The following is a 57,671-nucleotide window of genomic DNA, read 5'->3' as shown; positions in this document are numbered from 1 at the left end:
CTGAGAAACAAGGATATTTTCGACATGAATGAGGTTGATTTTGCCATCATCGAGCCAAACGGCCAGTTATCAGTTCTGAAAAAACCAGAATTCCAGAACCTTACTCCAAAGGATATGCATATTCAGAAAAAAGCTTCAGGAATAAGCAGTGAACTGATCTATGACGGAATATTAATAGAAGAAAATCTAAGGCAGCTGGATAAGGATAAAAACTGGCTTTTAAATGAACTTAAAAAACATGGAATTAAAAATATTTCAGATGTTTTCATTGCAACACTGGACCCATCAGGTTCCCTGTATATTGATTTATACAACGACCACATGACTAAAATCACTGATATCGGTGATTACAAAGGACCATATTAATGGAGTGAATCAAAATGAGAAAATTTCTGGTTATAACCATTCCTATTGTTACACTGGTTTTATTTATTTTTGTTATGGAAAGTGATATTTTTTTGAAAAGACCCCTTGGGAAGAATGACAGTATACCTGAATCAATAAATGCTGTTGTCAATGATATCCAAAAGGACGATTGGGATAAAGCGGTAAAGGATACAAACAATTTATCTGATGTATGGAAGAAAGTCGTCAGAAGGGTTCAGTTCAGCTCAGAACGTGATGAAATTAACGCGTTTAGTATTAATCTGGCACGCCTTAGAGGTTCAATACTGGCAAAAGACAGAGCGGGAGCTTTCTCAGAACTATATGAAGCGTATGAACATTGGGAGGATTTGGGCAAATAAATCCAATATAAAAGGCAGAGATCTGTATATATTGCAGTCCTCTGCCTTTTTGATTTTTAAATTAAATTCTTACCTTTCGTAATAGGTGTATCCTCTCAACCCATTATCATATGCACGCATTATTTCAGGCCTTTCACTTGCGCTTATTAAGCCTTCATGAATTGCCTGTTCAGCTTTTTCACGGAAGCTTACCAGCATATCCTTAGGATCAAATTCAACATATGAAAGCACATCAGAAACACTGTCACCATGGATTTCCTTCACAAGGTCATAGGTACCGTCACCATTTATTCTTACACTAACAACATTTGTGTCTCCAAATAAATTATGAAGATCACCTAATGTCTCCTGATATGCACCCACCAAAAATACTCCCAGATAGTAGTCATGGTCGCTTTTGAACTCGTGCAACGGTAGTGTAGTCCTTACATCGTGTAAATCGATAAAGTGGTCTATTTTTCCGTCACAGTCACAGGTTATATCAGCTATTACCGCATTTCTTTTTGGCAATTCAAGCAGTCTGTGCAAAGGCATTATAGGGAAAAGCTGGTCTATAGCCCAACTGTCAGGTATTGACTGAAATACCGAGAAATTACAGTAGTAAATATCGGCAATTGCACTTTCAATATCCTCCAAGTCAGGGGGAGCATTTTTCAGCTTTTGTTTTTCCTTTGCTATCTGGTTTATGGTATTCCAGAATATCTTTTCGGAAAATGCACGTTCACGGAGGCTGATACGTCCATGTTTAAACATGTCACGTATTTCATCCCTGTAGTAAAGGGCGTCGTTATAGCACTCCTGTATATTTTTAAGGGTTATATTCTTATTTACATCAAACAGGTTTCTTATCTGCTCTGATGTATTTTCGTCAAGCTTGTCAGGTATATCATGTTCTTCAAATTTTTCAGTATCCAGTACATTAAATATAAGTACCGAATAATATGCAACTGTTGTACGCCCTGACTCAGTAACAATTACAGGGTGAGGTACGTCGCTTGAATCAAGGGTAGTCATAACAGCTTCTACTATATCCATGCAGTATTCTTCAACAGTGTAGTTTCGGCTGTTGGTGTAATTTGTATTTGAACCGTCATAATCTACCGCCAATCCGCCGCCCAAATCAAGATATCCCATGGGTGCACCTTCTTTTACCAGCTCGGCATAAACACGGGCTGCCTCCAGAACTGCCGAACGGATATCTCTTATATTCGGTATCTGTGAACCCAGATGATAGTGCAACAGTTTAAGTGAGTCAAGCATTCCCTCTGTTTTCAAAGTATCAACCATGGAAATTACCTGGGACATATTCAATCCGAATATGCTTCTGTCACCACCGGATTCAGTCCAGTGTCCCCCCGCTTTTGCCGATAGCTTTATGCGTATACCAATATTAGGTTTGATTCCCAATGCCCTTGAACGTTCAAGAACAATATCCAGTTCCCCGGGTATTTCAATTACAAAAAAGCATTTAAAGCCCATTTTAACTGCATATAGACCCAAATCTACAAATTCTTCATCTTTGTATCCGTTACAGATAAGACAAGCTTCTTTGTCCTTCATTACTGAAAGTGCGGCAACCAGTTCAGCCTTACTGCCCACTTCAAGTCCGTGGTGGTATCTCTGACCGAATCTTGTTACTTCCTCTACTACCTGCTGCTGCTGATTTACCTTTATGGGGTAAACACCGCGATATGCACCCTTATAGTTAAGCTTGTGCATGGCTTCATTAAAAGAATTATTTAAAAATGAAATCTGTGAGTCCAGCAAATTTTCAAAACGCAAGAGTACAGGCATGTCCAGTCCGCGTTCACGAACCCCTGATATAATATCCATCAGGCTTACAGCCGCAGGGCCGTTATCCTTATAAGGATTTACCATCACCTCTCCATTGTCAGATACAGAAAAATAGCCGGCTCCCCAATTCTTAATTCCATAAAGTTCTTCGGACTTTTCTTTAGTCCATCTGCCTAAAAGTTCTGCTTTATTCATGGCCCTCTTCCTTTCCATATAACAATTTATTCTCTACCTAACAACGGATTATTCTTGAAAATTTCAAGGTGCTTCACAAAGGTAAGAGTCAAAAAATTTTTTTACTAGAAGCAGACAATACCACACTTAAAGGACTGTTGTCAATATAGTACGGCACACTTGTAAATATTCCTAGTAAATCTTAAATTATACATCTATATTTTTTAGAAAAAATTCTTTAAGGGATTTCATAAAGTAAAAAGGTGTTACCGTTACAATAACCAGCATAAGACTGGCTGTAATTATAGCTCTGATAGGAAAGTATCCTGCCAATACACCTCCCAGAGCCATTGCAAAAGGAGTCATGGACTGAGTTATCATACTCATAAATGCCATTATCTTGCCTCTCATTTCTTGGGGAGCTGCCGACTGTACCGTTGTCATAATAATTACGTTTGCAATCGCATTTAGAAAACCCCCAATAAGTAAAAACAGTATCATAGCAGTAAAACTTGTCAAATACGCCGAAATAATCAGACAAAGATTTGAAAAACCGTTTGCCAAAATAAGATAATCCAGTTTTCTTTTAAGTGGAACGGATACCGTTGAAGATATGAAAAATCCTGCCATGGCTCCGCCCATAAAGCAAGCCATTGCCATACCGTATTTACCCGGGCCCAAACTTGGGTTTTGTTCAAAAAAAGGCATAAACAAAACTATTGCAATGTAGGATAGAAAGTTCACCATTGCAGCTATTATTAATAATAGTCTCAGTCCCTTCATTTCCCACATAAATTTAAAGCCGTCACGCATATCCTGAAAAAAGTAATTTTTATCCTTCTTTTTATTTCTCGGTATTTTCACAAAAAACAGCGATGAGCCTGAGAAAAGGTATGATAGTCCATTGAGAAGAAATAAAAATGGTGCTCCCAAAAGCTGAAACAAAAAACCACCCGCAACATTTCCAAGCATATTGGAACCTGTGGATACAATTGCAAGCATTGAATTTGCACCTGCAAGCTTGTTCTTAGGAACCAAATCCGGTACTGATGAGTTAACACCCGGACGGAAAACTGCTCCGCAGACACTCAGTAGTATACCGGTTGCAAACACCATCCAGATGGCAATCACCCCTTTGAACGCTGCAACAGAGAGAGTAATGATAGATACTCCTCGTAAAATATCCATTAGAATCAATAAAAGCTTTCTATTGTTTCTGTCTATCAGAACTCCTGCAAATGGCGAAAACAATACTCCCGGAAAGGTCGATGCTGCCATAAGCGTCCCCATAAGTGCAGTAGAGCCTGTTTTTGAAAGAACCCAGAAGCCCAGTGCCACACTGTAAGCAGCATCTCCTAATGTTGAAACCAACTGGCTTTGCCATAATATAAAGAAATTCTTTGTCCACAGCTTTTCCATATTAACCTCCTAAACCCCTAAAAGCCTATATACAAACAATTAATTACTATCGGCTAATTTATTTGAATCCGGCTTTTCATTATTCTTGTTACTTCTTATCATATACCCTGTAACCGCAATAACTTGTGTTAACAGACCGAATATGCATACCCCTGTCCATGAAAAATGTGCAAGACTGAAGGAACCCAGAAATGAACCCGTTGCCCCTCCCACAAAATATGATACCATAAATACCGTATTTATCCTGTTCCTTGCTTCATCACTTAATGCATGAACTCTTGCCTGATTTGAAATCTGGCATGACTGAACACCTAAATCCAGCAGTATTATACCTGTTATCAGTCCCCAAAGCTTAAATCCAAGAAACAGAAAGCACAGATATGCAGCTGTTACAATAAACATCCCTATTCCTACGGTAAATCTGGGACTTCTTTTGTCTGCAATCCTGCCTACTATGGGAGCTGTTAAAGCACCTATTATTCCTATAAGACCAAATAATCCTGCCACATCTGCTCCCATTTTGTAAGCAGGGCTTTGAAGCAGAAATACAAGGGTTGTCCAGAATGCACTAAATGCACCGAACATCATAGCTCCGTTAAGGGAAGCCTCCCTTAAAACCGGCAGTTGTTTAGCGAGCCGCCCCATTGACTTGAACAAATCTTTATAGCCAAGACTTGATATCCCGGGACATTCCGGTATGAATCTTCTTAAAAATACAGCTAATACAAGCATCAATACTGCCGCAATCAGATAGACAACCCTCCACCCCAGATATTCACCTATCAACCCGCTAAAGGTACGTGATAAGAGTATACCGATAAGTAAACCACTCATTACAGTTCCGATAATCCGGCCTCTCTCCTTCGGGTCTGCAAGCTGTGCTGCAAGAGGTACTATAAGCTGAGGTACTACAGAAGTAAAACCTATAGCAAAAGACGAAAATGCAATCATTACGATGCTTTTAGAAAAAAACATTAACAAAAGAGAGCCGCACGAGCAACAAAGCATTGTAATTATTAATTTTCTTTTTTCCTTTATATCTGCAAGGGGTAGCAAAAATAACATTCCCAGAGCATAACCCGCCTGAGTGAGCATTGCCACAAACCCGACACTTACCTGAGTAACATTAAATTCCGTTGCAATTTCCGCAAGCAAAGGCTGAATATAATAAAGGTTTGCTACTGTTATTCCTGTTGCTGCAGCCATTATCAGTACCAAAAATCTGTTTAATTTAAAACTGTTATAAAAAATAGCGTTATTGTTTTGCAAAGAGCCGTGCTCCTTTCAATAATATAAGTATAGGAATCATTAGTATGACTATAGCCGCACCGCAAGAGACAAAACCAATCCGGGCATTAAAGACTTGTGTCATTGCACCTGCAAACAGATTACCGATTGGTGTAGACCCTGCAAAAACCAGCGTGTAAATGCTCATTACTCTTCCCCTGTACTCATTTTCAGTATTGAGCTGTAATGCAGAGTTTGAACTTGAGCTGAACATAACGAAGAAAAAGCCTGTTACGGCAAGTGCCAGACCTGTAAGTATGAATTTATCCGTAAATGCAATTAAAATCAGGAGTAAACCAACCACAACCGGAACGGCACGAAGTATAAACCTTTTGGGGCCTGACCTGCTGAAAGAGGCTACATAAACCGCACCAAAAAGTGAGCCAACTCCCATAAAGGACATAAGATATCCGAATCCCGCTTCTTCCATATGAAGAATCTTGGACGTAAATACCGGTACCAGAACGCTGAAGTTGGGTGCAAATGTACCCACTATAGCCATGATTATTATTGTTGAGAAAAGAATTTCACTTTTTAAAATGTATCTAAGTCCTTCTCCTATATTTTGAAATATGGTTTTACCCTTTTCAACTGCCTCATTTGCTATCTCTAATGGCTTTATAAAAAACAGGCTTATTAGTACAGCTCCGAAGCTAACTGCATTTGCAAAAAAACAAAAAGCTACACCTGAGTATTCCATTAAAATACCTGCTATTGCAGGCCCTATAATTCTTGAAATGTTAAAAACAGTGGAATTCAGGGCAATTGCATTCATAAGGTCTTCTTTCCCAACCAATTCAATCACAAAGGATTGCCTTGCAGGCATATCCAACGTATTTGCCATTCCAAGGGCTGTAGCCATTACTATCAGGTGCCAGTACCTTATTTCCCCTGTAAAGGCTAAAATCGCAAGAATGAGTGTTATTAACATAGATGCTGACTGAGTAATTATAAGAATTTTCTTCTTGGGAAATCTATCAATTATAACCCCGGCAAACAATGAAAACAACAGAACAGGCAAAAATTGAAGTGCACCTACCAACCCAAGCAAAAAGGGAGAATCAGTTAGTTTATATGCAAGTAGAGGCTGGGCTATATTCTGCATCCATGTTCCTATTTGTGAAATACACATTCCGAACCAATAATACCTGAAATTCTTATGCCTCAATGATATAAACGGGTTGTTTAAATTTGCCAATTAACCGCCTTCTTTCCAGTCTAACTGATAAATATTATACAATCAAACAACCACAATCTTCAACTATTTATATCTTTCGTTTTTTTACAGAATTGTCATATGCCTCGTTATTGCCTTATATGGAGTTTATGCGGAGCTTAAGGAAATTTTAATTTGGTATTACATATTGCAAAACTAATTACAATATTATACAATACTACCAAATGGTAGGTAGTTTAGAGAGGGTAACATGAAAAAAAATGAAATACTAGACAAATCATTAGAGTTATTTGCAGACAAAGGATACTTCGGTACCCACATGGATGACATCGCCAAAGCTGTGGGAATTAAGAAAGCTTCCTTATACTCCCATTACTCAGGTAAAGAAAGTATATTCACAGCTGTTTTCAATAACATTTTAGAAGAATACTCTTCTTTTATTGATAATTTGACTGCTTATAGTGAAGAGACAAACTGTCTGGAGAAATTAGTAAGTATTTTCTCTGGCTATTTGAAGAACTGTAAGAATAATAACAAAATGGTCTTCTGGGATAGATACTATTATTACCCACCAGAATACTTGAAGGATTATATTTTACAAAAAACATATGAAATCGAAATGCTTTTCATAAATAAAATCACAATAATTATAGAACATGGAATAAAAAACGGAGATATAAAGAATTTACTTGCAAGTGATGTAGCCTTGTCTTTCTATTACATGATGATAGGTTTTTCCATGACGGTTAAATTTTATGATGAAAGGGAGATCGACAAGGATATTGTTAAATGTACAACTGTATTTTTGGAGGGTATAAAATTGTAATTTAACAATCTCCAGTAATAAATTAAATTATAAGTTAGGAGGAGTTATATGAACGAAGGATTCAAGAGAAAACTTGGGCGATCAGGAATTGAAGTCAGCGCACTAGGATTAGGATGTTGGGCTATTGGTGGGCCATTCTTTTATGCCGGAATGTACGACGGTTGGGGTGATGTTGACGATGCTGAGTCAATTAAAGCCATACACAGAGCTTTCGAACTTGGTATAAATTTTTTGGATACAGCAGATTGCTATGGTGTCGGTCATAGTGAAGAAGTGATTGGAAAGGCAATTGCAGGAAAAAGGAACAGCATTGTAATCGCTACTAAGTTTGGAAATTTTGGTAACGAGGCCACTAAAACCTTACATGGAGTAAATCTGGCGCCTGATTACATAGAGAGAGCTTGCGATACGTCCCTCAAAAGACTCAATACAGATTACATCGACGTATACCAGCTTCATGAAGGGAATATATTAATATCTGATGTGGAACCTGTATGTATGACTCTTGACAAGCTTGTTAAGAAAGGTAAGATTCGTACATATGGTTGGAGCACAGATTTTATTGATGGTGCTAAATTATTTGCAGATAGAACCAATTGTTCTGTTATTCAGCATTGTTTAAATATTTTTGAGGATGCTCCGCAATTAGTTAAATTCTGTGAAAACAACAGCCTTGCCAGTATTAACCGCAGCCCTCTCGCTATGGGATTCCTTACTGGCAAATTTAATGCAGAATCTTTATTGCCAAAGGATGATGTTCGAGGTGCCGGTCATTCTTGGATTCAATACTTTAAAAACGGAAAACCTGTACCAGAGTTCTTAGAGAAATTAAATTCAGTAAAAGAAATCCTGACCAGCAATGGGCGTACTTTAGTTCAAGGTGCTATAGCCTGGATTTGGGGTAAAAGCGATAACACTATACCTATTCCCGGATTTAAAACCATAAAGCAAGTTGAAGAAAATGCAAAAGCAATGGATTTTGGCCCTTTATCGCAAAATCAAATGAATGAGATAGATGGAATTCTCTATAAAAGAGGTAGGTAAATTATCTGTTCTTATTTGGGCTTGTAAGTTATATTTGAGCTTGCTTACAAGCCCTCTGTTCAATTATTTAATCTGTGCACTGGGCTTTCCTGCTTCTATAAGAACCTTGTTCAAATATAGAGCAATTCCGATAACCACAATAAACAGTCCCGTAACCCTCAGTAGCCACTCTATTCTTATATAGTCTGCAAGAGGCCCAAACACAAGCATACCTATAGGCATCATGGAGCTTGTTATCATACTCAGCACACCAAATATCCTTCCCATGTATTCCTCTTCAACCTTTTCCTGAAGCAATACAGTAGATGGGATATTGAATACAGGCATCGAAATTCCTATAATACCCATAAATATGAGATACACCCAGAACATTGGTACTATACCGAGGACAATCGTACAAATGCCCGTTACCAGTGTAGATATTGCCATGGTGTAGGCTTTATTTTTAAAGCCTCCCCATGATGCCATTATAATTCCGCCCAGACTCATACCTGCTGAAAATACAATTTCAATTGCTGTAAGCCTCCACACATCATTTCCAAAAGTCCTTGTAACCTGAAGGGGTGTGAGGAATGCTGCCGGTGCTGCCAATATTAGAAAAACTGCTTCAAAAATAAAAAACGTTCTCAGATATCTATGATTTTTTGTATATATGAGACCTTCATGAAAATCTTTAAAGTAGCCCATGGATTGTTTGTTCACAGCTTTATTATGTAAAGGGACATGTACAAATAAAAGCAGAACCATAATTGCGATTACAGCTGTAAAGACATCAATGAAAAAAATAAATTTTATTGTTGTAACACTCATTAATGCGCCGCTTAGCATTGGTGATGCAAGCATAACCAATGCTTGTATACTGCCGTTTATTCCGTTTACTTTGGTGAGGTTTTCCTGGGGTACAATCTGAGGTATAAAAGCACCTACCGTGGGTGTCTGAACAGCCGTTCCCAGCGCCCTTATTCCAAGTACCACAAAGAGCAGCCACATACTGTCGTACCCAGCCATAAACAAAATGGCCATTATAAGGGTAGCCAGTGCTATTAAACTGTCAGATACCATTATAAGTACTTTGCGGTTATATCTGTCTGCCCATACGCCTGCGAAGGGTGAAAGGAAAAATGTAGGTACGAAGCCACAGATGATGGATATGGTCATCATTATACCGGACTGTGTAGTCATGGTAATATACCATATAATGGCATACTGAACCAATGATGAACCTAATAATGATATGGTCTGACTGGTCAGAAACAGTATTATATTCTTCTTCCAATTATTACTTAAATCGTTCATTAGGGGGTCTAGCCTCCTTGCTATATTAAGTTATTATACATTATTGCACACTAAAATATTATAACTAAAAAATATGACTTATACGATACCTTATTTATTGAGATATTTATCAAAATTCGTGCTGTCCTTTATTTTACCGTCTTTCGCAACCCACAGTGCCTCAGTATCAGGCAAAGAGTCAATCAATTTGCTTCCCTGTTCAAAAGGCATATTGAAAATGGCAGTAGATAATACATCAGCCATGCCTGAATCATGGGTGACTATAGTAACTGCTGAAAAGTATTCAGATGGAAATAATGTAATTGGGTCTATTATATGGTGATACCTTTTACCGTTTACGGTATAGTATCTTTCATAATCTCCGCTTGAAACAACTGATTTATCTGCTACGTAAATGAGCTTTAAGGTTGAGTTCTCACTTTCTGTGTCAGGATTCTGTATCCCCAGATTCCACAGCTGACCGTCAACGCCCTTGTTTCCAATGGAACGTATATTTCCGCCCACGCTTATAAGTCCCGATTTAAAACCTTTTTCCTCCGCAATCCGGCTGACCTGCTCTGTTGCGTATCCTTTGCCAACAGCTCCTACATCCAGACTCATTTCAGGGTCTTCCAGATAAACGGTAGAGTTTTTTTCATCTATTTTAACTTTATTTATATCCGTATGTTGTGATGCTTTCTTTAATATATCCATAGGAGGTATTTTAGCATTTTCTTCATTATCCAAACCTGCCGTACGGTAATCATGCCATATTTTTAAAACAGCACCGAATGCAATGTTCATTTTACTGTCTGTTTTTTTATACCATTCCTTTGAAAAAAGCAGCAGGTCTATTATCTTTCTGTCTACCTTAACAGGCTTTTTTCCTGCATTATCATTAATAGTCTTTATATTGTTTTTCCCGGGATAATCATGATATATATCATATAATTCATGATATTCTTTAAGGTTATCATATATGAGCTGAGAATACTTTGTGAATTCTTCTTCGGATTCAGTATAGGCAACAATTTTTGTTACAGTATCAAACAACACAAGAAATTCTGCCTCATATCTGGTTTTCTTTATATCTCCGCATGCCGTAAGATTTATGGAAAATGCCAGTATAATTATTATCGCTGTCAGTTTTTTTAACGTTTTCATTTTATATTAGCCTCCGTAAGCCATCCGGCACTTTTTTCATTTCAAAAATTATGCTTAAACGCACGCTTTTTTTAGCAAAGCGTGCAATTTAAGCATTGAATTTGTTTTTTATTTATATTATTTGTAGATGAATTGTTTTAATTCAGTAATTATTTAGCATTTGCAGCTGCCTTAGCGATAACAGCCTGGTAGTCACCAATGTGGATTGTTACTGAGCTTGTTAATTCAGCCTGTGAAGGCACTCCTTCTGCATTAACAGCAATACCCTTAATTTCATCAACTGTCTTTCCAATAGCATATTTTGCAAGAGCTTCCGTTTGTTCAAACCATTCTTTTTTAATTTTTGAAGCCTTAGCAAGACCGTAGTCAGCACCAAGTTCAATTTTAGTCTTCAAAGGAGCTTTTAAATCTGAAGTGATTTTTCCAGCCTTTGAGAATTTAACATCTGACTGTGAAGCATCAATGATACAGCTTGTTACTTTACCGTCTGCACCAAATGTTGTAGCTGTGTAGTTTGAGTATGCCTGTGCTACTCCGTCCTTTTCGCCTGCATCAGTTGACTTGCTGATGTTTGTAGTAACACCAAGACCAAGCTTGTCTCCGGCTTTTGCACCAAGATCTTTGGCATTGTTAACAGCCTTTTCAATCGCAGCAGTGAAGTCTGCAATATGTATTGTAACTGTAGCTGAAAGTTCTTTATCTGATGGAACGCCTTCTGCATTTACAGCTATTCCCTTAACTTCAGCAACTGTTTTACCTACAACATACTTTGCGAAAGCATCGGCTTGTTCATTCCACTCTTTACTTATTTTTGAAGCTTTGCCCAAACCATATTCAGTTTTCAATTCCTGCTTTGATTTAAATTCAGTCTTTAAGTCAGTAGTAAGTTTACCTACTGCTGAAAAATTAATCTTTGTTTGTGCTGCATCAATAGCACACTTAACAATTTTGCCGTCTTTATCTACTGTAACTGCAACAACAGTTGAATCAACCTGTCCTAGACCGTCTTCTTTTCCTGCATCTGTGGATTTTGCTATTGATGAAATAACAGCAAGTCCGGTTTTAACTGCATCTCCGTTTGCTTCACTGCTTACAGCTGCAGTGGAACTGCTTGCGGAAGTAGATGTAGCGGAATTTGTTGAATTACTTGTTTCGGATGATGAGCCACAACCGGCAAGCAGTGATACTGCCAGAACAGAACTCATTACTAGCGAAATAATTTTTTTCATAAGTAGTCCTCCTATATAATTGTATATGTTTTTATTTAAACCAGCTTTTTAAGGGCCGGTAAAATAAACCTGAGTAAGGTAGATGTTGCTATCCCTGCGATTACTCCTGCAACTAAAAGCACAGGCAGATAAACCCAAAGATACATGTTTGTATAAAGAATTGATATTATAATAAACTGACCTACATTATGGGATACTGACCCAAAAATACTTAGAATCAGATATGAAACTCTATCCTTAAAAACAAATATCAGCAGTGCCATTACAGCTATGGACAAAACTCCTCCGCCAAGGCTTAGTAAGCCTGCTACCGGTCCTCTTGTAGACAATACGAACAACGCCTTTAAAACAGCAATTGTAAATGCCTGTCTCTTGTAAAGAAAGAATAGTGCAAACATTACGGCAATGTTTGATAGTCCCAGCTTTATACCGGGAATTCCTGCGGATATAGGCGGAAAAGAATTCTCAACTACAGAAAGCACCAAGGCAACAGCGAAAAGTAATGCAGTAAGAACCAGTTGTTTAGTTTTTGTCATACTGTTCCTTGAATTATTCATGAGCAATATTGACCTTTCTATTTTCCTATTATCATGTCTATATCATCATCACTGCGGTTATTATTCTGAGGTACAATTTTAAGAAATACTTCATTAGGAAGGCACGCAGCAGTCTGTCCCACCTTGTCAAGCCACCCTGTCTTTATGCAGACCTTATCCGGACAGTCTGAACCTTCAAAACGTATCCTGCCGTCGGCTGTAAGATGAAATACTACATGGTCGCTTTGGGGTATGCTGAAGGTTCTATCCTTACCCTTAGTCAAATCAACGGTTTCAATCAGTTGTGATTTATAATATATTTCTGCTTTTGCGGGTTTTTTTGAAAAGGAGCTGTTATACACGGCCCACAAGACTCCTCCGGATATTAGAATTATTAATATTATTAAGATGTCTGACTTTTTAGCAAATTTCATATTAACTCCTTAATTACCCTAGAATAACAATCCTCCTATAAAAATCAGCAATGATATAGAGCCCATTATAAGTACATAATTTTTTATGGAAACAATAAAAGTTTTTGCTTTATCCTGCTCCTTAAAAAACAGGTTTATGTTTTTCTGAACCGGATATACCGATATTAATGAAAGCAGGCATACCCAAGGTAATTTGCCCAGCACAACCATGAGTATGATATCCAGATATACCAGATAATACAACCCGGCAAACAGATAAACTGCTTTCCTTTTTCCCAAATAGTAGGGCAGTGTAAATCTTTTTACCGTAATATCTCTTTCAAGGTCACATATATTATTTGCCAGCATTATATTGGCTGTAGTACATACAGGTGGTATAGAAAGCAGAACTACTGTAATTAAAGGCACAATGCTTAAATGAAGGTTTATTTCAGTAAAACTAAGGCTCAGGTTCAAAAGTGTTCCCTTCGGAAGGTTTATATACAGAAGAATAAACGGTATCAGTAATCCATAAAATAATCCTGAAAAAATCTCTCCCAAAGGCTGCCTTGATATGGGTAAAGGCCCGAAGGTATACAAAATACCGCACATGAAACATACAGCACCAATAAGCAGTACTACCACATCACTGAGATATGCAAGATATAACCCCAGTGCCGTACTTATACCCAGCATTACATATATAATAGCCAGAGCAGTTTTCCTTTGAAATCCAAGTGATTGATGATTGGTTTTTGAATCTATATAGTTATTTATTGCAGTAGTAGTCATATCGAATATGAACATTGATGCAAAAAATATCAACGTAAGCAGCCAGTTAACGGTATTTTCTATATAGAACAAAAAAGCCATTGTAATAAGAAATGCAAATGTACTGGTTATCTTAGTCTTTATTTCAACATAATTCAAAAATCTGCCAATCACCATATCACCCCTTTAAGCTCATATTTAACATTAATCGTTGTATATATACCATTTTCTGACTATAGGGAGCTTTTTCCACTGTCTTTTCAGGAACGGCATCGCATAATAATCAAGTCCGAAGGTTCTTCCGGCGCCAATCAATACGGCAATTCCGGCAAATATCATCCAGAAGGTTCCCAAATACAGACCTGTCGTACATACGAACATAAACTGCAATATAAGTGATACAGCTGAAGCCGGTGTGGTAAACAAGCCTCCTATTAATGCAAGACCTATTAAGATTTCAGCTATTACGATTGAAATCTGCATAAACATCTGAATAGAATCATTTGCAAGTATAACTTTATAAACAAAAGTATTCATAAGGGGTATATCAAGTCTGAATGCAAAATCACTTAATGCAGACTCTGCAAGCTGCTTGCCGCTGACAAATATAACACGGAAAAGGTGTAAGAAATCAAAGTTAATTATTGTAGTTCCTATCTTGTTGATTCCTTCTGCCACTGCTTCTCCGCCTCCTGCAGTTGTAGCCGAGGAAACTGCTTCTACAGCGGCCTTTCCTGCTTCACCGCTTGTCCCTTCTGTCACACCCTTTAGAATACTGTCATACCAACCGTTAGCTCCACCGAAGAATCCTTCCAGATGGGGCTTGTTAAACCAGCCCTCAACAATCTTCATAATTCCTTCAAAGAGCCAAACTGCTCCTAGCCATATTCTCAGAGCCACAAGCAAAAAGCTTGGTGTTCTGTTAGAGAAATGTCCGCCTACAAAGCTTCTGCAATTTCTAATTGTAAAGAATTCATGTTTTATATAGCTAAATATCTTGTTCCAGCCAAGTACCTGTATAAAATAAATAATATTTATAAAGTGTTTTGCAAACATCGCAAGAAAAGACGGCAGATTGAACATGAATTTAGGCAATCCGACTCTTGCAACACCGTATCTTCCGCCTACACATACCATCATTCCGTGGAAGGAAGGCTTGTAAGCTGTCATTTCGCCCTTACCTGTAATTGCACTGTAGATATTTTTTGCTGCAACTGCCGCACTTTGTTCACAGTTCTCTACCATCTGTGGAACTGGTCTTTCCTCTCCTTCAGCTGTAAAAAGCATGTTGTCCCCAACTACGTATACATGGTCGTTATCAAGTGAACGCAAGTATGAATCAAGCTTTATACGACCTCTTGCAGCAGATTGAAGAGTTTTTGCAGCCTCATTGGTAATATCTGAGCTTTCGATACCCGCTGCCCATATAACTGTTCCGGAAGTATGTCTTGTAACCTTGTCCCCATTTTTGGTTTCAATAAAGTCCGCCCCGACTCCTACAACGCCATTATTAAGCATCATGGTAACGCCCATTTTTTGAAGGCGGTTTTCTACCTTGTTTGACAGCTTTTCAGGCAAGTTAGGAACTGTACGTGTTAGTACATCAACGTTGTATATGCTTACGTCTTTTCTGTCTATTTCATATTTTTCACATAGGACAGGAACATATTCTGCAAGTTCCCCTACCATTTCAACTCCTGTAAAGCCTGCTCCAACAACGTGGAAAGTCAGAAGTCTCTTTTTCTTTTCAGGATTTGTTTCTGTAGCAGCCTTTCTGAAGCAGTTATGAATATGTTCTCTTAAATTAACAGCATCATCGAATGACCAGAGCTTATGAGAAAATTCCTCAGCACCGGGTACACCAAAATATGTCGGTTTTGACCCTGCTGCCAGTACTAGGTATTCATATTCATATGTGTTGCAGTTTCCTGTAACCTTATTATTTTCAAAATCAATGGATTCTACGGTATCCAGTACAACATTAACCTTTCTGCCTGCAAATACCTTACTCAAGCTGATTTTGATACTATCTTCATCAACACGGTTTGCAGCTACCTCATGGAGTTCGGTTAGCATTGTATGAAATGGATTTTTATCAATAATAGTGATGTTCACATCATCATTCTTTTTAAATTTTTTAGCCAGTTTCTTAGCAGTGAGTATTCCCGCATAGCCTGCACCAATAATTAGTATTTTGCTTTTCAATTGGCTCCCCCTCTTTACTTACCAAATTTTCCTACTTTATTCTACATTTTTCTACACATTTCTACACTATTTTATCAAAGGAATAATAAATAATCAATCAAATTGTTAAATTGTAAACACACCAAATATTTACATTAGTTGTACATCTACAGTCATTTAATATTTACCACATTTTTATATATAGAAACAACGACCGCAGCCACAATTTGCATTATTTTTGCTTATTGTAGCTGCGGTCGTTGTTTTTGTTCAATACCATGGAGTAGTAGCTATAAGTTTATATAGATATTAGAGCATCTTTCTTATATTGAAAATAGAGCTTAAAACCAACCAATTCTGTGGGAAGTACCGATTTATTGTCCAGTAACTTACTCCCCCCAGCCTGAACTCATGTGCCAGAGTCAGCCTGGCAAAGATGCTTCTGGCATCCTCAAACCAGACTACATGCTGCCTGCCGTCATCAGCATAATAATAAAAGAACGGAGCCTGAGATGTTTCATCGAACTGAATTTCAGCCCCTTCTCTCCTGGCAAGATCCACCGCACCTGTATTGGTGACGGTTCTTGCAGCGGTTCCGGGAGTATATGGTAATGTCCAGTCATAACCGTAATTAGACATTCCCATGAATATCTTTCTTCTGGGAATTACTGTTACGGCATAATCAAGAACACGTCTTACCCCGGTTATAGGGGATACTGCCATTGGTGCACTGTACGTGAATCCCCATTCGTAAGTCATAAGTATAACATGGTCAACCAATGCTCCGTGAACGGGATAATCATGAGCCTCATACAATTTTCCCTGCTGTGTACCCGATATCTTCGGAGCAAGTGCCGTAGTGATTGTATAACCAAGAGGTCTGAGAGTCCTTACAACTCTTCTCAGGAAGTTATTATAGCTCTCTCTGTCATATGGATATATATACTCAAAATCAATATCCAGACCAAAATAATTCTTCTGTCTTAAAATTCTGGTAACATTATTAATAAGATTTGTCTGGGCCGTCTCGTTTGTAAGTATTGAATGTGCAATATCGCTGTCGAAACCCCCGCCCTCTTTTATGTTTGTAACAACCATAAGTGGAGCAACCCTTGCGGCTCTTGCAGCCTGAATAAGCGGTTCGTCGGGTATAGAATTCAGATTCCCGTCTGGACTTACCTGATAACTAAAGATACTGAGGTACGTCAGATTTGGCAGTGTCTTTCTCAAGACTTCCATGTCAATATTGGGGAAGGCATAGCCGTTTACTTCCATAGGCCCATAATCATAGGTTACCGGAGGTATAGTAATAACCATCCCCGGCTGTATTCTGGAGGGGTCCGTTATCTGAGGGTTGGCTGCCAAAAGTTCATTGACACTTATTTTATAAGATCTTGCTATGGAATAAACTGATTCTCCGGGAGCTACAACATGTCTTCGGGTTCCCTCCAGTATTACTAAAGTTTGTCCTACTACTAGTTGGCCCGGGTTGGTCAGTTCATTATCAGATATTATTTTTTGCGGTGAAACCCTGTATTGCTGTGCAATTGAATATATGCTTTCACCTGACTTTACAACATGAATTCTCAAAGCAAATCACTCACTTTTATATATTTATAGTTTCAATATATGTGAGTTTAATTTATTTGGTTACTGTACGCTATCGGGTTTTGTTTCACTTCCCGCAAACCGTCCCTTATGAGGAACAGATATTTCTTCAAAATTCTGGACAAGGTATTCCAGATGCCTTTTTAACTCATCTCTAGCCATTGGCATTCCGTGACTTGGTATTGCCAGATGCGGCTTCAGCTTGGCTATAAGCTCAACGGACTTTTGTGCAGTTTTCCAATCTGTAGTAAGGTATGCAGGGGGCCCTTTGATTTTCTCCTTCTGGGTAAGCACAGACATAAAAGATTCCTGCTTTGTTGTAGTAAAGGCATCTCCTACAATAAGAGTACTATCATTTTCCCGGAATAAAGAAATATGCCCTCGGGTATGTCCGGGTGTATGAATCCATTTCCAGCCTTTCATGCCGGGTACACTTCCATCCCGGGGAAGAGCTGCAACGCGGTAGCCAAGATTAATACTTGTGTGCGGAAAAGCAGGAGACATTTTAGCAACAAGTCCTTCATCCACGGATGAATCAGCCGTCGGGTAATCCTCTTTCCCCGTAATGTAGGGTATTTCAAGAGAATGGGCATATACCGGCACATCCCACTCCTCAGAAAGTTTTATAACTGAACCGACATGGTCAAAATGCCCGTGAGTCAGTATTATCGCCTCGGGGCGGCTTTCAACCCCAAAGCGTTTTTTTGCACTTTCCATTATAAAATCATATGAGTTTTCAAGGCCGGTATCAACTAATACCCACTCCTTTGAATCTCCTACGATGCAAGCACTGACAATCGTAAAATGAAGCAGCAGAATATCTGGTAAAACCTCCTGTGAGGAAGAAGTTAATTTCGACAAGCCATTGAGTATCTCATTTATCATAATTCAATCCTCCAAAGTACATAGTCAGGGTTTTAATATGACCTTAATACAGTTATCCAGTTTTTTGTCAAATATTTCGTAGGCATGTTCTCCTTCATCTAGTTTAAGTTTATGCGTAATAATATCTGTAGCATCAAACTTACCCTGCTTTATTAAATCCAGAATCCTTGGAACATAGGCTTGTGCTGGACACTGACCCATTTTAAGTGTAATATTTCTTGCAAAGAAGTCTCCAAGTGGGAACATATTGTATCTTGCACCATAAACTCCTACCATTGACACTGTCCCACCTTTTCTTACTGCTTGAGTGGCTATTTCAATAGCGGATTTTGATCCTCCCTGAAGTTTCAAAGCAGTCTCAATCATCTCAAATTTGGTCATCTTTCCGTCCATACCTACACAATCAATTACTACATCTGCTCCGCCATGGGTTATTTCTTTTATATATTCTCCTGTATTATCGTGTTCTTCAAAATTAATAACCTCTGCTCCATACTGTTTTGCATGTTCAAGACGGTAATTAACGTAATCCACGGCTATTACTCTCTTAGCTCCGTGGAAAGCTGCCCACTTTATGCTGAGAAGTCCTACAGGGCCGCAGCCAAGCACTACTACAGTGTCATACTTTTTCACTCCACCGTTTTCAACTCCCCAATAAGAAGTAGGCAAAATGTCTGTCAAAAAAAGCACCTGCTCGTCAGCCAATTCCTCAGGAACAACAGTAGGCCCTACATTAGCATAAGGAACTCTCAGGTATTCAGCCTGTCCTCCGTCATATCCACCGTAAGTCTTACTGTATCCGAATATTCCGCCAACCTCTCCATTTGCATTTGAATTATCACACTGACTCCACAAGTCATGTTCACAGTACCAACAATGTCCACATGAAACCGGAAAAGGGATTATGACTCTATCTCCCTTTTTAACCTTTTGAACTCCTTTTCCGGCATCTTCCACTATCCCCATGGTTTCATGCCCTAATATATATCCCAACGGCATATTCGGTATCATACCATGTATAAGATGAAGATCAGAGCCGCATATAGCTGTTGAGGTAACTTTTACAATTATATCGTCATCTTTTTTTATTTCAGGATCGCCCACATTCCTTAATTTAACGTTTTTTATTCCTTCATATAAAATAGCTTTCATAGTAACCTCCATAAGAAACTATATTTAAAACTATCTTTACCCATGAAAATAATTAATATTCGATGCAATAATTGAAGAATATTTTATTAAATACTACAAATTCTAATACCAAACAACTTAAAAAAGGAGATAACATTATGTTTAAACATGATAAAGCACTTTTACAGGATGTTCAGGTAGACGGCCCTAATCCGAATTATGCAGCAATGCTTCAGGAACAGCTGGGCGGCCCTCAGGGTGAACTTAAAGCTGCATTGCAGTATCTTTCACAGAGTTTCAGAATAAAGGACCCTGAGATAAAAGACTTGTTTTTGGATATCGCATCGGAAGAATTAAGTCATATGGAAATGGTTGCTCAAACAGTAAATTTACTCAACGGTCATGTTCTTGATGCTAAAAATGCGACTATTGGCAACATAGAAGCACACGTTTTAACGGGACTTACACCTATGCTAAGTAACGCTTCAGGGCAGTTGTGGACTGCTGCATATGTCAATGAAACAGGAGACCTTCCGGCTGATATTCTTTCTAACATTGCAGCTGAGCAGCGTGCCAAGGTAGTTTACGAATATCTTTACAGACAGATAACAGACAAAGGTGTAAGACGTACCATAGATTTTCTTCTGAACCGTGAGGAAGCTCATAACACTATGTTCAGAGAAGCCTTTAACAAAATTCAGGATACCGGTTCATTGAAGGACTGGGGCATCACAAAGGATTCAAAACTTTACTTTAATCTATCTACCCCGGGAGATCAGTTCTTTAATGCGGATAACCCACAGCCCGCAAGTTTTCAAAATCCGAATCCACAGCAACCGCAGCAGCATTAATCAACTTCTATTGTTTAAATACCAAGAGGTGCATGGATTGTATATCATTCCTGCACCCCATTTACATTATTTTCTGATAAATCTGTATGGCCCAAATATTATGACAACTGCTATAAGAATTATTATTATTGTGTTTACATTATCTGAGATAAAATGAGCCCTTTTTAAACAAGTGTCATTCCTTTTTAAAACAAGTGTCATTATTAATAATACTGATAAAATGATTCTGATAATCAGAAGCTTATTTTTATTTTGCATAGGAGTTTTCCTTTTCCGATAAATATAACCTTTCCACAATTTAGACTTTTTGGAGTTTACATATTACACTATTTAACTCGTCCATTCGGCTTATTAAATAATCAGCAGATGGAAATTTGTCATTGTTTTTTATTTCTGAAAACAATATAGTCCACAACCCCACATATTTAGAAGGTTCAATAAACGCGGGCTAATGCAAGCCTCATTAATTCCAAATCAGAATCTCCTGCATTTGATCAACACAGCAAATATACGACTTGTAAATTTTAGACATTACATCCTTTACACCCGGTATAACGTCAACATGAGGCCACTCAACCATTGGACCACTAAATTCTAAATGGTCTCTCATTAAAGTGTCTCCCCAGTCAAAAACAATGGCTTATATTTTATACTCGCTCATATGTCCCCCCTAAACAAAAACGAGAGTCAATACATGTACCGTGTGTCGCATATAATTTCATTTACGCTGCCTAATTAATAATTTTATCAAGAACAAAGTTTATGATACTTTTTAAGTTTAAAGAACTATCAATATAGTATTCATCTTCTAGTAATTCAATTTTATATTTGGAATAGTATGATAAAACTTCTTCAAGCTTTTTAAAATATTGATTAGGAGATGGATTATTGAATCTATCTTGAAGCCTATTGCTCCAGGCAATCCAATCTGAACAATCACAATGAAAAATAAATACTCTGCAATTATTCTTAAAATCAATTTTTGATAGAAACAACTTCCAACTATCAGTATTAGATAAGCCAATATCAACAATTATATCTGTACAATATTTATATTAGTCTGGATCATTTTTGCTAACAAGTCGTAAGTTATACTATTATTTATTGAATTATCGTCTATGTAATGTGATATGACATCAAATATATTATCTTTTCTTAATATTGAAACCTTTATTTTATTGCTCAAGGCATCTGTTATAGTTGTTTTTCCTGTCGCAGCCTTACCCCTGAAAAAATAAATGTTAGACATTATTAGCCTCATCTTAAATAATTTTTTTACAAGGCAAAAAATATCCAAAAGTGAAGATATTATTACCATCTTCTTTGATATTTGCATAATTATCGAACGAATAGTATTCCATTGAAATCCCAACGATTGAATAATCTGGCATATACCCGTTCTCTTTCATTATTTTCTCTGTTTTAGCATGAGCCCCCTTTTCAAGATGAGAAGTGTTACCTTTTATCCAGCCAATCCCCATCAGACAGTCAGGGATGTCACGATGAGAAAACCCGTTTGGAACCGTAGTTTCCGGCTTAGTAAATACCCCTGCAATATAAGTAAACTCTTTAGTCTTTAAATTGTACTCACCCATCCAACCTATTGTGTCTCCCTTTGGAGACACTCTCTCGGGCATACTTTGAAGAAACTCATTTGTACCACCATTTAAAATACTATCCCATAATTCTGGAACGGGATTTTTCTTGCCAACAACAACCTCTTTACCGATTAGTCTTACTGCCTTGAAGTTTTGCACTTCAAAAGAAATTTTCAGCCCCATAAAAGCCTCCAGTACCTTAACTTTCTCCAGACTATTATTGTTACAAAACCGATTGTTACTTTACACCGTTAAATATGTCAATCGCTTTCTGGTTTTTTGTTTCAAGTAAAAACCTGCCATTTGACGGCCAATCTTTTATAAGATTATTATCTTCCTTATTCTTTTTTAATTCTTTCTCCGACGAATATTCATATATTGCTGTTTTCTCATTATCCATATAGAAAATAACACCATCTTTAGCCCCTATCATAGCAAATACAGGTTTTTCTTTGGCATCTACTTTGACACCGGCATCAGTATAAGATTTTATAAAAGTATCAAGAGTAGCTGTACTCTTATCTCCACCTGTGCATGCGGTAATTCCGATTATCAGACTTAATGTCATTAAAATAGTTAAGAGTTTTTTCATTTTATTTTGGTTCTCCTATAAATTTTATTCAATATATTGTACCATACTATTCCTTATAAGGTAATAATTTACACAATGATGCTATCTTTAAAGCTTCTCAGTTACAGAACTTGAAACCAGTCACTCAATAATACATTTTCTTTAAATCCTCTTTTTTTATACATATTAAGGGCTACTATATTTTTTGTAACAACAATTAAATCAATTTCTGCCACCTTCTTTTCGTTCAAAAAACTAATAGCAGTTTCCAAAAGCAGCTTGCCGTATCCCTTTCCTCTAACTACTTTAAGTAATCCCAAATCAAATTCACCTATTCCTTCCTCAATATTAAATTGTAGAAAACCCACCTTTTCATTATTAACGGTTACTATATAATAACAATTGTTTTCATCTGCATTTTTTACATATTCCTCAACTTCTTTCTCTGTTAATGTTGATCCGTTGGGGACTTCTCTAAATGAATTATTGTAAATTGTTAAGTATTCATTTTTATTTTGCTCTGATAATTCAATCAAATCTAATGGTTTATATTTTACATTTCTATCATCCAATTTCATTCTTATTACGGAATACAGTTTCTCCATACCTAAATTTTTGAGTATTTTGATAATTGTATCATCCTTTGTTCCTAAATATACTTGGTTTGCCCCATACTTTTTGGCAATGTACTTGGATTCTTGCAAAATTTCACAGATAGCAGACTTTTTATCCTCTACGTTTTCATTTATATCCACCTTAATAACGTAAGCTATCCCTTTTTCTTTACATTCCTTCAAAACTACTGATGCCAATCCAATTATATTATCTTGATTAATGATTACAATAACACCCTTACCATAATCAAATCCTTCAGCCCTGTATTGTTTTTCCATGTCTTCTAAGGACGTTTTATTTATTTTGTTTCTATTTATAAATTCAAGCAGTTTTTCTGCTTCATATTTATTTAACTGCGAATAATTTCTTGTCATAGTCTATCCCCTTTTATACGGTGGTTTATTTTTATACCTAAGCTCCTTATAAATATTGTACAATTTTTTTTACCGTGTTATAATAACCGTAAGTTAATAAAGTTCTTTTCGGTTGAACGGATAACTTCCGTTTTCAAGAGTTTTTGGCTTCTGGGGTGGGAAGCTCGTATATTTACGAGTTTTCCACCTTTTTTGCGTTCTTATTTAGAAAAATCTGGTTCTCGTAACATAAATTACTTCCCAATATTTGAAAGTTCCCCGGCTGCGTTTTGAGTAAAGGGGGTGACACTAATGAATAATATAAAAAGGCATCTTATAATGGTAATCTGCTATGTTGTAGCCGCAATTGGAATTGTAATTGTTTTAGCTAATTTTATGAAATAAAAAGAACTTTTGGAGGATATTAAATGATTATAGGACTTTTGATTGTACTGGCGCTGATATTGATACTACCCTTTGTATTTAAGCCCATAGAACATAATCTGGAATACTTTCTGCTAGTTATGGGAATTGCAGCAACATTAATTTCAGGTACACTCTCTAGAGGCTTAGTGCTGCATATATTTGAAAACTATCTTCTCTATTTTATAACCGGTGCAGTACTGGTAGCCGGATTTATTTTCAGGATTTCAGTAGGCAAAATCAAAAGATTTGTAGGATATGCCACAGAGCGTTTACCTATAAGCATCTTTGTTTTTCTACTAATAATAGTTCTAGGTCTGGTTTCCAGTCTGATTACGGCTATAATCGCCGCTTTGATACTTGTTGAGATAGTGCATGCCCTACCCTTCAAGCACAGTCAGAAGGTAAAGCTAACAGTAATATCCTGTTTTGCAATTGGCTTGGGTTCAGCCCTAACTCCTATTGGAGAGCCTCTTTCAACTATAGTAGTTTCCTCTCTGAAAGCCGATTTTATGTATCTTTTCAGGAACATAGGCATATACGTTATTCCCGGAGTCCTGGTTATGGCAATACTTGGAGCTGTGGTATCAAAAATGATGCATAGGGCAAATCAAAATGAAATAGCGGGTGAAACTAGCTGGAAGGACGAAAGTGAAGGGGTTTTGGAGCTAGAAAGCATAAAAGCAGTATTTGTTCGCGCCATAAAAATATTTTTATTTATAATAGCCTTAGAGCTGCTGGGTTCCGGATTTAAGCCCCTTATAAACACATATGTCATTCATTTGCCCAGTATGCTATTATACTGGATTAACATATCTTCCGCCGTATTAGACAATGCAACACTTGCAGCTGCCGAGGTAAGCCCTGCTATGAGTACTAAACAGATTCAGGCGATTCTTATGGGGCTGCTGCTAAGCGGGGGAATGCTCATTCCCGGCAATATTCCAAATATTATATCCGCAGGGAAACTGGGCATTAAGAGTCGTGAATGGGCAAAAATCGGGCTTCCTCTTGGATTTGCACTGCTTATTATTTACTTCATAATAATATTCTTCATATAGCAGATAAAAAATAAGCGTAATAACCGGAACATTTATTTGCTTCGGTAATTATGCTTATTTTGAATCTTGCTATTCTTATTTAGAATTATTCCTTTATTGCCTCATTAAGTTTTTTTATTAATTCATCTACATTTATACCGTGAGCCATTGCGCCCTGTTCTATGTTCTCAAACCTTGCTGCCATACATCCGAAACAGTGCATTCCATGGTTCATCAATATTTCTGCAGTTTTTGGATATTTCTCAACTATATCAGTTATTGACCAGTCCTTTGTTATCATTTTATCACCTCCTTACGGGATTAATTTATTAATCTAAATTTATATACCCATTGCACGGGCAGCCCAATCAGAATCATTCAAAATTGCTCTGCCTACTCCTATCAAATCAGCCTTTCCATCAGCTAAAAGCTGTTCTGCCGACTCCGGCTCCGTAATTCCTCCGGTAAGTATGACAGGAATGGAAACCTGCTCCTTAATTGCCTTTGTCAAAGGCCAGAAGTAACCTTGCTCATTTATATCCGGTTTAATGTAGCCGCAAAAGCCCCCTGAAATATCCAGAGCCGCCACGCCTGCCTTTTGAAATTCACCGGCTGCTATAATGCTATCCTCTATTGTGGTGCCGCCCTCCATATAATCTGATGCCCCAAGTCTCAGAAAAACGGTAAAGTCCTCTCCTACTGCTTTTTTTACAGCATCAATTACCTGAAGGTGTATTTTTATTCTGTTTAAAACATTTCCGCCGTATTCATCGGAACGCTTATTGCTTATTGGAGATAAAAACTGACTTAGAAGGTAACCATGGGCTGAATGTATCTCGACACCGTCAAAGCCCGCCTCTTTAACCCTTTTGGCAGCATTTGCAAACGAACTGATTATACCCTTTATTTCCTCCGTGGTAAGTACTCTGGGAACAACATTCGGATTTCTCGGATGTGGTACGGCAGAAGGGCCTACCGGACTGTTTCCTGTTATTTCGGCAGATGCGGCACTTCCTGCATGGTTAATCTGCATTATGGCCCTAGAGCCATTCTTGTGGATTACATCAGATAATTTCTTTAGATTTTCTATTACACTGTCATCTGCTATGGACAGCTGATTACTACTGGCTTTGCCTTCCCTGTTTATATAACTGTGTTCAATAATTATAAGACCTATATGGCCACCCTTTGACTTTTCATCGTAATATTCAATAATGTCCCGGCTTACTTTCCCGTCATCTTCCGACTTTGCAGTAGCCATGGGCGGCATGACCAATCTGTTGCTTAGTTTCAGATTTCCTATACTTAGCGGCTTATGCAGCAATTCCATAATATCTACCTCCATACATAATTAACAATCTTTTAAAGATACTTATTATTATATTCTAAAATATAAAGTTTACTTATGTTAAATAGTTCAAATATAATTGAACTATTTAAATATATCATAGCCTGTGGTATAATTCAATAGTATATTAAATTAAAATAATACAGGAGGTACAGGAACTTGCGGGAATTATTTCATCCTACAACAGAACAAATGTGCTTATCTACTGTTTTAAATGCACTTGGTGATCCTACGCGGCTTCAGATTATAAAAAATCTTGCCAATCAGGAGGAAACCACCTGTGCATGCTGTAATATAGACCTGACAAAGTCCGCCCTTTCCCATCACTTCAAGGTTTTAAGGGAATCCGGCCTAATAAATGTACGGATTGAGGGTAAACAAAGGTTTATGTCCATAAGGTATGATGAACTAGACGCAAGATTTCCGGGGTTATTAGAATCTGTAATAAGGAGTATTTAATTTTGCTTAAAAAAGCATGAATCGGCTGCATATGCCAATCCATGCTTTTTCTTACGTATATGAAATTACACTTATTATACGGGAACTATTCTGAACTTGAATTTATCAAGCTTTAGTTCATTTTCAGCGCTGTCAGGTGCTGTTTCTACAACATGGTCTGAACCTTTTTTTGTGCCGGAGGCAGTTATTTAAAGTTATGTACTGTTATTTAAACATTGCTGGACTTTATAATATAATCCAGATAAATATTTACAGGTCGTGTCTCCGAATCACCACCGGCTATAATGTGCTTATGATTTCCGTTATTATCCGTTACTTGGCCTGAAGGATAATTGGCAACTTCGTGGCCTGCACAATAATTTTCTATATATTTATCCTGTGGCAGTTTGGGAGCGCTGTGAGTATGAGCTCCGTCTGTTGATAATGAAAAATTGGAGGTTTTTGGAAGAGAGGTTGAATATTCCTCTATTTGCCCAACTCTGGTTGATCCATGTGCTCCCGATGTATCCGATGTATTTGAGTTTACACCTCGTACAAATAATCCTCTAAGATCCGGTACATTAAAATTGGTCTGATCACCTCCGTATATATTAACGATGTTCTCATAAAGGTCAGGATATTTGCTGACTTCATATGAACTGCCGATACATGGAAGCCAACCATTGGCAATCAGGTCATTGCTCTGATTTACTGCATCTCCTGCAAAAGATACAATAGACCCTGCTGCTAATAACATAGACTCATCATAATCAGCTGAAGTAAATTTTATAATCCAATACATATACAGGTTTACAGGTCTGGACTCGCTGTCCCCGCCGGATATAATGGTATGCGAATGTTGTCCGGCTTCCCCTGATGTAGCTGTACGCCCAGGGAAATTCGCACCTTCATTATCGGTTATGGCACATGCGGCATTCCAGTAATCTGTAGGCAGATGGTCAACTGAGTGGTTATGATTGCCCTGATCGTTTGTTATAAAATTATTCTTTGGCTTGGCTGTTGCATAATCCTGAACCGAGCCCGTATTGTCCCCGGCCGTTGCTCCTGACCTTACAGCCTTACGTTGTTGCGCATCAGGGTCGTACCCTCTTCCGTGGTCGGTTGCACGGACAAATCTTCCTCGAAGGTCAGGTATATAAAAATTAGGAATACCATCTCCTCCATATTTTGTTCCTATTACATTAAACAGTTCTGAATATTGTGTTTTATCCAACACTCTTCCGTCACAAGGCAACCAGCCGGAAGATTTCAACTGGTCTTCTTTAAGTGGTCCGGCAAAAGGTATAACAATACCTACTGGAAATTTTAAAGGCATATCTCTTCCTCCTATATAAATAAAAAATTATTTGCTGTCTTTACTGAATTTAATTAAGAAATGCAGATTCATATTTCTTGGACGGGTTTCGGGATCTCCTCCACCGACAATATCATGAGAATGGGAACCAGATTCACCTGTTCTGGTATTGTCACCAGCCTCTTTTCCGCCATCCCTGCCTATACTGCCGGCATATGCATTGTGAGAACCGTCAGGCAAGTGAGGTAAATTGTGTGCATGACTACCCGTTACATCAGTAGTAAAACTAGCCTTTGGAAGTCCTGTTGCAAAATCCTGATAGGAACCTACGTCATTTCCGGTATTTCCACCATCTTTAGCAAATGTCCTCTGAGCTGCGTCAGGGTCCATCAACTTACCTGATTCACTAACAGCGTCTCCATTAACTCCTCTTATAAATTTGCTTTGCATATCGGGCAGGTAAAAATAATTATTATCCCCTCCATGCGCATTCCCGATAGACTGAAAAAGATCAGGATAATCAGCAATTTTCAATTTACTTCCATCACAGATAAGCCACCCCATTCTATACAATCTGTTAACCATTTCAGATTTAATCTCTCCAGCAAATGATATAACACTTCCTACAGGCATTCTCTCCGTAGCTGCCATAAGCAAACATTCCTCCTTCTTTTGGTATCAAAATTAAATTTCATATTATTCTATACACAATAATAAGTCATAATTAATGACATGTCAATATATAGAATTAAATTCATTTTTTAGGTATTACTCTGTAGTTATTCAGTTATCAAGTTATAAACGTAAATATTTTTGTTCAATATAAATGACATGTTTTCTTAACCCAGCTTTATGTTAACATTTTGTCGTTAATTAGCATAAATTATATTAATGGCTCAAATTGCGTACGTACATATCCAAACTTAAGGAGGTAGGTAATTTGCCACTCACATTAAGAATTAAATTATTTTTTTCATTCGGTATGATATCAGCTGTTTTGATAGGATTGGTAATATATGCATATGCAGGTGTCGGGCAAATTTATAAGAATGGCACTGAGTTGGATAACATGTGGCTTTCAGGCGTTGAGTCCGCACACAAAATAGAAACTTTGGGATATGAGTATAGAACCAATGAATACAGATTTATGATTTATAAAAATAATTATGCTGATAAAGGGGCCTTTGAAAAGTTTGAAAAGGATATGAACAGTATTGTAATAGAAGCTGAAAAAATTATAAAAGAACGCAGAGATTCGGCTGTTTTGCCTGAAGATGTTAATAAGTGGGAACAGGTTAAAATACAATGGGAAAACTATATAAAAGCGAGCCGGAAAGTTCTTGATAACACAAAACAGGATAATTTCACAGAAGATATCAATCTCTTACTTGCAGACAAATCAATACAGGCCTATGATAATTTACGTAATGCAACCGATGACTTGGTAAATTACAACCGAGAGAAAGTTAATAAGGCCAGTGAAAACCGTCAGGATGACTGCAAAAGCCTCAAAGATGTGTTGTTGATATACATCACGGTGTCATTGGGTGTCATTATTTTAATGACATTATACACTTGTTCGGTTCTATCTGGGCCAATTACAGGGTTAGAAGAAGTGTCCCGTGCAGTGGCAGACGGAGACCTTACAATAAGAGCAGAAATTGAATCAAATGACAAACTTGGCCAATTAGCAGAAGCGTTTAACTCTATGATTAAAAGGCTTAGAATTTTAATGCTGCAAATAAGCGAAAGCTCTCAGCACTTATCAGCCTTATCAAAGGATTTAACATCAAGTTCCCTGAAAAGTTCAAGTGTAATGGAAAAAATTGAGCTTACAAGCGAAAACGTAGCTTTAAGTACCGATAAACAACTTTCAAGCGTCAAGGAAGTTTTTGAATCCATTTCCCAAGTATCTGCCGGACTGAACCAGATTTCAGTCAGCAGTCATAATGTTACGAAGCTTGCCCGGGCATCTGCTGATGCATCAAATAAGGGGATGGTTACAGTAAATGCTGTAGCCGAACAAATGAAAGAGATTGACAGTACTATTTCAAATACTGCAGTGGTAATAAAGAATCTTAATAAAAAATCAAATGAAATCTGTAAAATTATTGATATAATTTCTGATATAACTGACCAGACAAACCTGCTATCCCTAAATGCTGCAATTGAAGCTGCCCATACAGGGGAATGCAGCAAAGGCTTTTGTGTTGTTGCCGAAGAGATAAAAAAGCTGTCAAAACAGTGCAAAGTATCCGCCAGCCAAATAAGAAGCCTGATATTAAGTATACGTGAAGAAACCCAAAATGCAGTTACAGCAATTTCAGAAGGTACCGTCAAAGTTGCTGAAGGCCTTGAAAAATCCCGACAGGTAAGCCATGTATTTGAAGAAATACAGAAATCTGTCCAAAATGTAGATATACAAATTCTGGAGGTATTCTCTGCAACAAAACAAATTACTGCAGAAAGTAATAATATTGTGAAAACCATTGATGTTGTAAAGAGAACAGCGGAACACATTAATAGTTCCTGTCAGGAAAATTCAGTTGCAACCCATGAGCAATCTAAGGCATTAGAAAAAATATCTTCCAAGGCCCAATTATTATTAAAGTGTGTAGAAGAATTAAACGCGTTGATTTCACAATTTAAGACCCGATAGTATAACCTTGACATCAATAAAAGGTAGTGAAGTTAAAACTCCACTACCTTTTATAATTTTCATTCCGCTAAATCAGTACAGTATCGAACCTATAAATATAGGAATTTATCAGACCACTGTATATATGCAGTTTAGCTATTTAAACTTATTGTTAAATTGTTTAACAATGCCTTTTGTCATCACATCGGCCATTTCCAAAGCCTGTTTCTCAATTCTATCAAATGTTGAAATTCCTCCGGAAAAATTCCCAGTCAACATGTCAACAGCTTCTACCTTGGTCAATGCAAGGTGTTCATACAGCATTGCCCTCCATTTGTCACGAGACCAGTAAGGATTTATACTTGCCAGAAATGCAGCTATTTCATCTGCATTGGAATACCATCTTTTTTCAGCATCTGCAGCAGCGGCGGTGTCACCCGCTTTTGCAGCCTTGACAAGTTGGTCGGCAATAACAAGATGATTTGTTAGTAAATTCGCAAACCTGGATGCAGTAATATTCCCATAATACGGCTTTAAGGCGGCCTCAAAATCTGTCGGGTTTTGTAATAGACGTTTGGTAACTAAATCCACGTCCGGTATTCCAAAAACATTGCTCAGAATTGTTAGTCTGGTCCAGAAAACATGCTGCTCCCATAGCATTCTCAAGTGGTTGCTTAAAGCTACCTCTGCTCTGCTTATTCCTGGATTCCTAAAACTGTTTTCTAACGGGTAGTACCCCTGATTGGGATTAATACAAATTACCTGTCCTACGTAAAGTTTGTTAATGTCAATCCCCGGATTGACGGCAGCAATGGCATAAACTGTAGTACCATACATGTTTGCAATTTGCCATAACGTGTCTCCCGGGCGTATTGTATAAGAGATTGTTCCTGTTGAGCATGGCATACTTATCACTACCTAAACGGTTCTTTTCCATATACTATGTTTTGGTAAACATATTAGTGCCTTGTACCTCAGAATCTTTTATACTACTGGCTATCCGGCAAAACAAACAGAACTCACTTAATTGACTAATCCGTACGAATATAATATAATATATACAACTGAATAAAGAAGCACAAAATGGGGTACACCACCGCGGGTGTAAATTTCATTTTGTGCTTTTTTTTTCGGAATTTTGTTGAAAGGAATGAGCATGATGAAGGTAAACGGGACGTATACGGAATTAACAGTTAAACAAAGCCTGCAGGATTATCTGGTTTCCCAAAACTATGATATTTCAAGAATTGCAGTAGAACTGAACGGCGAGATTGTTCCTAAAGCAACCTATTCCCAAGTAATGCTGGGCAATGGAGATACTCTTGAAATTGTAAGATTTGTAGGAGGAGGCTGAAAATGATTATTGCACTAAACGGAAAAAGAACGAATGTCAAATTCAGAACAGCTTTTGAGGTGCGACGTGAACTTGGCAATAAAACTGACATAGTTATTTTAAACGGCTTCCAGATAGACACGGATTGCGAGCTTTCTGAGAACGACACCCTTGCTGTCATTCCCAAGGGCTGCATGCCGGACAGGGATGAGCTTGAAAGCATGATGATGGCACGGCATACGCCAAATGTTCATAATAAGTTGAAGGAAGGCCGGGTTGCCATAGCCGGGCTTGGCGGACTTGGCTCAAACATAGCTGTCATGCTTGCAAGAATAGGAGTTGGTCACCTGTTTCTGGTGGATTTTGACATGGTGGAGCCAAGTAATCTCAACAGGCAAAGTTACTACATTAGTCACTTGGGTATGGAAAAGACAGCTGCTCTTAAAGTGCAGCTCAAGGAAATAAATCCTTTCATAACCGTTGAAACAAGAACCGTACGTGTAACAGAAGATAATGTTTGTGAGCTTTTCGGGGACTACAGTATTATTTGTGAAGCCTTTGACAAACCGGAAGCAAAGTCCATGTTGGTCAATACTGTTCTGGAAAGGCTTCCGGGCAGTAAAATTGTGGCCGCCTCCGGCATGGCGGGATATGAAAGCTCAAATATTATTAAAACAGTCAGGCGAATGAAGGGTTTTTACCTGTGTGGTGACTTTGAAAACGGAGCAGGCATCGGTCAGGGTCTGATGGCACCACGTGTGCAGATATGTGCAGGGCATCAGGCTAATATGATTCTGAGGCTGCTCCTTGGGATTGAAGATATATAAATAGATTACATAAGGAGGTAAATGAATTTTATGAATGATAAGTTAGTTATAGGCGGACATGAATTTGAATCAAGATTTATACTTGGCTCCGGAAAATTTTCTTTAGATATGACCAAGGCGGTTATTGAGAATGGAAATGTCGAAATGGCAACTCTAGCTCTTCGCCGTGCAAATGTTGGCGGTGAAGAAAATATTCTGGACTATATGCCGGAAGGCATAACCCTGCTTCCGAACACCTCAGGAGCCAGAAATGCTAATGAAGCTGTAAGAATAGCACGGCTTGCCAGAGAAATCGGCTGCGGAGATTTTGTAAAGGTCGAGGTGGTAAATGACTCAAGATACCTTATGCCAGACAATTATGAAACCATTAAGGCAACTGAGATTCTGGCAAAGGAGGGCTTCATCGTAATGCCATACATGTATCCCGACCTAAATGCAGCCAGAGCTATGGCGCAAGCCGGTGCAGCAGCAATTATGCCTCTTGCCGCCCCCATAGGAAGCAACAAGGGCCTAAGTACCAAGGACTTTATTCAAATCCTCGTGGATGAGATTAATTTACCGATTATTGTTGATGCAGGAATAGGCCGTCCATCACAGGCCTGTGAAGCAATGGAGATGGGCGTGGCCGCAATTATGTGCAATACTGCAGTTGCAACAGCAGGTGATGTTGCCTTAATGGCAAAAGCCTTTCGACTTGCAATTGAAGCAGGACGTGCTGCTTACCTTTCAGGTCTCGGAAGAGTATTAAGCTACAAGGCGGAAGCATCCAGTCCCTTGACAGGCTTTTTGGAGGATTAGATATGGAAAAAACAAATCACATGGAATATCAAAAAGGCATGGAGGCAATTGATTCCAATATAATGAATCAGGTTCTGAGTCTTACAAGTGAATACGACTATAGCAAATATACCGACAGGGATGTTGAAATAGCTCTGATGAAATCAAGGCTATCCTTAGATGATTATGGAGCCGTGCTTTCTCCTGCCGCCGCACCCTTTCTGGAATATATGGCACATAAAGCTGCAATGGAAACAAAAAAGCATTTTGGTAACTCAGTCAGCATGTTTACACCCCTGTACATAGCCAACTACTGTGAAAATCACTGTGTTTACTGTGGCTTTAATTGTCATAATAAAATTCGTCGTGGAAAGCTTAACCCTGGGGAGTTGGAGGAAGAACTAAAAGAAATCGCATCAACCGGACTGCGGGAGATATTGATTTTAACCGGAGAAGCCCGTAACGCTTCAGGAGTTCAATATATCGGAGATGCCGTAAAGCTTGCTTCTCATTATTTTTCCACTGTGGGACTTGAAATATATCCTCTTAATTCAGATGAATATGCGTTTTTGCATGAATGCGGAGCAGATTTTGTATGTGTATATCAGGAAACATACAATACCGACAAGTACCAACTTGTTCATCCACGGGGACCAAAGAGGATTTTCCCATACAGGTTCAATGCTCAGGAGCGTGCCTTACTTGGAGGTATGAGGGGCGTTGCGTTTGGTTCCTTGCTTGGTTTGGATGATTTCCGCAAAGATGCCTTTGCAGCAGGCCTTCACGCATATTTCATTCAACAAAAATACCCTTATGCAGAGATTTCCTTCTCTGTTCCCCGGTTAAGACCATTTATAAATAATGAACAGAATAATCCAAATGGCGTACATGAAAAACAGCTTTTACAGGTTATGCTTGCCTATAGGCTTTTCATGCCTTTTGCAGGGATTACTATTTCTACAAGGGAAAGAGCGGGGTTTCGTGACAATGTGGCGGGACTGGCAGCCAACAAGATTTCGGCAGGAGTAAGTGTAGGCGTAGGAGGCCATAAAAATGACGAAAAAGGCGACGAACAATTTGAAATCAGCGATAGCAGAAGTGTAGAGCAGGTTCATGAAATGATTTTGTCAAGAGGCTTACAGCCTGTTTATTCAGATTACATCAGAGTCTAAAAGGAGATTAAACTAAATGTTGATTTATGTAACCAACCGAAATTTGTGCAAGGATGATTTTCTGAATAGAATAGCGTGTTTGGCCTCGGGCAAGCCCCATGCCATAATATTGAGAGAAAAGGATTTAAGCCCTGAAGATTATCAAGCTCTTGCGGAAAAAGTCAAAGTTATATGTGACTCCGCAGGAGTTCAGCTTATTATCAATAAATATATCATGGTTGCAAAAAATTTGGGAATATCCTCAGTACATGTTTCTCTGGAGGACTTTAAAAAATACAGGGATGCACTGCAGTCCATTTCCAAAGTAGTGGTTTCGGTACATTCAGCAAAGGAGGCACAAGAGGCATGCAACTCAGGTGCTTCCGCCTTGATAGCCGGGCATATTTACGAAACAGACTGTAAAAAAGGGTTGGCGCCAAGGGGGTTGGATTTTTTTAGGGAGGTTTGCAACTCTGTTTCCATTCCGGTTTTTGGAATCGGAGGTATTACTCAGAACAGAGTAAAAGAGGTAACCGAGGCAGGTGCAAATGGTGTTTGCATAATGAGTGAAGCAATGACCTACCTATCCCCCTCCTCTCTTTCCTCACGGATACTATCTTTTACACTTGAAGACTCCTGCTATACTGTCACAGATTGCTATTACAATAAACACGGCGGCAAATAGCCAAAGGCCTCTCTGCCATATTAATGTCACTTGTGACAAAGTCAGGTTTGTAAGGTTTTCCAGTAATTTCAGGAATTCACCATTAACCATATGCCTATCTCTTACCATAAACAACATGAGAATGGCTGTGGCAATGTTGAAACCCGCATTTGCTGCAGCCAGAGGTATGCTCCAATATGGATAAATTGTCTTCCATACCAGAATACCAAGACTTAAAACCCCTAATAAAACTATTCCGATTATATATGTACTTAACCTGTCGGCATTTAGTATTGGCACAAACTGGCTTCCGTTGAGTGAAACTCCAATAATACCCGGTCGGAAGATAAATACCACTGTAACAATAACTGTAAAAAGCATCTCCGCAGTTGTAGATACCCTTGATATTTTCTTTTTGCCATAGTCAGGTATATCGGGCAAGTCTTTTAAAGTCCATTTTTTCTTTGTAAAGGGACTATGTCCCTCATGCACCCCGCTTCTTTCCATAATTACAAATACCAGGGTAACCCAGAAGGCTCCCTGCAATGCCCCTTCAAAAATTGCAGATATGATGTTTGCTACAACGGTTGCCGGCTTTTGTGCATCAGCAAAATTAAACAGCCACGTAAATATGGCTATACCTCCCAGAGTCAGTGCAGTAATACCTGTTACGAGCTTTAGTAAGGTTATATACTGGTTATAGATACTTGGGCCTATCAGGTATCTTCTTTCGGGGTTATATTCAATCGCAAGTTTTACAGGATTGCCCAATTCCTCAAGGACTTCCTTTATCTGATCATCTGATGCATCCTCCGGCAACATATCCTGAATATTAGACCGAAGCTCCTTGCTTACATCCTCACGGATATTTTCAGGCAGATGCTGTGTAACTGCATATATATAACGGTCAATCATCTCCATAATCCCTTTCCTCCTCCAATAAATTCTCCAAATTCCCGGACAGTGTTCTCCATTCTTCTTTGAGACACTGAAATACTTTTTTCCCTTCTTCACTAATTACATAGAATTTTCTTGGTCTGGCTTCGCTTGTATCCCAAGTACTCACCAAAAGCAGCTGCTTCTCCAACCTGCGCAATAACGGGTAAAGGGTTCCGGCATCAATAGGATTGTTTTTTTGCTCCAGCTTTTGTACAAGTGAATAACCATACTCAGGATTAAATAGTTGGCTGAGTACCGATAGTATCAGAGTTCCTCTCTTTAGTTCCACAACCAGTGAACTTAGGATGTCATCTGTAGATTCCATTTTACCACCTCGATTAATATTATACTGTACGTCATACAATATTGTCAATTCATTATTATTAACTATTTGCAATTAATACGAATTTATACATAAAAACTCCCAAAGGTTAATTAGTTAACCCATGGGAGCTGTAAAACTGAATTTGCACATCTATAAGTCAATCTTATAAAATACCTTTTAGAATACGCTTTAAGAAGGAATTTGTATATGTTTTCACAAAACCTGTCTGAAGTAAAATAATTATAACTGAAATAATGCTGCAGTACCCCACACTAAGCCATCTATAATACCTATTATAGTATTCGCTTGCGAAATAAATATAAAAGATTGCAATAACGGCTCCCGCTAAAACCGGAAGCAAAAACATGAATCCATGGTTTTTATTAGCAAGGTTTCGGAACTCAACTTCACGTATTCCCATTTTATATAAGCTCATGAATTTTCTTTGCTCATCTTCAAATTCTAATTGTAATTTCAAATAAAGAATTATATTTGCAGAAGCCCAAAATAAAAGAAAAACAAAGGTTTCAACAAATATTAAAAACACTGATGATTGTTTTTTAAGATTATATTCACCCAACCTTGAGGACATTTTGTAATACTTAGGTTCAATTGTGGAATTTACTTGATATTGTTTTTGCTTCAGCTTATCTAAAATTTCTCCTGATTTTCTCCATTCTGCAAATTTAAACATCTTTATATTCCCAGCCTCGTAATTACGGGAGGCTTTTTTTATTTGCCGATAATCAGCCTCATTAACTATTAGTGTAAAGTCAGACAGAGCATTATTATCACCAAATAGTATTCTTATATCCTCTCCCGCAGACTTTAAGGCAAGGTCACCGTCATTACAGGGAATATTTACTACAGGCACGGAAAGAAAAGAATGCTCATACCCATCTTGTAAATCATATTGGTATAGCATCAGAAATTTTCCTTTTGCAACATGATAGTCCGTATTGAAAACTTCATTAACCTTTGAAGCTGATAATACATTTAAAGTCCCTCTTAGAACTTCAACTGATTTCTGTTCAGTAACCTTAGTAGCTCCATTTTCAAATATTTTGTTAAGGTCATAATCAGAAATTTTGTTCATACCGTAAATCTCAAGGTATACCATATGATACGGGGTGTATGTAACTGCGCTTTCAAGCATGGAAGGATATGTAACTGTACATAAGCCCATAAAAAAGATTGCAAAAACAAACAGCCATATCATAGTAAAAGTAACTTTTTTCGTTGTATGAAAACGGTATTTCAGATCTCCTAAGAACAGACAATTCCTAATGTAAAAATTTTTAAACCTTTTTTCTATAAACAACAGAATTACTTCGGAATTGCTTAAAATCAAATAGGTGGCCCCACAACAGACCAACATACTTATAAACCACATATTCCCCCGCTGAATATGGTTGTTTGCCGGCATAAGCACTATTGAAATAATCAGAATAACTATTCCAATGCAAAATACAATTCGGGATGACTTACCGCCTTTATCAGCCTTATACCTCTCCTTTATCATATCTATTATTTGCATTTTGAAGGATTGAAGTATACTTATTATTACAGTCAAAATAAATATCACACCGTAAAACAGTATTGTTACTACATATGCTTTCAGGTTTATGCCAAAGGTTACGTTTCTTATACCGACTACGTATATAATAAAACCAAAAAAGCCCATTGAAACCAAAGTTCCTGCAATCAAGCCCGTTACAATGGAAATCAAGGCAATCATTCCGTTTTCAAATAAGATGTTAATAAAAATTTCCTTTTCCGTCATTCCCAAAGTCATGAGTATCCCGTAATCGTTTCTCCGCAGCTTTTGGAACGCATTGTGGGAAAATGGTACAAACAGAACAAGGAATATTGAAATAAAAACGCTTGGAGCGATAACATTGCTGGATACCATACTGATTTCTGATGTTTTGTCCATAAATGACTTATTTGTGAATAATGCAGCAAAGCAATAAAATAGCGCAATGGAAAAGGTATTACAAATAAAATAAAGCAAATACCGTTTATAGTTTGTTCGAAACATCTTTAAGGCTATGGAATTAAAATTCATCTGTATCACCGCCGATTAAAGAAAGTACATCGAGAATTTCCTTAAAAAATTGTTTTCTTGACTCTTTTTTGCAAATCTCTGTTATTATCCTTCCGTCTCGTAAAAGTACTACCCGGTTGCAATAACTTGCAGCAACTGAGTCATGGGTTACCATTAGTACACTGGTTCTGCACTCCTGATTAACCTTATTGAGGTATTGCATAACGTCCTTTGATGACTTTGAATCAAGGTTTCCTGTGGGTTCATCAGCGAGTATTACTGCAGGCTCGTTTACAAGTGCCCTGCATATAGCTGCCCTCTGCTTCTGTCCCCCCGAAATTTCGTATGTATTTTTCCCAAGAATATCCGATATTCCCAATAATTCTGAGAGCTTCTGCAGTTGCGACTCTATCACAGCCGGCTCTTTTTTCTCCAGAATCATGGGCAACATTATGTTTTCTTTCACAGAAAGGCTGTCAATCAGGTTAAAGTCCTGAAAAACCATGCCCATCGTCTCCGGCGCAACAATGCCATCTCTGATTTATTCATATCCATGAATTCCCTGCCATTAAATATCACTGTTCCAACCTCAGCCCTGTCTATGCCACTGATTATATTCAAAAAGGTAGTCTTACCGCTTCCCGACGGCCCCATGATTGCAATCATTTCGCCCTTGCTAATATGCAAGGATACACCGTTGAGAACTGTAATTCCACCTTTGTTTTTTTGTTTATAGGTTTTGGTAATGTTTTGGATCTCCATTATATTCATACGGGCTTTCTCCCTCTCAATCAGGCAGTAAAGATATACATTATTTCCCATATGTTATCATTTTGAAGGTTCTTTCGTCAATGCCGCTTTCATTCTGACATTTCACTTATACTTATGTTTGGATTGGTATACCGTCCTTTTTTTTCGGTGCCTTTTCCAAATTGTATTGCCTTTGTCGGACAAAAATGTATGCATGCCAGACACTGGTTACATTCCTTCCCCCACTTTGGCCTTTTATCTACTTTAATACTTTTGCAGGTACACACCTTTTCACAGATACCGCATCCATTACACTTATCAGTTGCAAAAAAGCTATCGGTTTTAATGGCATACTTGTTAAACATGGGACTTATTACGCCTGTAAACAGCCCGGGTAAAGGGCCCTTTACCACATTGTACATACCTGACTTTTTCCTAGAAACAATTTCGGATATTTTTCCAGTAGTATCTTCTGCTTCAGCAAGCTTTTTTTCTTCCTTCTCTTTTGAATCTACGTTGCCCATAACTATATAGTTGTTTGGCATTATTACGGAAAATCCGGCTGAAAGTTTTATATTTGCTGTATTGAGGCTCTCCTCCATAACCTTTACGGTGTTCCCGACATTACCGCCACAGGTAGCGACACAAAAGGTGTAGTTGTCGTTATAGTTCTTTAATCTGAGCTTACTTATAAAATCAAGAACCATTTTGGGAGGTGCCCATGCGTATACAGGAAATACAAAGCCGATTGTTTCACCATCCTCAAGGTCATATTCAAAGAATTCTGCTCCACTGTTTACAACAGAAGATATGGATACTAATTTTAAGTCATTTTGTTGTGCAATGCTTTTTGCAATATAAAGTGAATTTCCCGTGCCCGAAAACCAAAATATCATATCATCACCCTTTCAACCAATCAACTATGCTTATTATATCTATATTTCAGTCAACGTGTAACATGCCGCAAATTTCCAACATATTATATGTTAACTCATATTCTAACTTTATCACATTATGACCTGAAAGCATATACTTCTAAAATTAAGGATGATTTATCATGAGTTTGTATGAAAATATATTAAACCGCAAAGAAAAGATAGCAGTAATAGGCCTTGGGTACGTAGGATTACCTCTTGCTATAGCATTTTCCAAAAGAGCCTCTGTCATAGGTTACGACATAAGTACCGAGAAAATAGATCTATATAAAAACGGTATAGATCCAACCAAGGAAGTAGGAGATGATGCAATAAAAAATTCTACCGTGGAATTTACGTCGGATGAAGCACGCCTTAAAGAAGCAGGTTTTTATATTATTTCCGTACCCACACCTGTTAAATTGGATCATACTCCCAATCTGAATCCAGTAGAACTGGCAAGCCGCATTGTGGGCAGAAATCTTGCCAAAGGGTCAATTGTTGTATATGAGTCCACTGTGTATCCCGGCGTTACCGAAGAAATCTGTATACCCATACTGGAGAAGGAATCAGGCATGAAATGCGGGGAAGACTTTAAGGTAGGATATTCTCCCGAAAGAATCAATCCGGGCGACAAGCAGCACAGGCTTGAAAATATAATAAAAGTTGTATCTGGTATAGATGCTGATTCCCTTGATACAATCGCAAAGGTATATGCAATGGTTATAAAGGCAGGAGTATATCCTGCTGAATCAATCAAAGTCGCAGAGGCAGCAAAGGTTATCGAAAACTCCCAGCGAGATATTAATATAGCATTTATGAACGAAATTGCAATGGTTTTTAATAAAATGAACATTGATACCAAGTCGGTACTTGAAGCGGCCGGAACAAAGTGGAATTTTCTGAAGTTTTCCCCCGGATTGGTTGGAGGGCACTGCATAGGTGTTGACCCGTATTACCTTACCTATAAGGCCGAGCAATTGGGGTATCATTCTCAAATTATCCTGTCCGGCAGAAGAATTAATGATGTTATGGGGAAATACATTGTTGAGAATCTTATAAAAAACATGATTACGGCCGACTTATCGGTTAAAAACTCTAAAATTGCAATACTTGGCTTTACTTTTAAAGAAAATTGTCCTGATACCCGTAATACACGGGTTATAGATATAGTGGAAAGCCTGAGTGAGTACGGTATTGTGCCCGTTGTTTCTGACCCCGAAGCTGATGCTTTGGAAGCGAAGCAGGAGTATGGTATTGATTTGACACCTATTGAAGACATCAGAGATATGGATGCAGTAGTATTGGCCGTTAGCCATAATTCGTTTTTGAAGTTATCAAAAGCCGATTTTGATAAGATGTTTAAGGCTGATACAAAAGAAAGCAAAGTCATCATTGACGTTAAAGGTGCATTAAACAAAGATGAATTCATTAATCCTGAGTACATTTATTGGAGCCTGTAAATGTGTAACCGGCAAAGGGGTGTTGCACCATTCATGTCATATAACAAACATTTTATGCTATATTGGTATATTTATGTAATATCTGTTTGAAAGTGGATGAGATGTAGAGTATAATTGTAATCGTATTAAAATATTTTTTTAAAAGTATTTTTATAAGCTGTACTGAACCTTGAAAAATCAATATTTTAAAAGAAATATATACTGTTCACGGCCTGGTTGACGTCAAAAAAATTGTATTTTCAGCAAATCTTATAAATATATTTCAAGCATTTTATTGTGTTTTCATAATTCATTTATAATCAAATCATTCCTAATACCCCCTAAAAATTCTATTTCCCTCATAAAATTTCAATAATCCTGCTGAAATCTTTTTTAGACTTACCAAGGCTTTTATTGTTGCACCTACTTATGTTATATGCAAACTACTTAAAGTAGACTCTACAGAGTTATTTAAGCGGTTTCTTAAAATAACCGCTGATTTTAATGTTTACCCAAATTATTTATAGGAGGTATTTTTATGAAAAAAAGTCGTTTGCTAATTTTGTCAGCATTCTTTGCTCTCTTTACTGTACTATTACCTATGACAAATATTAGCGCAGCTACAGTGTACGGAGATCTGAATTCGGACAGTTCAATAGATTCTATAGACTATTCCATTATGAAGGGTTACCTTTTCGGCAGTATAACTATAAGTAATCCTACAGCAGCCGATGTAAATGGAGACGGCAACATAGATGCTATTGATTTATCATTAATGAAACAATATATTCTGCACATTATTACTAAGTTTCCGGCAGATAATAATACAACTCCCGGAGATAATACTCCTGCGGCTCAATTGATCGGGGATATCGTTTTCTCTGTGCCAAGCTGTACTTTCAGCAACCAGGTCTCAGTGTCTTTGAGCTCAAAAGTTGCTAACTCTCAAATTCGTTATACAACCGACGGAAGTGTTCCTACCGCAAGTTCTCCTTTATATAGCAGTCCTTTGTCGTTTACAAAGACAACACAGTTGAGAGCCCAATCCTTTGTAAACGGAGCTGTAAGCGGTAATATGGGTACTGCAATCTATGTTGCAAGTGCTATAAATGCCAAGCATGATCTCCCCGTATTGATTCTGGATGCCTACGGTGGAGGAAAACCTGCTCGTGACTACAAAGACGTTGCAGTTATGCTGATGGAGCCACAGAACAACGAAGCTTCATTATTACAAACGCCTACAGTTGCCACTCGCGCAGGTTTTCATGTACGTGGTCAGTCTTCCGCTAATTACGAAAAGACTCCTTATCGTCTTGAATTGTGGGATAACAAAAATGAGGATGCCAAGTATCCTCTGCTGGGTATGCCGGGAGACGGCGACTGGGCATTACTCTCACCTTTCCCCGATAAATCTCTTATAAGAAATGCTCTTGCTTATGAATTAGGAGCCAGTATGGGATTAAAAGCACCAAGGTACAAATTTGTTGAAGTATACCTGAATCTTGATAATCAACCATTATCCTCTGCAGACTACCAAGGTGTGTATTTGCTAACAGAAACACTGGAAATAGACAAGGACCGTGTCAATATCAAAAAGCTCAAGGACGATGATCTTACAGAACCAAATATTACTGGAGGTTACCTGATGCAGTTCAACATGATGGCAACTGACGGACCATTGGTGAAAGGATCCGGCTGGAACGATCTTGAGATAACAGATCCAGATGATTTGTTACCTGAACAATTGACTTGGATAAGTAACTACATTCAAAAGGTGCATAATTCTATCCACAGTACAAATCCTTCTGACCCAACCAGCGGATATCCTGCTTATATCGACGTTGATTCCTTCATAAATTACATTATAGGTAATGAGATTGCCCGTGAAGGCGACTCATACATGCGTAGCACCTACATATATAAGGACCGTGGTGCAAAGCTTGCCGCCGGGCCTCTTTGGGACTATGATCTGGCCTACAATTGTGTAACAGGTATGATGGGTTCAACAAACTACGTAGAAGGCTGGCAGTTTCAACCAATGTTTGGTATGAATTCCACATGCGACTGGTACTACACGCTTATGCAGGATCCTGCTTTCCAAAGCAAGATCAGCGCGCGCTGGCAGGAATTACGCAGCGGACCTCTTTCTGATACACAGCTAAAAGCACTGGTTCAAAAGCTGACATTACCTTTAACAAACGGTGCTAAACGCAACTTCCAGAAGTGGAATAACTTGGGTACTACTACTGTAGGTGGTTTCAGTACACAAACAACCCAGACCTGGGAAGAACAAATAACAATTATACAGAACTTTCTGCTCCAAAGGGCTGCCTGGTTGGATAAATCCGGATGGAAACCAACTACAAACACTAATCCCGGATGGCCCGGGTGGGGTGGCTGATTCAGAAGCAATGCAGCCATATAATATCCTCCTCTTGGGCGAGATAGTACAAACATTCTAAGCCAAAAGCGGGGAGGTACCTTTCAAAGAAAACTGTAGTACTACTTTGAGTAGCAATTTGGCATATATATTAAAAGGCATCAATCAGCAATTATTTCTGATTGATGCCTTTTTTTATCTCCGTTATTTTCTCTTAAATTACCTGCAATTAACAATTTCAAATATTACACATATAAAAATTTTAAATTAAAGAATATTTGGATTTATTCCTATGTAGACGTCGATAATCATATCATCGAGGGTCAGTCCGGGCATAGGTTCATTGATAAGAACGTTGTACCCTACTGTTATCTGCTGCAAATTATTTTCCTGGATAAATAAAAGCATTTCATTGTACGTCTTCTGCAAATCAGCCGGATTGCCTTTGTGCCTTGCATAAACTGCATTTGTTACTCGAAATAAAGGTTTGAATACATAGTCACCCGATAGTTCCAAAACCTTATCCATAGGTACAAGTATTTCCATGTCCAATATAGGTTCTTTGTTTTTTGTATCAATTGAAAAAGTTACCGTAACTATGGGCCCAGCCTGAGTTGCACCATTACTTTGAAGAAACTCTCCTATTTTCTCCATTTCGTCGTCTAATTGTCTCTGAGTCATCTTTTTTCTGAGAGACAGAACATTTTCCATTATAAATTCTTTACCTGATTCTACCATGCGTTTACATATTCCCCTATCTATGTATAATATTTGCAAACATCTGCAATCTATATTATATATCATTATGCATTTGCTTACTATAGCTTTTAGTATATCAAATCTATATAACCGTTAAGCCAATCCACCAAAGTCTGAGTGTATGGTGAAAGATTTTCCTGATCAATATCGCCGTATTCCTTCAAAAATACACTCTGAAAATATCCATTCTTTACGATATTCCCCCCATAAACATGTAACCCCATATCGCAAGCGGCATTCCGAGGGTTTGATATTGTGCCTTGCGATGCCAAATATAAATCCATATACATTGCCTCAAGCTCAAATCTTGGTACTTTTACCGTCGAGGGGTCGACTTTTGGTGTTACGTTTCCGCTGGTGTAAATATTTCCTTGATTATCTATACTTAATCTCATACTTGTATAAATCCATGCACCATTTGTATAGCTATATTGAAACACTGTTTGCGGCATGTTATTTATTATGTCTGCTGCAGGTAGTGATGCCAGCGAGCCTGATATAAACCTGGTCAGCAGGTCAGCATCTTGTTGGTTAATATATCCGTCATCATTAACATCCATTGTATAGTCTGCCATATCATACGGAAACGCCGATATGTAACCGGCTATGTATTGATTCAGTATAGCCAAGTCAGTCATATTGACAGTTCCATCCCCATTTGCATCACCAATAACTAAACCACTTCCCTGAGCCGCTGCAGGGAATGTCCCACAGGTAATCAACAAAGCCAATACCAGAGTCATAGCAAAAACCACTTTACTTTTCTAAAACTGTTCATTTTTAGCCCTCCTTAAAATTAAAGTAATATACACTATTTACTAATCTTACCATTTTAAAGAGGTGTAGTAAATATATCCTACAGTTCGAATAGTTTCAAACCGTGTCTTAAATAGTAATTTAAGGCATCGTAGCTATTCTTATGGTCATTCAGATAATTCCCAAAGGATTGAATCATCTGGTTTAATCCAACTTGATAATTATTATACTTCATGGCAATCTTTCTGTTGCTTTCGATATTTTGATCAATCTCAAACCCCACCATTTTCATATATCCGCAAAGACTCCTGGAGAATATAGGAAAGTACTTATTATTTATGGTATTAAGCAAAGTTGACAATGCCACCTCTCCGACACCGTCGTAATCCATCAGTCTAGAATAAACTGTCACCAAATCAACCTCTTCATTATCTTCACCATTTTCACGGTATGACTTAATCTGCCCCAGAAGCTGTCTGAATTCATTGTATTCTCTTAAAAGGATTTCCCTTGCTTCTCCATCCTCTTCCCTGAGTGAATTCCATCTGAATCTTCTGTCAATATTAAAGTTTGGAATTACAGCTTTAATTGCTGCATCAAACCCGCTGACACTTTCTCCGTTCAGCCCCTCCATGTTTAAAAAAGTATCCAGATTTTTTTTATTGCTGTTCTTTTTCGCAACCCACTCCCTGTATGAATTAACATCACCAACAATTTCTCCGGTAATGTACACCTTTAACAAGCTTTTTTTCAAGTTTTCAAGTTTTCCCAATAGCCTCTTGCTTTTCTCATAACTGTCTGCAACTAGCTTTGTAATATTATGGTTTATTGATAAATTTACATACCAAGGGATGGACGAATCAAGTGACAAATTATCATAGAATTCGGAATTTTTCTCGGGATCAATGATTATAGAATACTCATCGAGTTTGGTTGTAAGCTCTATATCGTAGTAGTAATTCTCAAATAAAACCTTATTTATTTCTTTTCCCATATTCAAAGAGAAGCTTATTATCTGAGAATTAAGGAGCCTTTCAACAGTAAAATTTTCAGAGGTTAAAGCATCTCCTCCTTGATTTATATAATACTCGAAGTAATATGTTCTATTAACCGCAGCATCCAAATATCCAAGTATTCTAACACTATCACTAATACGCTCAGGGCACATAAGTTACACTCCCTCCATCAATCTTGAACTTTAACTTAATATCTTGTATTGTACGGCTTTTACCTGTAAAATTTATCTCTTCGCCAAAGGCCTTTAGTTTTGTATTTATCTCATTTATTTTATTTACACTTGGTGGCTCATTGTTGTCCGGGTCAAACGTCCACGAATCCTTGCAGGAACATACCGCTTTTTTAAAATCATCGCCTAAAATTGCATCTACAAATGTACTGCTGGAAGCAGTTTCACTGGCATGATGCCCTATTTTCCAAAAGATAGTCTTTTTTAAATCAATTCCGTTCTTTTTACACTGCTCAAGAATCAGTTGTTCATTTTTACTTGTAGCATCTCCCATGAACAGCAAATGAAAGCTGTCAATCAATATATCTATTACTATTGAGTTTGCATTTAAATCAATATTGTTGTATTCATGGACACCGCATGTAATGGGATACAGTATGTTTACATAATTAGCAAATATGCTATGCATCCTTTCAATTACATCTTCATCAAGCTGTTCACAATGAATCATCCTTCGCTTATGTACAGAAATGTCCTTTAATTTATTAATTTTTTTTAGATTGCTGGGACTTATTTTTGTTTCGGCAGGAGCCCAATAATAGATCCCCTTTATTTTAAGTTTCTCATTATCAAACAACTGATTTATCCCGCCGATATGGTCTCCATGAGAATGTGTCAGAAAGACATAATCAATATTCTTACCATCATTGAGCAGTTTAGCAGCTACTTTTGAAAAAGCTCCACTGTGGCCTGTGTCAATCAGTATTTGTAAACTGTTTGGGAGCTTGACATATATACAATCTCCGAAGCCAACACCATAGCATATTATTTCGACCTCTTTGCACATTTTCCGACCCTGCTTTCATTTTTATAATATATTTATATAAAATTTACCATATTATAATATAATTTTCAATTAATGAAAAAAGTATCATCCAGAAGGCTATAATCGCCGTTCTGAATGATACTTTTTTTAGAAACTATTGTTTAGTTGCTTGGAAGCTTACTTACCATACCAAGCAGGAATTTTTTCAAAATTGCAAGGTCAAAAGCATTTACTTCATTGTCGAGATTAACATCCAAATTTTTAACATAAGCATGGTCAGCAGCCATAATATATTTCTTTAAGCCTGCAAAATCAAGTGCATCAACACTTCCATCGTTGTTATAATCTCCGTATACAATTACTGGGTCAGGATCAGTCTGCGCTTCGAAAGCATATTTCACCATTCCATCTATAATTTCGGGGAACTTGAACTGACAGCTTCTTCTATCAAAGAAACCAAATAATTCACCAGTACCTGAGAAGTTATTGTTATCCCACAATACGCATAATATACCACGTGCTTTAGCTTGTGCAACATAATAGGACATATATTCTACTCTTGTCTTCAGATTGTTCTTATCTACTGCTCCACATTCACCGATTATTGCAGGAATACCCCTGCTTGTATACTTATTGTAAATATTATCCATAAACCAAGTAACTTCGCTTTGATCTTTTGAATCATTTATATTCCAAGCATTTGTACCTCCATCAGCCATTGCCAACCCTGCAAAACCCCAAGGTACGTATGCATGTACAGATACGATTATTTTATTATTATTACCTGAATCATTTGGCATTCTGAAGTAATCGTTTGTTGCTCCGTCAGGAGATGCAACATATCCTGGACACATAAGATATCTACTTGCATTTTTTCCACCTGCTGCACGTACTGTATTAACAAAATCCTGATTGAGTTGATTAATACAATTAATAGAATCAATAACATCTGAATTTGTCAGATCAGGCCACCACTCATTAGCATGTCCTACAAGACGAGGCTCGTTCATTCCTTCAAAAATAAGATGCTCATCATAGTTTGCAAACTTAGCAGCAATCTGTGCCCAGACACTAGTTATATATTTCTTAGAGCTTGTCATATATTGACTGCTTGGGAAATAACCTTTTACTTTGTCAACGTCATGATGTATGTTTAAAATGACATACATTTTATTATCTATACAATAATTTACTACTTCTTGAACACGATTCATCCACGCATCACTGATTTTGTAATCTGAACCACTTACGTGTGGATGCCAGGATACAGGAATACGAACAGTATTGAATCCTTTTTGCTTTATTGTATCAATCATCTGCTTAGTTGTTTTGATACCGCTCCATGATGTTTCATAATCCAATTCATTAGTAATATTTGTACCGTTAAAAGCATCAAATGTATTACCCAGATTCCATCCAAGTCTTAAACCTTTTACAAAATTCATTGCATCATTATTCGGAATGTTCTTTTGTTGAATCTGAAGATTCGGAATAAGTGAAGCATCATACGCATTAGCATTTTGCATTGGCAATAATGCTGTAAAAATAATTAGAAAACATAATAAAAAAGCTATTGTTTTTTTCATTAAATTTGACCCCCTCGATTATTATTGGTAGTAGTTTCTTCTTCTGATTTGTCTTTTGTAATACAAGTCAACTTCGGAATAACAATGTGACTACTTTGAGCTTGAGTTAAGAGTATATTTTAAGGTGCTATATTTGATTAAGGTATGTATAACATACGAATTGACGTTAAGAGCAACGTTCCGGGAATTGAATTAAGCCTAAAGACGGGAAATATGAAAGTGTATATATAAATTCCATAAGGTGCTGTATTATCTTACCTCATACAAACTACTTTTCTCCCCCCTTTCAAAATACCGTTATTCCAAAGATTACTTCAAAAATTACTTTAATCGTCAAAGTAAAAAACTGTAGAAAATTACAATAAATTACTGTTCATATTATACTTTAATAATACCCACTATTCAATTAATTTTTTATTTATACACATAAAAAGGAATGTACCAATGGCCCGGTACATCCCTCTTTTTTTAAATATAAAGTGTTATCTTATTTCCGCACCTGATGGCATTGGCTTTTCAGGTACCATAAGTGCAAGTTCTCCATTTTCATCCTCTGCACATAGTAGCATACCCTCGGACAAAACTCCCGCCAGCTTAACAGGCTTGAGATTTACCAGTACCATTACCTTTTTACCAACCATCTGTTCCGGCGTATAATGTTTCTTTATACCTGAAACTATCTGCCTTATCTGTCCACCTACTTTTACCTGTGAGCACAATAACTTCTTGGATTTTGGAACCTCTGCACATTCCACTATTTCGCCTACCTGAAATTGCATTTTTGTAAAATCATCATAGGTAATTTTTTCCTTTGCATCAATGTCTATGACATTTTCCTTCTTCTCTTCCGCAACAGGTGCAGGAGTTGTTTCAGGTTCATCTTTCTGCCCTGCTTTTTCCAGTAAATCCTTTATATCCAATCTTAAAAATAGGATTTCAGGTGTTTCAGTAACTTTTGTTCCTGATTTGTATTGTCCGTAAACCGTCATATCCTCTAAAGGTCTGATGGAAGTATTTATCTGGTCAACTATCTTTTTTGCAGTTTCAGGCATAAATGCTTCCAATAAGCTTGCTCCGGTCACAATGCTTTCTACCAGATTATACAATACTGTTTCCAGCCTTGTCCTTTTATCTTCGTCCTTAGCAAGTATCCAAGGCATTGTTTCATCAATGTATTTATTACAGCGTTTAAACAATGAAAATATCTCTGAAAGTGCATCTGCTACTCTCAATTTATCCATTTTTTCAACTACTGTTTTAGGTGTTTTCAAGGTTAATTCAATGAGTTCATTGTCGATCTCTTCCCTCACATTTGAATTATTTACAACACCTGAAAAATACTTGTTGCTCATAGCGATTACACGGTTAACCAGATTGCCAAGTACATTGGCCAAGTCTGAATTTATACGTTCAGTAACCAATTCCCAGGAAATCACACCATCATTATCAAAAGGCATATCATGAAGAACGTAGTATCTGACTGCATCTACTCCGAAAATGTCAACCAGTTCATCTGCATATATTACATTTCCCTTTGACTTACTCATCTTGCCACTGCCCATCATCAGCCAAGGATGGCCAAATACCTGTTTGGGAAGGGGAATATCCATAGCCATAAGCATAATAGGCCAATAGATTGTATGGAACCTTAAAATATCCTTACCTATCAGGTGCAAATCAGCAGGCCAGTATTTATTAAATAATTCATCATTATTTCCGTCAACATCAAAGCCCAAGCCTGTAATATAATTGCTCAGTGCATCAAGCCACACATATACAACATGCTTGTCATCAAAGTCTACAGGAATTCCCCATTTGAAGGAGGTTCTTGAAACACATAAGTCCTGTAGTCCCGGCAGTAAAAAGTTGTTCATCATTTCATTTTTTCTGGACTCCGGCTGAATAAATTCAGGATGTTCATTAATATGTTGAATCAAACGATCCGCATATTTACTAAGCTTCAGGAAGTAAGCCTCCTCTTTTGCAGGATGACATTCCCTTCCGCAATCCGGGCATTTGCCGTCTACTAACTGTGAAGCTGTAAAAAATGCTTCACATGGAGTACAGTACATTCCTTCATAGTGTCCTTTATAAATATCTCCCTGTTCATAGAGCTTCTTGAAGATTTTTTGTACTTGCTTTTCGTGATATTCGTCGGTTGTACGTATGAATTTATCATATGTTGTATTCATTAAATCACAGATACGCTTTATTTCTACAGCAAAGTTATCAACGTATTCCTTGGGGCTGATACCGGCTTCCTTGGCTTTCAGCTCTATTTTCTGACCATGCTCATCAGTCCCGGTCTGAAAACGTACATCGTACCCCTGCATTCTTTTAAATCTTGCAAAACTATCAGCCAATACTATTTCAAAAGTATTACCTATGTGAGGTTTACTGGATGTGTATGCAATAGCCGTAGTCAAATAATAAGGTTTTTTTGACATTTTTACTCCTCCTGATTTACTATCAATCTTTTTTTAAAATAAAAAACGCCTTTAAATAAATAATTATTTAAAGACGAGAAAACTCGTGTTACCACTTTAATTTACTTTTTGCCTCACGGCAAAAGCCTTAACAACTGCAATAATACAGTATGCACTATAACGGGTGTTCCCGTCGATACCTAAAGCCGAAATATCAGCCCTCAGTACGAAGCTCCGAGTCCATCTTCAACAATTTCACGACTCCCCTGTTCTCAGCACTCCCAAGGTTCTCTGTAATCGTTACGTTGTCTACTCTTCTCTTCATAGCATGTAAACATTATTAATATTAGTCTAAAACTAACCTGTTTAGTTGTCAAGGGGATTAGTTTGAGTTATTTTAAAGGCACTGTAATTTCTTTTCTTTCTTCCTCTCTATCCAGTTTGAACTTGCCTTTCATTCCAACCGCTGCTGCTTCATAGTCTCCAAAGAAGCCTGAAACAGTTACTTCGCCATTTTCATCCGTAACTTTATTCACTGTCTCCGTCCACCATTGTTTCTTGATAAGTTTATACAACTCCTCATATATCGGTTTGAGCCTATTGTCCTGTGTCACAAAACCAGTAGGTGCACCAAGCCATTGTCCGTCCACAAAGTCCCACCAAGTTATTGATTCTACTAGGGGATGAGAAAATAGAGTCTTATAATGCAAGACTGCCTCTCTTGCCTGACGTTCTTCTCCTTCCGTAGTGGATGGCCAGTTATCAATAACATAATCATTGAAATCCACAATCCCGTGAGGCATGGTATGCCCTGATACCAACGTGGACTCGGTAAAATGAATTGGGAGCATAAAACGGGAAAATCTCTCCAGAACCTCCAATGTTCTTTCAACTCCCCAGTAGCCCTGATGCATATGTGATTGAATTCCTATGGCATCAATAGGGACTCCTGCTTCAAGGCAGCCCTCAATTAATATTTCATATGCATCAATGCTGGTATAAATAAAATCATTAATTAGCAGCAAAGCACCGGGGTCCGATTCCCTTGCGGCAGAAAACGTCTCCTGTACAACACGAATCCGTCCCATATTTTTGCAAATTTTTGTTATTCCGTTATCATATTTACTGAATATTGGCATAATAACCGCTTCATTAACTACATCCCAGATATCGATTAATCCTGTAAAATCTCTCATTTCACGCCTGATACGGTCAAGCTGTAATTCAAGGATTTTAGCATTTGTCATATCAAGAAGCCACGACGGGGCCAACGTGTGCCAGCACAAGGGATGTCCTTTTATTGTACAACCGTTTGTTTTAAACCATTGGGCGGTTTTCTTCAATCTGTCGGTATCCGGCTGGCCTTTTACATTTTCAAAGTTACTCCAATAAAATGGCAGTGTTACATAATTAAACAAGTCAAAAAAATTTTCAAATATCCACTTGGCTTTTTCATTCTCCTCCTGGTTAAGCTCGTTGTTGGCAAATGGTATGGAACTGAATTCGGCACAACCAAAAAGAAATTGGTGCTTTGTCTGTCCGACTGAAACCTCTGTATTTGCTATGGGCTTTCCATCCTGACCAATCAACTTCAATTTTCTCGAACCCATACGATGTTCATATTTTTTATAGTATTCGATATTCATACATTTTTTCCTTTCTATTCCCGGTACATTCTGTTTATTGCTTGTCTAACCAATTCCATAGGAACAGCCGTAAGTAGGCTGTCGTTAAAGGTTTTACCAATGGTGTCCAGAAGTACCATATAAACGGTGCCTTCCTCAACAGGCGTATATCCCCTTTTGTTGTCATATTTCAATATGGACACGATAGTGTCAGGATTTATATTTTCGGCTATCACAGTCGGAGCTCCCGCCTTTTCCAAAAGCGTTCTGTGTATTTTAACATCCTTTTCAGATAAATGTCCCAGCATATGGGATATCTCCGCTGCACACAGCATCCCCAATCCTATCGCTTCCCCATGAGTTATGGCTCCTGCATCAGCCAGCTCTATGGCATGTCCGATTGTATGTCCGTATTCCAGTATCAATGCACCTTTTTTTTCAAAGGCATCGTTTTTCATAACCTGTGTTTTCGCTTTTATGGACATTTCAATAAAATAACGGTAATTATCCCATGTATATCTGCAATCATCATTAAGCATACCTGTCAGTGGTTCTATGCTTTCAGGCAAAATAGTAAGTGCATTTTTAATCGTTTCACACAAGCCAGATATAATCTCTTTTTTAGGTAATGATTTTAAGAATTGAGTGCTTGTTATAACCATTTCAGGAGTATGGAATACCCCTATAAGATTTTTACCATACTCTGAATTAATGGCTTGTTTCAATGACAGCACAGAGTCTGAAATGGCCATAAGGGACGTTGGTATATGTATAAACTTTATTCCCCGAAACAATAGTGCAGCAACCATTCCAGCCATATTCCCGCATATACCTCCCCCAAGCCCTATAATACATGTACGTCTGGTTGCTTTTAATGAAATAACCTTTTCTATTAATTCCTGTAAAACCGTCAGGTTCTTGCTCTTTTCAGTACAGTCAAATATAATCAACTCACATCTGTAGTTTTTCCGTATCCGGTTTACAATACTTCGTCCATATATTCTCCCAATATTTTCGTCACTTAAGATTACAAAGGAATCAATATCATCTAAATCGAACAGTCTCTCCGTGAAATTCTCAAAATCGTTATATAAGTGGTATTTAAAGGATTTGTCTCCGAACTTAATATCATATGTCCTACATGAATTTTCCCCATATTCTTTGTACATCATTTCCCTCCTTATTATTTGCACTTATGCTGTCCAAGCTGTCAAACAGGCTTTTATAAAGCTTGTTTTCCATCTCATATATGCGGCAAAGCTTAGAATAATATTTTTTCTTGTCACGTACCCCGCCTCTGAGTTGGTCTCTATATGTTAAATCCCTCATAACAGCCCATGCCTTATAAATTTCCACCATTTCGGGTATATATCTGCTCTTTTCACCCAGTATGTTTTTAAATTTAAACAAATTTGAAGCAGAAGCTACTTTATTAGTGAAACATGCTGTCTCACTCATATCAAATTGCTCAATATTATCTGCCAGTGTATGTATGCTTTTCAAGCCATTAAATATCATTTCTCTGTTTGCCAGAAGATTATTTATCATAGTATTTTTATATAAGTGAGGGTCATCATTTATTTTAATTTCGGGTTTAACTTTGGATATCAGCCTTATTGTTGGCAAGCCTCCCTGTACGTAATTAACAACTCCTTCATGACATTTTTTAATATCCTGAAAGCTTATTTCATGTTTGTAGAAGCACCTTTCCGAATCAGATTCCAGCCCATTGGCTTCTACTGTCAGAAATACATTCCTTTCAGAATCAAATCCGTAAATCAACATACTTTGATAGTGATGATGCTTGAGATAAAACAGGTCATGGTAAGGATGCTTGTAATAGAACCCGTCAACGGGAATAATGATTAGCTTTTGGTTAAGTAATGCCTCTTTTAGTATATCTACAATATTATCGTAGTACTCAAATTTGCTTTCTGTAAGTATTCCGTTATATTGCTCCAATTCACTGAAGGGTCGAACGTGATTATTTTGGATTATCAGGGACAAGCCGTCATGTGTTTCCTCAAGATTATATGCAAAATAATCATTGGATATGTAGCTGAAAATACTTCCATTGAAAGCCTTAATTGCTGTAAAAAGAGCTAAGAAAAAGCAATCGACATAATACACCGTGTTAAAAGGAGAAACATTTTTTATTTCGTAATGTTTCATTTGTATTTGACCTCCTTGAGTATGGTATAAGGCGGGCTTTTTTACACTTTTATAGTAATATAAGCCGGGCGTTAATACCACTATGTGTATATATAGGGATTTTGAGTGGAATATATAATCCGCTACAAATATTTATAGTTTATCCACCGTCAATTTTTCCAATTGTCAGTGTGCAAATAAAAAGAGTATCGCTCCTACCAAAACAGTAGTTTTACGACACTCTTTTATGACAATCTTTATAGAATATACCTCTTACACGGCTACCTTCTGCTCGTCAATTAATTGCTTGTACAGTCCATTATTATTCAGCAGTGCACCATGGTCTCCCATCTCAGCAATACATCCGTCCTTGACTACAATAATTTCATCAGCATCCTTTATTGTTGATAATCTGTGTGCTACTACAAACATTATGCTGCCTTTGTCAAACACAATATCATTTATATTCTGCTGCAAAATTTCTTCTGTTGAAATATCTATGGCTGAAGTTGCTTCATCCAGCATATAAATATCAACATCCTTTGTAAACAATCTGGCCAATGCAAGCCTTTGTCTTTCTCCACCTGACAGGGTAATACCTCTGTCCCCTATTTCAGTGGACAAGCCCTGCTCCTGCCTTTTGATAAAATCAGAAAATCGGACTTTTTTGCATACTTCCATGATTTTTTCGTCTGATGCGTCATATCCAAATAGAATATTATTTCTAATTGTATCTGCGAACAAAAAGGTGTCCTGAAAGCAAATTGCTGCCTTTTTCCCAATCCATTCATCACGGTCGATTTTGTTTAAATCCATACCGTTGATTTTTATAGTTCCCCCGGTGGGTTTGATAATAGAAAGCAGCAGCTTGATGATTGTGGATTTACCACCACCGCTTGGCCCTACTATCGCTATTTTCTTTCTCCCTTCAATCTTAAAGCTAACATCCTTGAGAACCTCTTCTTTTGAATTATCGTCGTATTTAAAGCTGACGTTACAAAACTCTATGGTTTTAATCTTACCTATATTTGTACGTGATTCCGGTTTCTCTGTTTCATAAGTAAGTTTTTGAACCCTTGATATTTTTGCAACAATTTTTGATAGATCCGTCGCTTCATTATATACTACCTCCGCAGAGTTGAGGAAAAGGTCGCAATATCTGTAAATTGCCACATATACGGCAATGCTCATACTGTTATTTATAACAAGATATCCGCCGTATAGCAGGAAAAACACCATCAGGGTCCATTTAATTATATTTGTAGTCAGGAACTGCAGATTCTCCATGTTTTTTAATTTCTTGGCCTTAATATAATACCTGTCAAATACTCTTATTCTTCTGTCCTTTTCCCATTTTGCACGGTTGTATGCCAACACCTCTCTGGTAGCAGCAACCCCCTCTTCAGTAACTTTATGAATTAAAGTCACATCTTTAAAGTAGTCATCCATTGCCACCAGGAATTTCTCTGTAAATATTTTACCGATAAAGAGATACAGCCCACCCAGTACAATAGTTATCAGTAATATGTATATACTTATTCTTCCAAGTAAAAACATGAGAACCAGCATTTGAACAACAAAACTGATACTCTGGGTTTTTGCTTTATGCCTGAACCGATAGCCTGTATGTCTTGTGTAAGCACATCAACATATGTAGCATTTGTGGTTTCTTTAAGTTTTCCTAGAGGCATGGTGTATACAGCCGATAAAACCAATTTGGTCAAATGATCTACAAGTGGGATTTGTAACAGCTTGAGTCCGAAATATTCCAATATTGAAGGAAAAATACCTTTTGCAATCAATATTCCTGACAAGCCTAAAGCTAACACTACCGTTGTTTGCAGTTGATTATCCAGAACGCTGTTAATAATGGATTGCAGTACAAAAACTTCACTTAAAGTGATAAAAGCAAATGCCAAAGATAGAAGAATAATAAAAGCTATCTTTATTTTTT

Annotated in this window: 53 protein-coding genes, 2 pseudogenes and 2 other annotated features (1 of these 57 running past the window's edge); of the genes and pseudogenes, 15 read left to right on the top strand and 40 right to left on the bottom strand. The window is 37.6% G+C overall.

Annotated elements, in window-relative coordinates; genetic code table 11:
- Together L323_RS30000 and L323_RS29995 are read left to right on the top strand one after the other, a co-directional pair.
- Nucleotides 1-366: the 3' portion of a YetF domain-containing protein gene (locus L323_RS30000; protein ID WP_020815360.1), read on the top strand. It extends 363 nt beyond the left edge of the window; the window shows 366 of its 729 coding nt (coding positions 364-729); its start codon lies beyond the left edge, outside the window; the stop codon is at nucleotides 364-366.
- Between the two features lie 14 nt (nucleotides 367-380).
- A complete protein-coding gene (locus L323_RS29995; protein ID WP_020815359.1) occupies nucleotides 381-746 on the top strand; it encodes a DUF4363 family protein in 366 nt (121 codons plus the stop codon).
- 69 nt (nucleotides 747-815) lie between these two features.
- Here the strand turns inward: L323_RS29995 and speA are convergent, their stop codons facing one another.
- The 4 genes from speA to L323_RS29975 all read right to left on the bottom strand — a co-directional run bounded on the left by speA (nucleotide 816) and on the right by L323_RS29975 (nucleotide 6,618).
- A complete protein-coding gene (gene speA / locus L323_RS29990; protein WP_020815358.1) occupies nucleotides 816-2,735 on the bottom strand; it encodes a biosynthetic arginine decarboxylase in 1,920 nt (639 codons plus the stop codon).
- Between the two features lie 186 nt (nucleotides 2,736-2,921).
- A complete protein-coding gene (locus L323_RS29985) occupies nucleotides 2,922-4,133 on the bottom strand; it encodes an MFS transporter (protein ID WP_020815357.1) in 1,212 nt (403 codons plus the stop codon).
- A gap of 39 nt (nucleotides 4,134-4,172) precedes the next feature.
- Nucleotides 4,173-5,402: an MFS transporter gene (locus L323_RS29980; RefSeq protein ID WP_020815356.1), complete on the bottom strand. Its 1,230-nt coding sequence runs from the start codon at nucleotides 5,400-5,402 to the stop codon at nucleotides 4,173-4,175.
- Nucleotides 5,389-6,618 carry an MFS transporter gene (locus L323_RS29975; RefSeq protein WP_020815355.1) on the bottom strand — a complete coding sequence of 410 codons (1,230 nt, stop codon included), beginning with the start codon at nucleotides 6,616-6,618 and terminating at the stop codon, nucleotides 5,389-5,391. The genes L323_RS29980 and L323_RS29975 overlap by 14 nt, the downstream gene beginning before the upstream one ends.
- Nucleotides 6,619-6,847: 229 nt before the next feature.
- Here L323_RS29975 and L323_RS29970 point away from each other — a divergent pair, with 229 nt between their 5' ends.
- Both L323_RS29970 and L323_RS29965 read left to right on the top strand, forming a co-directional pair.
- A complete protein-coding gene (locus L323_RS29970) occupies nucleotides 6,848-7,423 on the top strand; it encodes a TetR/AcrR family transcriptional regulator (RefSeq protein ID WP_020815354.1) in 576 nt (191 codons plus the stop codon).
- Nucleotides 7,424-7,471: 48 nt separating this feature from the next.
- Complete coding sequence (locus L323_RS29965; protein WP_020815353.1) at nucleotides 7,472-8,467, top strand: aldo/keto reductase; 996 nt, start codon at nucleotides 7,472-7,474, stop codon at nucleotides 8,465-8,467.
- A 63-nt stretch (nucleotides 8,468-8,530) separates the two neighbouring features.
- Here L323_RS29965 and L323_RS29960 read toward each other — a convergent pair whose 3' ends face one another.
- The 10 genes from L323_RS29960 to L323_RS29915 all read right to left on the bottom strand — a co-directional run bounded on the left by L323_RS29960 (nucleotide 8,531) and on the right by L323_RS29915 (nucleotide 19,684).
- Nucleotides 8,531-9,763 carry an MFS transporter gene (locus tag L323_RS29960; RefSeq protein ID WP_020815352.1) on the bottom strand — a complete coding sequence of 411 codons (1,233 nt, stop codon included), beginning with the start codon at nucleotides 9,761-9,763 and terminating at the stop codon, nucleotides 8,531-8,533.
- A gap of 90 nt (nucleotides 9,764-9,853) precedes the next feature.
- Nucleotides 9,854-10,906 (bottom strand): FAD:protein FMN transferase, encoded by a 1,053-nt coding sequence (locus L323_RS29955; protein WP_020815351.1) that lies wholly within the window; start codon nucleotides 10,904-10,906, stop codon nucleotides 9,854-9,856.
- A gap of 149 nt (nucleotides 10,907-11,055) precedes the next feature.
- Complete coding sequence (locus L323_RS29950; protein ID WP_020815350.1) at nucleotides 11,056-12,135, bottom strand: hypothetical protein; 1,080 nt, start codon at nucleotides 12,133-12,135, stop codon at nucleotides 11,056-11,058.
- A 35-nt stretch (nucleotides 12,136-12,170) separates the two neighbouring features.
- Nucleotides 12,171-12,671 (bottom strand): Gx transporter family protein, encoded by a 501-nt coding sequence (locus L323_RS29945; RefSeq protein WP_051153522.1) that lies wholly within the window; start codon nucleotides 12,669-12,671, stop codon nucleotides 12,171-12,173.
- 38 nt (nucleotides 12,672-12,709) lie between these two features.
- Nucleotides 12,710-13,105 carry a NusG domain II-containing protein gene (locus L323_RS29940; protein WP_020815348.1) on the bottom strand — a complete coding sequence of 132 codons (396 nt, stop codon included), beginning with the start codon at nucleotides 13,103-13,105 and terminating at the stop codon, nucleotides 12,710-12,712.
- An 18-nt stretch (nucleotides 13,106-13,123) separates the two neighbouring features.
- Nucleotides 13,124-14,029: a UbiA family prenyltransferase gene (locus tag L323_RS29935; RefSeq protein ID WP_020815347.1), complete on the bottom strand. Its 906-nt coding sequence runs from the start codon at nucleotides 14,027-14,029 to the stop codon at nucleotides 13,124-13,126.
- 30 nt (nucleotides 14,030-14,059) lie between these two features.
- Nucleotides 14,060-16,060 carry an NAD(P)/FAD-dependent oxidoreductase gene (locus L323_RS29930; protein WP_020815346.1) on the bottom strand — a complete coding sequence of 667 codons (2,001 nt, stop codon included), beginning with the start codon at nucleotides 16,058-16,060 and terminating at the stop codon, nucleotides 14,060-14,062.
- Between the two features lie 288 nt (nucleotides 16,061-16,348).
- On the bottom strand, nucleotides 16,349-17,629 hold the full coding sequence (locus L323_RS29925) for a LysM peptidoglycan-binding domain-containing protein (RefSeq protein ID WP_020815345.1): 1,281 nt from the start codon (nucleotides 17,627-17,629) through the stop codon (nucleotides 16,349-16,351).
- A gap of 60 nt (nucleotides 17,630-17,689) precedes the next feature.
- Nucleotides 17,690-18,532 (bottom strand): MBL fold metallo-hydrolase, encoded by an 843-nt coding sequence (locus L323_RS29920; protein WP_020815344.1) that lies wholly within the window; start codon nucleotides 18,530-18,532, stop codon nucleotides 17,690-17,692.
- Between the two features lie 24 nt (nucleotides 18,533-18,556).
- Complete coding sequence (locus L323_RS29915; RefSeq protein WP_020815343.1) at nucleotides 18,557-19,684, bottom strand: zinc-dependent alcohol dehydrogenase; 1,128 nt, start codon at nucleotides 19,682-19,684, stop codon at nucleotides 18,557-18,559.
- Between the two features lie 137 nt (nucleotides 19,685-19,821).
- Here L323_RS29915 and L323_RS29910 point away from each other — a divergent pair, with 137 nt between their 5' ends.
- A complete protein-coding gene (locus L323_RS29910; RefSeq protein ID WP_020815342.1) occupies nucleotides 19,822-20,514 on the top strand; it encodes a manganese catalase family protein in 693 nt (230 codons plus the stop codon).
- A gap of 463 nt (nucleotides 20,515-20,977) precedes the next feature.
- Here the strand turns inward: L323_RS29910 and L323_RS41350 are convergent, their stop codons facing one another.
- The 5 genes from L323_RS41350 to L323_RS29885 form a co-directional block, all read right to left on the bottom strand.
- Nucleotides 20,978-21,124, bottom strand: coding sequence for a hypothetical protein (locus L323_RS41350; protein ID WP_020815340.1), 147 nt, complete (start codon nucleotides 21,122-21,124; stop codon nucleotides 20,978-20,980).
- Between the two features lie 423 nt (nucleotides 21,125-21,547).
- Nucleotides 21,548-21,763: a hypothetical protein gene (locus L323_RS29900; RefSeq protein ID WP_020815339.1), complete on the bottom strand. Its 216-nt coding sequence runs from the start codon at nucleotides 21,761-21,763 to the stop codon at nucleotides 21,548-21,550.
- 13 nt (nucleotides 21,764-21,776) lie between these two features.
- Nucleotides 21,777-22,295, bottom strand: coding sequence for a transcriptional regulator (locus tag L323_RS29895; protein ID WP_020815338.1), 519 nt, complete (start codon nucleotides 22,293-22,295; stop codon nucleotides 21,777-21,779).
- A 55-nt stretch (nucleotides 22,296-22,350) separates the two neighbouring features.
- Nucleotides 22,351-22,704, bottom strand: a complete 354-nt coding sequence (locus tag L323_RS29890; RefSeq protein WP_020815337.1) for a hypothetical protein — start codon at nucleotides 22,702-22,704, stop codon at nucleotides 22,351-22,353.
- 101 nt (nucleotides 22,705-22,805) lie between these two features.
- Nucleotides 22,806-23,672: a GNAT family N-acetyltransferase gene (locus L323_RS29885; RefSeq protein WP_020815336.1), complete on the bottom strand. Its 867-nt coding sequence runs from the start codon at nucleotides 23,670-23,672 to the stop codon at nucleotides 22,806-22,808.
- 110 nt (nucleotides 23,673-23,782) lie between these two features.
- Nucleotides 23,783-23,837, top strand: a sequence feature (sodium ion sensor (DUF1646 type); this cis-regulatory element may regulate processes involved in with the transportation of sodium ions).
- A gap of 242 nt (nucleotides 23,838-24,079) precedes the next feature.
- Between L323_RS29885 and L323_RS29880 the strand changes: the two genes are divergently transcribed.
- Nucleotides 24,080-25,135, top strand: a complete 1,056-nt coding sequence (locus L323_RS29880; RefSeq protein ID WP_020815334.1) for a DUF1646 family protein — start codon at nucleotides 24,080-24,082, stop codon at nucleotides 25,133-25,135.
- Nucleotides 25,136-25,220: 85 nt separating this feature from the next.
- Here the strand turns inward: L323_RS29880 and L323_RS29875 are convergent, their stop codons facing one another.
- Together L323_RS29875 and L323_RS29870 are read right to left on the bottom strand one after the other, a co-directional pair.
- Complete coding sequence (locus tag L323_RS29875; protein WP_020815333.1) at nucleotides 25,221-25,415, bottom strand: DUF1858 domain-containing protein; 195 nt, start codon at nucleotides 25,413-25,415, stop codon at nucleotides 25,221-25,223.
- A 39-nt stretch (nucleotides 25,416-25,454) separates the two neighbouring features.
- A complete protein-coding gene (locus L323_RS29870; protein WP_020815332.1) occupies nucleotides 25,455-26,444 on the bottom strand; it encodes an NADH:flavin oxidoreductase in 990 nt (329 codons plus the stop codon).
- A 177-nt stretch (nucleotides 26,445-26,621) separates the two neighbouring features.
- On the opposite strand from L323_RS29870, the gene L323_RS29865 reads away from it, so the two are divergent.
- A complete protein-coding gene (locus L323_RS29865) occupies nucleotides 26,622-26,921 on the top strand; it encodes an ArsR/SmtB family transcription factor (protein ID WP_020815331.1) in 300 nt (99 codons plus the stop codon).
- A gap of 208 nt (nucleotides 26,922-27,129) precedes the next feature.
- Here L323_RS29865 and L323_RS29860 read toward each other — a convergent pair whose 3' ends face one another.
- A complete protein-coding gene (locus L323_RS29860) occupies nucleotides 27,130-28,236 on the bottom strand; it encodes a phage tail protein (protein ID WP_020815330.1) in 1,107 nt (368 codons plus the stop codon).
- A gap of 27 nt (nucleotides 28,237-28,263) precedes the next feature.
- On the bottom strand, nucleotides 28,264-28,866 hold the full coding sequence (locus L323_RS29855; protein ID WP_031342006.1) for a phage tail protein: 603 nt from the start codon (nucleotides 28,864-28,866) through the stop codon (nucleotides 28,264-28,266).
- 289 nt (nucleotides 28,867-29,155) lie between these two features.
- Between L323_RS29855 and L323_RS29850 the strand changes: the two genes are divergently transcribed.
- The gene (locus tag L323_RS29850; RefSeq protein WP_020815328.1) at nucleotides 29,156-30,874 is read left to right on the top strand and encodes a methyl-accepting chemotaxis protein; all 1,719 of its coding nucleotides are present in this window, start codon (nucleotides 29,156-29,158) and stop codon (nucleotides 30,872-30,874) included.
- A 135-nt stretch (nucleotides 30,875-31,009) separates the two neighbouring features.
- Here the strand turns inward: L323_RS29850 and L323_RS0120660 are convergent, their stop codons facing one another.
- Nucleotides 31,010-31,759, bottom strand: coding sequence for a LysM peptidoglycan-binding domain-containing protein (locus tag L323_RS0120660; RefSeq protein ID WP_020815327.1), 750 nt, complete (start codon nucleotides 31,757-31,759; stop codon nucleotides 31,010-31,012).
- 250 nt (nucleotides 31,760-32,009) lie between these two features.
- Between L323_RS0120660 and thiS the strand changes: the two genes are divergently transcribed.
- The 5 genes from thiS to L323_RS29825 are packed head-to-tail and all read left to right on the top strand — an operon-like array spanning nucleotide 32,010 to nucleotide 35,626.
- Nucleotides 32,010-32,207 (top strand): sulfur carrier protein ThiS, encoded by a 198-nt coding sequence (gene thiS, locus L323_RS29845; RefSeq protein ID WP_020815326.1) that lies wholly within the window; start codon nucleotides 32,010-32,012, stop codon nucleotides 32,205-32,207.
- 2 nt (nucleotides 32,208-32,209) lie between these two features.
- Nucleotides 32,210-33,013, top strand: coding sequence for a sulfur carrier protein ThiS adenylyltransferase ThiF (gene thiF, locus L323_RS29840; protein WP_020815325.1), 804 nt, complete (start codon nucleotides 32,210-32,212; stop codon nucleotides 33,011-33,013).
- Between the two features lie 30 nt (nucleotides 33,014-33,043).
- The gene (locus tag L323_RS29835; protein ID WP_020815324.1) at nucleotides 33,044-33,811 is read left to right on the top strand and encodes a thiazole synthase; all 768 of its coding nucleotides are present in this window, start codon (nucleotides 33,044-33,046) and stop codon (nucleotides 33,809-33,811) included.
- 2 nt (nucleotides 33,812-33,813) lie between these two features.
- Nucleotides 33,814-34,962: a 2-iminoacetate synthase ThiH gene (gene thiH / locus L323_RS29830; RefSeq protein ID WP_020815323.1), complete on the top strand. Its 1,149-nt coding sequence runs from the start codon at nucleotides 33,814-33,816 to the stop codon at nucleotides 34,960-34,962.
- A 16-nt stretch (nucleotides 34,963-34,978) separates the two neighbouring features.
- Nucleotides 34,979-35,626, top strand: a complete 648-nt coding sequence (locus tag L323_RS29825; protein WP_020815322.1) for a thiamine phosphate synthase — start codon at nucleotides 34,979-34,981, stop codon at nucleotides 35,624-35,626.
- On the opposite strand, the gene L323_RS29820 is transcribed toward L323_RS29825, so the two are convergent.
- The 5 genes and pseudogenes from L323_RS29820 to L323_RS29800 all read right to left on the bottom strand — a co-directional run bounded on the left by L323_RS29820 (nucleotide 35,555) and on the right by L323_RS29800 (nucleotide 40,562).
- Nucleotides 35,555-36,526 carry an HAAS signaling domain-containing protein gene (locus L323_RS29820; RefSeq protein WP_020815321.1) on the bottom strand — a complete coding sequence of 324 codons (972 nt, stop codon included), beginning with the start codon at nucleotides 36,524-36,526 and terminating at the stop codon, nucleotides 35,555-35,557. The two genes, L323_RS29825 and L323_RS29820, sit on opposite strands and share 72 nt — an antisense overlap.
- Nucleotides 36,513-36,869, bottom strand: coding sequence for a PadR family transcriptional regulator (locus tag L323_RS29815; protein ID WP_020815320.1), 357 nt, complete (start codon nucleotides 36,867-36,869; stop codon nucleotides 36,513-36,515). Before L323_RS29815 ends, L323_RS29820 begins: the two co-directional genes overlap by 14 nt.
- A 163-nt stretch (nucleotides 36,870-37,032) precedes the next feature.
- Entirely contained in the window at nucleotides 37,033-38,937 is a 1,905-nt protein-coding gene (locus L323_RS29810) for an FtsX-like permease family protein (protein ID WP_020815319.1), read from the bottom strand.
- A pseudogene (locus tag L323_RS29805) lies at nucleotides 38,927-39,570 on the bottom strand (ABC transporter ATP-binding protein). The gene L323_RS29810 and the pseudogene L323_RS29805 overlap by 11 nt, the downstream one beginning before the upstream one ends.
- A gap of 206 nt (nucleotides 39,571-39,776) precedes the next feature.
- Nucleotides 39,777-40,562 (bottom strand): EFR1 family ferrodoxin, encoded by a 786-nt coding sequence (locus L323_RS29800; protein WP_020815317.1) that lies wholly within the window; start codon nucleotides 40,560-40,562, stop codon nucleotides 39,777-39,779.
- Nucleotides 40,563-40,723: 161 nt separating this feature from the next.
- Here L323_RS29800 and L323_RS29795 point away from each other — a divergent pair, with 161 nt between their 5' ends.
- Nucleotides 40,724-42,043, top strand: a complete 1,320-nt coding sequence (locus L323_RS29795) for a nucleotide sugar dehydrogenase (RefSeq protein WP_020815316.1) — start codon at nucleotides 40,724-40,726, stop codon at nucleotides 42,041-42,043.
- Nucleotides 42,044-42,560: 517 nt separating this feature from the next.
- Nucleotides 42,561-44,423, top strand: coding sequence for a CotH kinase family protein (locus tag L323_RS29790; protein ID WP_020815315.1), 1,863 nt, complete (start codon nucleotides 42,561-42,563; stop codon nucleotides 44,421-44,423).
- A gap of 246 nt (nucleotides 44,424-44,669) precedes the next feature.
- Here L323_RS29790 and L323_RS29785 read toward each other — a convergent pair whose 3' ends face one another.
- The 11 genes and pseudogenes from L323_RS29785 to L323_RS41345 form a co-directional block, all read right to left on the bottom strand.
- Nucleotides 44,670-45,140, bottom strand: a complete 471-nt coding sequence (locus L323_RS29785; protein WP_020815314.1) for a GyrI-like domain-containing protein — start codon at nucleotides 45,138-45,140, stop codon at nucleotides 44,670-44,672.
- An 89-nt stretch (nucleotides 45,141-45,229) separates the two neighbouring features.
- Nucleotides 45,230-45,904 (bottom strand): dockerin type I repeat-containing protein, encoded by a 675-nt coding sequence (locus L323_RS29780; protein WP_081665696.1) that lies wholly within the window; start codon nucleotides 45,902-45,904, stop codon nucleotides 45,230-45,232.
- A 113-nt stretch (nucleotides 45,905-46,017) separates the two neighbouring features.
- Complete coding sequence (locus tag L323_RS29775) at nucleotides 46,018-47,085, bottom strand: hypothetical protein (RefSeq protein ID WP_020815312.1); 1,068 nt, start codon at nucleotides 47,083-47,085, stop codon at nucleotides 46,018-46,020.
- Complete coding sequence (locus L323_RS29770; RefSeq protein ID WP_020815311.1) at nucleotides 47,075-47,950, bottom strand: ComEC/Rec2 family competence protein; 876 nt, start codon at nucleotides 47,948-47,950, stop codon at nucleotides 47,075-47,077. The genes L323_RS29775 and L323_RS29770 overlap by 11 nt, the downstream gene beginning before the upstream one ends.
- 140 nt (nucleotides 47,951-48,090) lie before the next feature.
- On the bottom strand, nucleotides 48,091-49,515 hold the full coding sequence (locus L323_RS29765) for a cellulase family glycosylhydrolase (protein ID WP_020815310.1): 1,425 nt from the start codon (nucleotides 49,513-49,515) through the stop codon (nucleotides 48,091-48,093).
- 482 nt (nucleotides 49,516-49,997) lie between these two features.
- The gene (metG, locus tag L323_RS29760; protein WP_020815309.1) at nucleotides 49,998-51,962 is read right to left on the bottom strand and encodes a methionine--tRNA ligase; all 1,965 of its coding nucleotides are present in this window, start codon (nucleotides 51,960-51,962) and stop codon (nucleotides 49,998-50,000) included.
- Nucleotides 51,963-52,028: 66 nt separating this feature from the next.
- Nucleotides 52,029-52,275, bottom strand: a binding site (T-box leader).
- Between the two features lie 58 nt (nucleotides 52,276-52,333).
- The gene (locus tag L323_RS29755) at nucleotides 52,334-53,587 is read right to left on the bottom strand and encodes an endo-1,4-beta-xylanase (protein WP_020815308.1); all 1,254 of its coding nucleotides are present in this window, start codon (nucleotides 53,585-53,587) and stop codon (nucleotides 52,334-52,336) included.
- A gap of 14 nt (nucleotides 53,588-53,601) precedes the next feature.
- Entirely contained in the window at nucleotides 53,602-54,735 is a 1,134-nt protein-coding gene (locus L323_RS29750) for a 2-deoxy-scyllo-inosose synthase (protein WP_020815307.1), read from the bottom strand.
- On the bottom strand, nucleotides 54,704-55,738 hold the full coding sequence (locus tag L323_RS29745) for a hypothetical protein (RefSeq protein WP_020815306.1): 1,035 nt from the start codon (nucleotides 55,736-55,738) through the stop codon (nucleotides 54,704-54,706). The genes L323_RS29750 and L323_RS29745 overlap by 32 nt, the downstream gene beginning before the upstream one ends.
- Before the next feature lie 252 nt (nucleotides 55,739-55,990).
- Nucleotides 55,991-57,274, bottom strand: coding sequence for an ABC transporter ATP-binding protein (locus L323_RS29740; RefSeq protein ID WP_020815305.1), 1,284 nt, complete (start codon nucleotides 57,272-57,274; stop codon nucleotides 55,991-55,993).
- Nucleotides 57,253-57,671 (bottom strand): annotated as a pseudogene (locus tag L323_RS41345) (hypothetical protein); the annotation flags it as partial. The pseudogene L323_RS41345 and the gene L323_RS29740, both read right to left, overlap by 22 nt.

It is taken from the genome of Ruminiclostridium papyrosolvens C7, assembly GCF_000421965.1.
Classification (GTDB): Bacteria; Bacillota; Clostridia; order Acetivibrionales; family DSM-1351; genus Ruminiclostridium; species Ruminiclostridium papyrosolvens_A.
Note: the sequence above shows the minus strand (reverse complement) of the source record. Positions and strands in the feature narration are given on the sequence as shown.

Bases quoted from the DNA above. Each gene is read 5' to 3' on its own strand.
- speA (WP_020815358.1), bottom strand. From the start codon at position 2,735: ATGAATAAAGCAGAACTTTTAGGCAGATGGACTAAAGAAAAGTCCGAA.
- L323_RS29985 (WP_020815357.1), bottom strand. From the start codon at position 4,133: ATGGAAAAGCTGTGGACAAAGAATTTCTTTATATTATGGCAAAGCCAG.
- L323_RS29855 (WP_031342006.1), bottom strand. From the start codon at position 28,866: ATGGCAGCTACGGAGAGAATGCCTGTAGGAAGTGTTATATCATTTGCT.
- L323_RS29745 (WP_020815306.1), bottom strand. From the start codon at position 55,738: ATGAAACATTACGAAATAAAAAATGTTTCTCCTTTTAACACGGTGTAT.
- L323_RS29940 (WP_020815348.1), bottom strand. From the start codon at position 13,105: ATGAAATTTGCTAAAAAGTCAGACATCTTAATAATATTAATAATTCTA.
- thiS (WP_020815326.1), top strand. From the start codon at position 32,010: ATGATGAAGGTAAACGGGACGTATACGGAATTAACAGTTAAACAAAGC.
- thiH (WP_020815323.1), top strand. From the start codon at position 33,814: ATGGAAAAAACAAATCACATGGAATATCAAAAAGGCATGGAGGCAATT.
- L323_RS29785 (WP_020815314.1), bottom strand. From the start codon at position 45,140: ATGGTAGAATCAGGTAAAGAATTTATAATGGAAAATGTTCTGTCTCTC.
- L323_RS29970 (WP_020815354.1), top strand. From the start codon at position 6,848: ATGAAAAAAAATGAAATACTAGACAAATCATTAGAGTTATTTGCAGAC.
- L323_RS29875 (WP_020815333.1), bottom strand. From the start codon at position 25,415: ATGATAACAAAGGACTGGTCAATAACTGATATAGTTGAGAAATATCCA.
- L323_RS29860 (WP_020815330.1), bottom strand. From the start codon at position 28,236: ATGCCTTTAAAATTTCCAGTAGGTATTGTTATACCTTTTGCCGGACCA.
- L323_RS29810 (WP_020815319.1), bottom strand. From the start codon at position 38,937: ATGAATTTTAATTCCATAGCCTTAAAGATGTTTCGAACAAACTATAAA.
- L323_RS29895 (WP_020815338.1), bottom strand. From the start codon at position 22,295: ATGGGGCTGAAAATTTCTTTTGAAGTGCAAAACTTCAAGGCAGTAAGA.
- L323_RS29770 (WP_020815311.1), bottom strand. From the start codon at position 47,950: ATGTGCAAAGAGGTCGAAATAATATGCTATGGTGTTGGCTTCGGAGAT.
- L323_RS29885 (WP_020815336.1), bottom strand. From the start codon at position 23,672: ATGACAAGAAATTATTCGCAGTTAAATAAATATGAAGCAGAAAAACTG.
- L323_RS29780 (WP_081665696.1), bottom strand. From the start codon at position 45,904: ATGACTCTGGTATTGGCTTTGTTGATTACCTGTGGGACATTCCCTGCA.
- L323_RS29890 (WP_020815337.1), bottom strand. From the start codon at position 22,704: ATGAAAAAACTCTTAACTATTTTAATGACATTAAGTCTGATAATCGGA.
- L323_RS0120660 (WP_020815327.1), bottom strand. From the start codon at position 31,759: ATGCCATGCTCAACAGGAACAATCTCTTATACAATACGCCCGGGAGAC.
- L323_RS29955 (WP_020815351.1), bottom strand. From the start codon at position 10,906: ATGAAAACGTTAAAAAAACTGACAGCGATAATAATTATACTGGCATTT.
- L323_RS29995 (WP_020815359.1), top strand. From the start codon at position 381: ATGAGAAAATTTCTGGTTATAACCATTCCTATTGTTACACTGGTTTTA.
- L323_RS29755 (WP_020815308.1), bottom strand. From the start codon at position 53,587: ATGAATATCGAATACTATAAAAAATATGAACATCGTATGGGTTCGAGA.
- L323_RS29750 (WP_020815307.1), bottom strand. From the start codon at position 54,735: ATGTACAAAGAATATGGGGAAAATTCATGTAGGACATATGATATTAAG.
- metG (WP_020815309.1), bottom strand. From the start codon at position 51,962: ATGTCAAAAAAACCTTATTATTTGACTACGGCTATTGCATACACATCC.
- L323_RS29795 (WP_020815316.1), top strand. From the start codon at position 40,724: ATGAGTTTGTATGAAAATATATTAAACCGCAAAGAAAAGATAGCAGTA.
- L323_RS29825 (WP_020815322.1), top strand. From the start codon at position 34,979: ATGTTGATTTATGTAACCAACCGAAATTTGTGCAAGGATGATTTTCTG.
- L323_RS29900 (WP_020815339.1), bottom strand. From the start codon at position 21,763: ATGTCTAACATTTATTTTTTCAGGGGTAAGGCTGCGACAGGAAAAACA.
- L323_RS29950 (WP_020815350.1), bottom strand. From the start codon at position 12,135: ATGAAAAAAATTATTTCGCTAGTAATGAGTTCTGTTCTGGCAGTATCA.
- L323_RS29960 (WP_020815352.1), bottom strand. From the start codon at position 9,763: ATGAACGATTTAAGTAATAATTGGAAGAAGAATATAATACTGTTTCTG.
- L323_RS29965 (WP_020815353.1), top strand. From the start codon at position 7,472: ATGAACGAAGGATTCAAGAGAAAACTTGGGCGATCAGGAATTGAAGTC.
- L323_RS29870 (WP_020815332.1), bottom strand. From the start codon at position 26,444: ATGGAATTGCTGCATAAGCCGCTAAGTATAGGAAATCTGAAACTAAGC.
- L323_RS29765 (WP_020815310.1), bottom strand. From the start codon at position 49,515: ATGAAAAAAACAATAGCTTTTTTATTATGTTTTCTAATTATTTTTACA.
- L323_RS29800 (WP_020815317.1), bottom strand. From the start codon at position 40,562: ATGATATTTTGGTTTTCGGGCACGGGAAATTCACTTTATATTGCAAAA.
- L323_RS29915 (WP_020815343.1), bottom strand. From the start codon at position 19,684: ATGAAAGCTATTTTATATGAAGGAATAAAAAACGTTAAATTAAGGAAT.
- thiF (WP_020815325.1), top strand. From the start codon at position 32,210: ATGATTATTGCACTAAACGGAAAAAGAACGAATGTCAAATTCAGAACA.
- L323_RS29815 (WP_020815320.1), bottom strand. From the start codon at position 36,869: ATGGAATCTACAGATGACATCCTAAGTTCACTGGTTGTGGAACTAAAG.
- L323_RS41350 (WP_020815340.1), bottom strand. From the start codon at position 21,124: ATGAGAGACCATTTAGAATTTAGTGGTCCAATGGTTGAGTGGCCTCAT.
- L323_RS29820 (WP_020815321.1), bottom strand. From the start codon at position 36,526: ATGGAGATGATTGACCGTTATATATATGCAGTTACACAGCATCTGCCT.
- L323_RS29945 (WP_051153522.1), bottom strand. From the start codon at position 12,671: ATGACAAAAACTAAACAACTGGTTCTTACTGCATTACTTTTCGCTGTT.
- L323_RS29910 (WP_020815342.1), top strand. From the start codon at position 19,822: ATGTTTAAACATGATAAAGCACTTTTACAGGATGTTCAGGTAGACGGC.
- L323_RS29835 (WP_020815324.1), top strand. From the start codon at position 33,044: ATGAATGATAAGTTAGTTATAGGCGGACATGAATTTGAATCAAGATTT.
- L323_RS29920 (WP_020815344.1), bottom strand. From the start codon at position 18,532: ATGATAAATGAGATACTCAATGGCTTGTCGAAATTAACTTCTTCCTCA.
- L323_RS29790 (WP_020815315.1), top strand. From the start codon at position 42,561: ATGAAAAAAAGTCGTTTGCTAATTTTGTCAGCATTCTTTGCTCTCTTT.
- L323_RS29775 (WP_020815312.1), bottom strand. From the start codon at position 47,085: ATGTGCCCTGAGCGTATTAGTGATAGTGTTAGAATACTTGGATATTTG.
- L323_RS29740 (WP_020815305.1), bottom strand. From the start codon at position 57,274: ATGTTTTTACTTGGAAGAATAAGTATATACATATTACTGATAACTATT.
- L323_RS29880 (WP_020815334.1), top strand. From the start codon at position 24,080: ATGATTATAGGACTTTTGATTGTACTGGCGCTGATATTGATACTACCC.